Origin of the sequence: Streptomyces aurantiacus, assembly GCF_001418335.1 — a bacterium.
GTDB lineage: Bacteria > Actinomycetota > Actinomycetes > Streptomycetales > Streptomycetaceae > Streptomyces > Streptomyces aurantiacus.
Window position 1 is genome coordinate 1 of sequence record NZ_LIPP01000135.1, and the last position, 57671, is coordinate 57671.

Sequence of the window (57671 nt, forward strand, 5' to 3'; positions counted from 1 at the left end):
GTGGGCGGGTCGGCCGGGGTGGGCAAGTCCCGGCTGGCTGAGGAGTGCCTGGAGCGGGCCGCGGCGGCGGGTTTCCGGGTGGGGCGGGCCACGGCGAGTGCCGCGGCGGGTGCGGTGCCACTGGGGGCGATCGCGCATCTGCTGCCCGCCGGGGTGGACCTGTCCGACCCGGTTGCCGGGTTCGCTGCCGTCGCCGAGCGGTTGGCCGCTGGGCCGGGGCGGCGGTGGGCGCTGTTGGTGGATGACATGCATCTGCTGGATTCGGCCTCGGCGGTGCTGCTGCGGGAGCTGATGGACTCCGGAGTGCTTCTGCTCATCGGCACCGTCCGCAGCGGCGAGCCGTACGGGAAGGCCGTCGCGGCGCTGCGGGGCGGGGACACGGTGTACCGGGTCGACCTGCCCGTACTGAGCACGGAGCAGATCGAGGCGCTGCTGCAGGCCGCGCTCGGCAGGACGGTCGCCCGGCGCGCCCTGCACGAGCTGTCGGCTGCGAGCGGCGGCAACGTGCTGTACCTGCGCGAACTGGTTCTCGGCGCCCTGACCGCCGGGGATCTGACCGAGGACGGGGAGATCTGGCACTTACGCGAGGGCCGACTGCCGGGCACCGCGCGGCTGACCGAAGTGATCGGCACCCGGCTGGCCACCGCCGATTCTGCCGGACGCCCTGTCCTGGAACTGCTGGCACTGTGCGAGCCGCTGCCGCTGGCCGATGCCGAAGCCCTCGCCCCGCCGCAGGTGGTGGCAGCCCTGGAACAGGCAGGGCTGATCCGTGTCACCCAGGACCGGCGGCGCACCACCGTCTCCCTGACTCACCCGCTGTACGGCGAGGTGCTGCGAGCCGGTCTGCCGGTCCTGCGCCGCCGGGCCCTGCTGCTGGACCAGGCCGCACGCGTCGAGGCCCTCGGCGCCCGCCGCCGCGGTGACCTGCTGCACATCGCCACCTGGCGGCTGGCCGCCACGGGCACCGCCGACCCCGCCCTTCTCACGCAGGCCGCCGTACTGGCTCGCCACGCGCACGACTACGCGCAGACCGTCACGCTCCTGGAGGCTCTGCCCGAAATGCACCGCACCACCGCAACCGGCTTGATGCTCGGCAACGCCTTCTTCGAGATGGGCCGCTGGGACCAGGCCGAGGCGGTGCTCGCCCGGGCCGACGCCCATGCCATCGGCGAGCAGGACAAGTTGGCCGTGGCCTTGGTCCGGACGACGAACCTGCTGTGGAGCAACGCCCCCGTCACCGAGGCACTCGCGATCAACGTCGCTGCCCTGGACCGGATCAGCAGTCCGGCGGGCCGCCGCAAGCTCAAGATCAATGAGGGCTTCATGCGGATCGCGTCCGGCCGGCCCGTCCGGGGGCTGGCCCTGCTGGAGGACCTGGAAACCGAGGTCGACGATGCCTCCGACGTCAACGCCTGGCTCCGAGGCGCTTGGATGAAGCCGTTCGGTCTGGCACTGGTGGGCCGCACCGGCGAGGCCGCGACCTGGGCGGAGCGCGCCCACGCCGCCCACCGGCACGTCGACGAACACGCCCTGGTCTCCCATCCCGCCGTCCAGCGCATCCCGCTGGTCCTCGCTCTCACCGAAGCCGGTCTCCCGGCCGAAGCCCGCCGGGAGGGCGAGCGCGCTTACGCCGAACTGGTTGCCGCCGATTCCCTTGTGCGGGTCTGGATGGCGGTCTTCCTCGGCCGCGCCCAGTGGCTGGCCGGCCATCCGGCGACCGCCCGCCGATGGTGGGCCGAGGCCGCCGCTCTGGCCCGCACCTTCGACCACGCCATGGCCCTGCGCCCGGTGCTCGGCGGCCTCGCCGCCTGCGCGGCCGTGCTGGGAGACCTGGACGCGGCCGAAGCGTCGCTGGCCGAGCACCGCATCCTGCCGCCGCTGGCACCGGGCCTGCTGTCCGCCGGGGAGGAATGCCTGGGCGAGGCATGGCTGTTGGCCGCCCGCGGACGCCTGGGTCAGGCACGGTCCGTGCTCACCGCCGCCGCCCGCGCCGCCCGCTCGACCGGCCACCTCACCGGCGAGGCACTGCTGCTGACCGACGTCGCCCGTCTCGGCGGAGCGAAGGATGCCGCGGACCGGCTGGCCGAACTGGCCCAGAGGTGCGACGGGGCGTTTGCCCCCGCCCGGGCTCAGCTGGCGACGGCGCTGGCCGCCGATGACCCCGACCAGCTCCGCCAGGCGGCCGACGCGTGCCAGGCCGTCGGCGCCGACCTGCTCGCCGCCGAGGCGGCCACCGCGGCCGCGGCCGCCTGGCGCCGGACAGGCCAATCCCGCCGCGCCTCAGCAGCCGCCCACCGGGCCGCCGCAGTCCTGGCCCGCTGCGAAGGCGCCCGCACTCCACTTCTGACCACCGCCCAGGCCACCGCCCCGCTCACCACCCGCGAACGCGAGATAGCCCTGCTTGCCGCAGCCGGAAACGCCAGCATGGACATCGCCCGATCCCTGGCCCTGTCGGTGCGCACCGTCGACAACCACCTCCACCACGCCTACACGAAACTCGGCGTCACCACCCGCCGCGAACTGGCCCAGACCCTCAGGGCACCATCCCCCGGCGCATAGCTGAGTAACGACTGCTCATGTGCTTCCCCACCGGCACGAGCAGGATCTCCTCCGGGGATACGCCGGCCACTGCCCCCAGGAACGTGTGGCAGTGGCCATGGCGACGACTGTCCAAGAGGAGAAAAAAAATGACCAAGTACCGCAGAGCCGCGACAGTTCTCGGCGCCACCGCACTGCTCGGCCTCGGCTTCACGGCCACACCCGCGTCCGCGGTGACATACACCCTGGCGATCAACTCCGAGAGTGTGAAGTGCCTGGACGTTCCGCAGAACAGCAACCGTGACAACCAAGGCATCGAGCAGTACGGGTGCAACGGCAACGGCAACCAACTGTGGACACGGGAATCCCAGGGCAACGGCTTCTACCATCTCATCAACCAGAACAGCCGCAAGTGCCTGGACGTTCGCGACCACAGCACGAACGACAGGGCGGTTGTGGTGCAGAACGGCTGCAACTCCGAATTCAGTCAGCAGTGGCAGCTTCAGCAAGTGGGCGTGGGGTTCCAGCTGGTGGCGCGCCACAGTGGTAAATGCGCGACGGTTGCCAACTCAAGCCTGTCCGACAAGGCCGGGATCATCCAGTTCCCCTGCGGTACAACGGGAACCCAGAGTCAGAACTGGCAGTTCGGCTGACCCGAAGCCGCGGCTTTCAGAGGCGGTCCGAGTTCTGAAGATCGGCAAGGACTCTGCCGTCAAGGCGCGCGTCCAGGCCGTGAACCAGCTCAAGGCCGTCCTCGCCAACGCTCCTGCGGGGATGCGCGAACCGTTGGATGGCCTGGCCGTGCCGCGGCTCCTCGCCTGGTGCACCACGCTCGCACAGGACGGACTCGGGGCTGCCGAGTCCGCCGTCGTCCACACCCTGCGCCGACCGGCACGGCGCATCCAATACCTCGACGCGGAGATCAAGGACGCCCTGGATCAGATGACCGGCCTGATCGCGCAGGCGGTGCCGGCTTTGCTGCAGCTTCAGGGCATCGGGCCGGACTCGGCGGCCGCCTTGCTCATCGCGGCGGGGGACAACCCCGACCGGCTGAGGGGCGAGGCGTCCTTCGCTGCCTTATGCGGGGTCAGCCCTGTCGAGGCGTCTTCCGGAAAGACCAGCCGCCGCCGGCTCAACCGCGGCAGCAACCGGCAGGCCACCGCAACCCTGTTCCGGGCGGTGCTCTCCCGTCTGCGCTGGGACTCTGCCACCCAGGAGTACCTCAAGCGCCGGACCGCCGAAGGCTTGTCCAAACGGGAGATCATCCGCTGCCTGAAGCGCTACCTCGCCCGAACCGCCTGACCGCGCGCCGACGCCACGGCACGCCCACCCTCGGTCGCGTTCTGCGGTTACCGCCGGGACGGTTGGAAGGTTCAGTTGCCGGTGTCGCCAGAACGTGACCCGCAGGGGGGGACATCTTCCTATTCCGGCTGCAGGCCCGGTGGAGGCTGCGTCTTACTCCCTTCAGCTGAGGCCCGGCGCACACGGCGGGCAGGGAAGGGGACAGGGGCTGTGAAGTATTCGCTGAGTGACAAACAGTTGGAGCTGCTGAAGCAGGTGGCGGCAGCGTCGAAGGCGTTCGAGGTACAGGGCGCACACAGCGGTGTGCTGTGGGCGCTTCAGCAGCGGACGCTGGTGAAGACCGGCTACGGAAGCGCAGGTCGTCGGACCGCGGTCGTCACGGCTGATGGCCGTTTTCTATCTCAAGCACGGGAAGCATCCCAAGGAGGCGGAAGCGCAGAAGCCGCGGCTGAAGGACGACCCGGCCCAGGCTGCTCTCGCACCGGCGGACGGGCCTGCGCTGCTGGTCCGGATCCGTGAAACCGGCGGAACACTTACCGTGCCGGATTGCGGGCCCAAGACCCGCGCCCGCTGGCGGGCGGCCTACCAACGCGCACTGCAGCACGGGCATGTCCCCAACGGCTGCAAGCTGCGGGTCACGGGCCGGGACAAAGGCGACATGGTCCTGAAGATCGTGGACGAGCAAAGTGCCCCATGAGCCCACACCCCAGGAACTGCGCAACCTCGAGAAGAATCCCTGGGCGCGCAAGCCCCCGAAGTACGACCACCATCCCGACGGCCGCCTCAGAATCGCGTCCCCCCCAGCTGAACAGCTACTACAGCCCGGCCTACAGCTGCGCGGACGGCGCACGGTGGAAACTGGAGGACCGGCTCGGTCACTTCCTGCGCGACCTGGACCAGGTTGCCGTACACGCCGAACAGCGAAGCATCCCGAAGGAAGAGGAAGAGGCCGCACGCAAGCGGAACTGGTACAAGGCGCTGCGCCAGGCCCGTACAGCCCAGATCACGCAGCACCGCGGGGCAGTTCTCACCGGTCAGGTGGAACGCTGGCGCCTGGCGGAGGACATCCGGGCGTTCTGCTCCGCAGCCCGCCGGGCGGACGTCGCGGCGGACTGGACGCAGTGGGCTGAGCAGTACGCGACGTCCATCGACTCGCTCGCCTATGCCCTCGCCGTTCCTGCCGATCCTCCGGCCGCACCACACGACCTGCGCGACTGCTTCAGAGGCGACACCTACGCCTATCCGTGGCCGTTCGGCAAAGATGGCACCCGGCTGTGTGGGTGCCAGCCTGCCACGGGACAGCCGCAGGTGAGTGATTGCCGCATCAGCCCCGGCATGCCGCTTTTTCAACCTGCGGACACCTGCAGTCATCGATGTGCGACACCGGCTGCGGCTGCTGCACCCAATTCTCCGGCTGCCACTGCATCGAGTTGCCCCCGCCGCAGGGTGTTACGTGCTTTTGAGGCCCGGATTGGCGGTGACAGCGATCACGGGGGTTGTGTGGCCGGGCTGACCATGTAGATGACCGCCAGCGCTCCGAACAGGCTCATGCGGTCGTCCTTCGCCCCGACGATCCCTGCCAGGGTCGGCCCGCCGTAGGGATCGGCCGCCAGCGCTTCCAGGCCTCCGGCAGGGTGCCCGGCGTCGTGCCGGACAGCAGCGCGCTCAGCGCTTCCCGTGACAGCGCTCCCGGGGTGATGTCCGCCAGCCGCTCGGCGCCGTCCAGCTCACGCAGAGCCTGCCGTGCGGCATCGGTGAAGACCACTCGATAGCGGCCCACGCTCACAGCAGCCCGGCCAGCGCGGGGAACACGCCGCCGATCTCGTGCGTGCACGCAGTCGAGGAGTTCCGGCGCCACGGCGAAGGGATGTTCTCCAGCGATCCGCCTGCCGATCGCTTCCGCGGTCTGCCGGGCGGACAGCCCTTCGGCGAACTGCAACACCGTGACCAGCATCAGCACTCCAGGCAGAACCGCTGGACGGCCCACCGCCGGGAAGAGCTGCCCGACGTCCTCGGCGGAGAAGACCTCCGCGAACCCATCCCGCAGCCGCCTCGCCAGCGTGTGCTTCGGACACACCGTCCACGCCACCTGCGCCGTCTGCGCCGGAATCTCTCCCAGCCCCGCTGCCGCAGTGACACCCTCCCCGAACACAACGTCGGCCTTCCCCGCCACACTCAGGCAGTGAAGGCCGACGTCACGCTCAGTCCCCGACTTTCCCAACAGTGTCTGTAGGCCGGGGGCTTCTGTCTGTCCGCGGGCTACCCCTGCTGGATCTCTCACACTTTTCTCACGGACTCTGCGTCCAGAGGCAGACGCTGTGAACCCCGATGGCCTCTACCTCGACGGTGGAGACCCGCAGAGACCCCCATACACAGCGGGTATGCTCCGTACACGTGACTGCGCCCGCAAAGCCCCGTATCCCGAACGTCCTCGCCGGCCGCTATGCCTCGGCCGAGCTCGCCACCCTGTGGTCCCCCGAGCAGAAGGTGAGGCTGGAGCGTCAGCTCTGGCTCGCCGTGCTGCGGGCCCAGAAGGACCTCGGGATCGAGGTGCCCGACGCCGCCCTCGCCGACTACGAGCGGGTCCTCGACCAGGTCGACCTGGCTTCGATCGCCGAGCGCGAGAAGGTCACGCGGCACGACGTGAAGGCGCGGATCGAGGAGTTCAACGACCTCGCCGGGCACGAGCACGTCCACAAGGGCATGACGTCCCGGGACCTCACCGAGAACGTCGAGCAGTTGCAGATCCGGCTCTCCCTTGAGCTGGTGCGCGACCGTGCGGTCGCCGTCCTCGCGCGCCTGGGCAAGCTCGCCGGTGAGTACGGCGAGCTGGTCATGGCGGGCCGTTCCCACAACGTGGCGGCGCAGGCGACGACCCTCGGCAAGCGTTTCGCGACCGCCGCCGACGAACTGCTCGTCGCACACGGCCGGGTCGAGGAACTGCTCGCCCGTTATCCGCTGCGCGGAATCAAGGGCCCGGTGGGCACGGCTCAGGACATGCTCGACCTGCTGGGCGGGGACGCGGCGAAGCTCGCCGACCTGGAGCAGCGGATCGCTCGGCACCTCGGCTTCTCGCAGGCGTTCACGTCGGTGGGCCAGGTCTATCCGCGCTCGCTGGACTACGAGGTCGTGACCGCGCTGGTGCAGTTGGCCGCGGCCCCCTCGTCCATCGCCAAGACCATCCGGCTGATGGCCGGGCACGAACTGGTGACCGAGGGTTTCAAGCCGGGCCAGGTCGGTTCCTCGGCGATGCCCCACAAGATGAATACCCGCTCCTGCGAGCGCGTCAACGGCCTGATGGTGATCCTGCGCGGTTACGCCTCGATGACGGGCGAACTGGCGGGCGACCAGTGGAACGAGGGCGACGTGTCCTGCTCGGTGGTGCGCCGGGTCGCGCTGCCGGACGCGTTCTTCGCGCTGGACGGTCTGCTGGAGACCTTCCTCACCGTCCTCGACGAGTTCGGTGCCTTCCCGGCGGTCGTCGCGCGCGAGCTGGACCGCTACCTGCCGTTCCTCGCGACGACCAAGGTCCTGATGGGCGCGGTGCGCGCGGGTGTCGGCCGAGAGGTCGCGCACGAAGCCATCAAGGAGAACGCCGTCGCCGCCGCCCTCGCCATGCGTGAGCAGGGCACCGAACGCAACGAACTCCTTGACAAGCTCGCCGCGGACGAGCGCATCCCGCTCGACCGCGCGCAGCTCGACGTACTGATGGCCGACAAGCTGTCCTTCACGGGGGCCGCCGCCGACCAGGTGACGGCGGTCGTCGCCCGCGTCGAGGAGATCCTGAAGCAGCACCCGGAGGCCGCCGGCTACACGCCGGGGGCGATCCTCTGACGAGGTTCACCGCGGCCGAGTTGGAGGCCGCCCGCGACCGGCTCGCGCCGGATGTCGTCGCGGCCGGCCTCCAGGTGCTGTTCTGCGGTATCAACCCCGGTCTCATGACGGCCGCGACGGGCCACCACTTCGCACGCCCCGGCAACCGCTTCTGGCCGGTTCTGCACCTGTCCTCCTTCACTCCCCGGCTACTGAAGCCCTCCGAACAGGGCGAGTTGCTCTCATACGGACTCGGCATCACCAATGTGGTGGCGCGGGCGACCGCCCGGGCCGACGAGCTGAGCGCGAACGAGTACCGGGAGGGCGGGCGGCTGCTCGCCGCCAAGGTGGGACGGCTGCGGCCACGCTGGCTCGCGGTGGTGGGTGTGACCGCCTACCGGGCGGCCTTCGACGACCGACGGGCCGTGATCGGGCCCCAGGAGCGGACATTCGGCTCGACTCGTGTGTGGGTGCTGCCCAACCCGAGTGGCCTGAACGCGCACTGGACGGCGACGACGATGGCGGAGGAGTTCGGCCGGTTGCGGGAGGCCGCGTCCGAAGGTCCGCGAGAGGCCGCGCAGGATCAGTAGCACTCCGAGAGGTTTGTCCGTGTCCGGTCGATCCGGTCGATCACGGCGGCGCCAAGTCCGTGACCAGCGCGAAGAGTTGGAACTCGTCTCCCTCCGCTGGCTCCGAGACCCCCACGGCGACCCAGCGTCCGGTGCCGGCGGCCTCCCACAGGTCCACGTATCTCACGTAGGCGCTGAGGTAGGCCCACGGCTTCGGTATCTCCTCGCCCGGGTCCTCGGAGCGCAGGAAGACACCGTCCAGACTCTTTGGTTCCGCCTCGCCCCAGCGCTCACCCAGGCGCTGCGCCACGCCGTCTCTGTAGGCGCCGAACTGGTCCGCGATCTCCTCCCGCCCGGACTGGTCACCCGTACCGAAATCGCGCGTCGTCTCCAGCACCACCAAGTGGTAGCCGGGTCCCCCCGCGCCGACCTCCGACCAACCGTGCACCGCGGGGAAGTCGCGGACGCACAGCTCGTCGATCGTGGCGAGGTGTCGCTCAGTGGTCATGAAGTCCAGTAAAGCGGTCACCACTGACACTTGGCGTCCCGTCAGGTGACAACGGATGTCCGGGGCCACGAATCTCGGCATTCACGCGTCCCCAAGTTCACGCGTCCCGGCGGCGAATGCCCCGTGCTCCGGCCAGGAGTGCGGCCGACGTCCACACCGCTGTCACCGCAAGGCCGGTCCACGGCCCGAGCGTGCCGTCCCAGTTCTCGTGCAGCACCACCTGTCCCGCCCTGTCGGGCAGGAAGTCTGCGGCGTTCCCGGACATGTCTCCGACCACGAAGGAAACCAGCAGGAGGAAGGGTATGAGGATGCTCAGTGTGGCGACGCCGCTGCGCAGCAGCGCGGCCAGCCCGGCCGCGAACAGCGCCATCAGGGCCAGGTAGATCCCGCAGCCCACGGCCCCCCTCAGCCCTTCGCCCCAGCTCATCCCGTCGGCCCGGTCGCCGAGGACGGTTCTGCCCGCCGCCAGGCTCACGCACCCGGAGAGGAGGCCGACGGCCAGGGCCGGCGCGCCGATGGCCGTCACCTTCGCCGCGAACCACCGTCCGCGACGGGGTACGGCGGCCAGCGAGACCCGCAGGGCGCCTCCCCGGAACTCGGACGACATGGCCTGCGCGCCGAAAGTGATCGCCGCGATTTGTCCGAAATTGACACCGAAGAACGCCGAGAACATCGGATCGAAGTCCGTGTCCCCGGAGTTGTCGAGCCCGGCGAGGGCGGAGAAGGCCGCGGTGACGAGGACGACGGCACCCAGTCCGGCGACGAGCGACCGCAGGGTGCGGATCTTGAGCCACTCGGAGTGGAGTACGGGTGCGAACGACACGGTCAGGCCTCCTGTGACTGGGCGGGGAATTGGGCTGAGGGCTGAGTCGGGCGCTGAGTCGGGGACTGGGCTGCGAACTCGGCCTCCGTGGCCGTCAGATCGAGGTAGGCCTGCTCCAGCGTGGCTTCTTCCGCCGCCAGTTCGAGGACGGTCAGGCCCGCGCCGGAGGTGAGGCGGCCGATGTCCTCCACGCGCGCGTGGTGCACGATCCACCGCTCGCCCGCACTCTGCCCCCCGCTCTCTTCCCCGCCCCCGCTTCCGCCTTCGAGCTCGCCATCACCCTCACCCTCATCCTCGGCCTTCACGGCGTCGTATCCGTGCCGTGCGAGCAGGTCGTGAAGGGCCGCGCCGTCCGTGGTGCGCACCAGTACCCGGGGATCCACCCGTGCATGAATGAACTCCCGCATCGCCGTGTCGGCGAGCAGCCGGCCGCGTCCCAGGACGACGAGGTGGTCGGCGAACGACGCGGTCTCGCTCATCAGATGGCTGGAGACGAGCACGGTGCGGCCCTCCCGGGCGAGCCGGCGCAGCAACCCCCTGATCCAGATGATGCCTTCGGGGTCGAGCCCGTTCGACGGCTCGTCCAGCAGGACCACCGGCGGGTCGCCCAGGAGTGCCGCGGCTATGCCCAGGCGCTGACGCATGCCCAGGGAGTACGTCCCGACGCGGCGGTGGGCGACCGAGGCCAGCCCCGCCTCCGTCAGGACCTCGTCCACGCGGTGACCTGGCAGGCGGTTGCTCGCCGCCAGCACACGCAGATGGTTCCGTGCGGTGCGCGAACCGTGCGCGGCCTGCGCGTCGAGCAGGGCGCCGACGTGACGCAACGGCTCCTCAAGCGCCGCGTACGCCCTGCCGCCGAGGGTGGCGGTGCCGGACGTGGGCCGGTCCAGGCCCAGCACGAGCCGCATGGTGGTGGACTTCCCGGCGCCGTTGGGACCGAGGAAGCCGGTGACCCGGCCCGGCTCGACACGAAAGGTCAGCCGGTCCACGGCTCGGGTGGTCCCGTACTCCTTGGTGAGTGCTTGGACGTCGATGCTGGTCATGGCTCAAGGCTGGCTGCCGGCAGGGGCTTTGGTCCTCCCCCGCCCGGGGAGGACGTCTCCCTCGCTGGGGGGAGGCCCGTTGCGGGTACCGGGTGTCACGATGACGCAATGGCCCACCTGCTGCGCCCGCTGACCCGTGCGACGACGTACACCCGCTTCGTGCACCTGTGGGTTCCCATGCTGGCCACAAGCGTATGGCTGTTCATCGACCTGTCCAGGCCGTGGGCGACCGCGCTGATGGTCGTCCCGCTGGGGCTGATCCCTGCCGTGCGTCGCGGCGAGGGTGTGCAGGCGCAGTTCATGCTGACACGGGGCGGACATGACCCGGCGATCTCGGTCGCCCCGTCGGCCACCTGGCGGGACCGGCTGCGGACCGTGGTGTGGCTGGAAGCGCGCATGGCGTTCGGATGGGTGATGGCGGCTGCCACCGTCTGGCTCCCGTTGATCGCCGTTGATCTGATCCGGATCTCGACCGGCCATGTGCCGGACGACAATCCGTTCCTGCCGGTGTCACACGCGCACTGGGCGTACGCACTGCTCGCGCCGCTGCCGCTGCTCGCCCTGTACGGAATGGTGGTGGGTCTCGGGCAGCTGGTCACGGTAGTCGCACGCCGCCTCCTCGGGCCGTCGGCGGCCGAGCGGGTCGCCGCGCTGGAGGAGCGCACCGAGCAACTCCTGGAGCGCACCCGCATCGCCCGCGAGCTGCACGACTCGATCGGCCACGCGCTGACGGTGGCCGTGGTGCAGGCGGGTGCCGCGCGCGCCGCGGGAGACCCCGAGTTCACCGACCGGGCCCTGCTCGCGATCGAGGACACCGGCCGTGCCGCGCTGGAGGACCTGGAGCGGGTGCTCGGCGTGCTGCGTGAGTCGCGACGGCCGGTGAGCGGGCGCCCGACGCTGGTGGAGGCCGACCGGCTCATGGAGTCCGCGCGGGTCTCCGGGGCGAAGATCGACGCCGAACTGACGGGCCCTCTGGAGACCGTGCCGGGACCGATCTCCCGCGAGGGCTACCGCATCCTCCAGGAGTCGCTGACCAATGTGCTGCGCCACGCGGGCTCGGTGCCCGTCCGCATCCGTATCGCGGTGGAGGACCGGACGCTCGCCCTGGAGGTGCGCAACCCACTGACGGCTGAGATACCGGGGCCCGGCCGGGGCAGCGGTCTGCGGGGCATCCGGGAGCGCGCCGCACTGCTCGGCGGCCGGGCGCGAACCGGCCCGGCCGACGGGGACTGGCAAGTGCACGTCGAGCTGCCGTTGCACTGATCCGGAGTGGTGGGACAGCTGATCCACGGTGGTAGGACAGCTGATCTAGGGTGGTGGGATGACGGTCACCGTTCTGCTCGTCGACGACGAACCCCTCGTACGAGCCGGTCTGCGGGCCGTTCTGGAGGCGCAGCCCGACATCGAGGTCGTCGGTGAGGCCGCGGACGGCGCGGCGGTGATCCCGCTGGTGCGGCAGTTGCGGCCCGATGTCGTCGCGATGGACGTCCGCATGCCCCTGATGGACGGGATCGAGGCCACGCGCGCGGTGCTGCGGACCGTCGACCGCCCGCCGAAGATCGTCGTCGTGACGACCTTCGAGAACGACGAGTACGTGTACGAGGCGCTGCGCGCGGGAGCCGACGGGTTTCTGCTGAAGCGGGCCAGGCCGGCCGAGATCGTGCACGCCGTGCGTCTGGTCGCCGCGGGCGAGTCGCTGCTGTTCCCTGCCTCGGTACGGCGGTTGGCCGCCGAGTACGGGAACGGTGACGGTGACGGGAATCCCGCGGCCCGGGCCGCTCTGGAGAGGGCGGCTCTGACCGGGCGCGAGGAGGAGGTACTGCGGCTGATGACACGGGGCCTGTCGAACGCGGAGATCGCCGCGAGGCTGGTGGTCGGCACCGAGACGGTGAAGTCCCATGTCAGCGCCGTACTGGCGAAACTGGGGGCCCGGGACCGCACGCAGGCGGTGATCACGGCGTACGAGTCGGGGTTCGTGGCGCCCGGCTGATTCCGGTTTCGGCCAAGGAGGTGATCCCCGGCACTCGCCGGGACCCGCCGTGCCGAGTACGATCCGGCCAACCAACACGCGCACGAGCTGGGAGGACGGACGTTGGGGCAGTTGACCGGCGGGGACCCCTCTCTGCTGCGGAGGATCAACTCCGCGGTGGTGCTGCACGCGCTGCGGGCCAGGGACTTCGCCACACTCACCGAGATCACGCAGGTCACCGGGCTGTCCCGGCCCACCGTCGAGGGCGTCGTCGAAGGGCTCATGGACGGCGGGCTCGTCGTCGAGACCGCGGCCGACGAGAGTGCCGCACGGCGACAGGGGCGGCCCGCGCGCCGGTTCCGTTTCCGTGCGGAGGCGGGCCACCTGCTGGGGGTGCAGATCGGCTCCCACCGTGTGTCCGTACTCCTGTCGGATCTGGACGGCCGGGTGCTCGGCTCGCTCGCCAAGGACGTCTGCGAGACGGCGTCGGCGGACGAACGGCTCGAACGGCTGCGTACGGCCGTCGCCGAGTTGCTGCGCCGCGCCGGAGTCTCGCGCGGCTCCCTGCGTGCCGTCGGGGTGGCCTCGCCCGGCATCGTCGAGGCGGACGGCACGGTACGCCTCGGTACGGCGCTGCCGGAGTGGACGGGCCTGCCGCTGGGCGAACGGCTGCGCCGCTCCTTCAAGTGCCCGGTGCTCGTGGAGAACGACGCCAACGCGGCGGCGGTCGCCGAGCACTGGAAGGGCGCGGCCACCGAATCCGACGACATGGTGTTCGTGCTGGCCGGGCTGAGCCCCGGGGCCGGCTCGCTCATCGGAGGGCGGCTGCACCGCGGTTACGGGGGCGCGGCGGGGGAGATCGGCGCGCTGCACCTGCTGGGCCGCGAGGTCACTCCGGAGACGCTGCTGTCCACGACCGACGAGCCACTGCATCCGCTCGACGAGCAGGCGGTGGCGGAGGTCTTCACGCACGCGCGCGCGGGGGACGAACGGGCTCGGGCCGCCGTCGACCGTTTCATACAGCGTCTGGTGCACGACGTCGCCGCGCTCGTCCTGGCCCTCGACCCCGAACTCGTCGTGATCGGCGGCTGGGCGGCGGGCCTCGACGACGTCCTGGAGCCGCTGCGCAAGGAGCTGGCCCGCTACTGTCTGCGGCCGCCCCGGGTGACGCTGTCCCTCCTGGGCGAGGCGGCCGTGGCGACAGGCGCCCTGCGACTGGCTCTCGACCACGTGGAGGAGGAGCTCTTCGCGGTGGAGGGCACGGTGACGGCCCGCCGCTGAGACCCGCTCCGTCCGGAAGGCCGGTCAGCTCGCCGACTTGCAGACTTGCCGACCTACCAACCAGCTTGCTGGCTTGCTGAAGCGTCGGCGCCGACGGACCCCGACAGCAGAACGTCGCGCCCCGAAGTCCGGGACGCGACGCACGCGAGAAGGTGACCGCCGGTCAGGAAGCGCGGCGCTCGGGGTCGTGGTGGATCTCCACACCGACGGAGTCCCCGAAGGTCAGCCGGCAGGTGTCGGCGCGGTAGGTGGCGACGGAGACCGCCGCGGTACGTCCCCCGGCGAAGAAGCGGGTCGTGACGACGAGGACCGGGGCACCAGGGAGCCGGTCCAGTTCCTTCGCGTCGTCCGCGCCGGCCGAGCCCAGCTCCACGGCGCGGTCGTCACCGTCCAGCTCCAGGCGCTGGAGCTCGCGCAGTACCCCACGCGCGCGTGCCGTGCCCGACGGCGCGTCGATGCCCGACAGGTCGGGCACGGACGACGCGGGAATATAGAGGAGTTCGGCCGCGACCGGCTGGCCGTGCGTCACCCGGGAACGGCGCACGATGTGTACCTGTTCGTCGGGGTCGATCTCCAGGCTCTGGGCCACCGCCGCGGGCGGGACCGCCACCGCGCAGTCCGCGGGCTGCCAGGCGTCGCCGGACGCGCCAGGCCACGTGTGCTGCTCGGATCCGACGGCCACGCCCACGCGCGGCGGTGCCACGGTCGTGCCGACGCCGCGGCGACGCTGCAGCCGGCCTTCCAGTTCCAACTGCTCCAGCGCCTGGCGGAGTGTGGCCCTCGCGACGCCGAACCGGGCCGCGAGATCGCGCTCGTTCGGAAGGATCTCGCCCACCGAGAACTCTGAGTCCAGTGCTTCGCTGAGCACGGTCCTCAGATGCCAGTACTTGGGCTCCGGCACCGTATCCAACTGCGTGGTCCCCACCGTGTCCTCCGCAATCGCCGTGTCCCGGCGGCTTTTAGCGCCCTTGTTTATTAAAGGTTCCTGCACTATCCCTGCGACCATATGGCGGCCCCCACCCTTGGTCAAGACCAATCCTCGATCCGTTACAGCTCGCACACACGTGTTACCGCACAGCGTTCATACGACATTCGCGAAACGCCCGGTACGTGACACAACGGCGAAGCCTCCGTCACCAGGACGGAGGCTTCGGCCGGACAGCGCCCTGCCGGTCTGCGTCAGTCAGTCAGTCAGTCAGTAACGGTCGACGGGTCGACACCGAGGGACAGCAGCTTCTCCGGATTGCGGATGATGTAGACACACTGGATTCGGCCGTCCATGACGTCCACCTGGAGGACGCTGTCGGGCTTGCCGCCGGACAGCACCAGGATCGCCGGTCCGCCGTTGACCTCCAGGAAGCGGAACGTCGCGTCCGCCACGCCCTTCCGAGAGACCCCTTCGACGAAGCGGCCCACCTTGTCGGCGGATTCGAGGACCCGCAGCGGCGCCTGGGCCCGGCCCCCGCTGTCGCCCACCAGGCGTACGTCCGGAGCCAGCAGGGACATCAGCCCGTCGAGATCACCCTCTGTGGCCGCGGCGAGGAACCGCTCCGTGAGATCGCGCCGTTCGGCCGGATCGACCTCGTAGCGCGGCCGTTTCTCCTCGACATGCCTGCGGGCCCGCCCGGCGAGCTGGCGCACCGCGGACTCGCTGCGGTCGAGCGTGACCGCGATGTCCGCGTACGGATAGCCGAACGCCTCCCGGAGCACGAACACGGCGCGCTCCAGCGGCGAGAGGGACTCCAGGACGACGAGGACGGCCAGCGAGACGGAGTCCGCGAGGACGGCCCGCTCCGCCGTGTCGGCGACGGTGTCCCCGAAGTCGGTGACGTACGGCTCGGGTAGCCAGGGCCCCACATAGGCCTCGTTACGGGCCTGGGCCAGCCGCAGCCGGTCGATGGCCAGCCGGGTGGTGATCCGCACGAGGTAGCCGCGTGGTTCGCGCACATCGGAGCGGTCGGCGCCGGACCAGCGCAGCCACGCCTCCTGCACCACGTCCTCGGCGTCGGCCACCCGGCCGAGCATCCGGTAGGCGACGCCCATCAGAACGGGACGGTGCTCTTCGAAGACCTCGGTCACGGTGTCGGTAGCCACGAGTCCATCCCATCCCGACAGGTCAGGCCGTGTCCAGGCGGTAAGCCAGGGTGGCGAGTCCCGGGGGGCCACTCCCAGACGGCGTGGCACCTTGAGGGACGTACATCCCGGACCTCGGCGCCACCCAGGGCTACCCGCGGGTAGTAATTGCTGACAAGGTGTCTAGGAGTCAGTCGGTTCCAGACGAGGAGCAGCCCATGGCCGACACGGTCTCCTTCACCGTCCCCTCTTCGCACGGCCCGCGGACCGTGACCCTCGCGTACCGGCGCGTGGGCAGCGGCGCGCCGCTTCTGCTGCTGCACGGGATAGGGCATCACCGGCAGGCGTGGGACCCGGTCGTCGGCCTCCTGGCGGCCGAGCGGGACGTGATCGCGGTGGACCTGCCCGGCTTCGGTGAATCCCCCGCGCTGCCCGAGGGGCTCGCCCACGATCTGGCGACGACGAACGCGGCGCTCGCCGCGCTGTGCGAGACGCTGGAGCTCGACCGGCCGCATGTGGCGGGCAACTCCCTGGGCGGGCTGCTGGCCCTGGAGCTGGGCCGCGAGAAGCTCGTACGGTCCGTCACGGCACTGTCGCCCGCCGGGTTCTGGTCGCCCGTCGAGCGGCGTTACGCGTTCGGTCTGCTGACGGCGATGCGGCAGGCCGCGCGGAGCATGCCGCTCCCGATGATCGAGCGGCTGTCGCGGTCGGCCACCGGGCGTTCGGTGCTGACCAGCAGCATCTACGCGCGCCCGGCCCGCCGTTCACCCGAGGCGGTGGTCGCCGAGACCCTCGCGCTGGCCCGCGCCGAGGGTTTCACCGAGACGCTCAGGGCGGGTGCCTCGGTCCAGTTCACGGACGACGTCCCCGGCCTTCCGGTCACCGTCGCCTGGGGCACCCGGGACCGGATCCTCGTACGCCGCCAGGGAGTCCGCGCCAAGCAGATCATTCCCCGGGCCCGGCTGGTGCGGCTGCCCGGTTGCGGGCACGTCCCGATGAACGACGACCCCGCGCTGGTCGCGCGCGTCATCCTGGACGGCAGCCGCTGAGCTTCGCCTCCGCCGGATCGACGCGCCCGACCCCAGGGCGACTCCGGCGCCGACCAGCGCGCTGCCCGCGGCCTGCGCCGCTCCGTAGGAGCCCGTTCCGACGAGCGGGGCCGTGCAGGCCGCGGCCACCGGGATGAGGCCGGAGAAGAGCGTCGCGCGCTCCGCGCCGATGCGCTGCATGCCCATGTACCAGCAGACGAAGCCGACGACCGTGACGATCGCCGCCTGCCACAGCAGTGCGACGGCCTCCGTCGAGTCCGGCATGCGCAGCCAGGCGCGGCCGTCGACGAGCACCCCGGCCACCGCCGACTCGACCGCCGCGAGCCCGCACACCGTCGCGGAGAGCAGGCGCGGTCCGAGCGGCCGCAGGACGGGCACGGCGAGCACCGCGAAGCCGATCTCGCCGACGAGCGCGCACACCGAGAAGGCGATTCCGGCGCCGTCGGTACGGCCCCAGCCCTGGACCGTGAAGGCGCCGGCGGCCACCAACGACGATCCGTACAGGACGATCCGTTGGGGCCTGCGGCCCTCCAGGAGGGGAACGAGGACGGCCACGGCGACCGGGGCGCAGCCTACGAAGACACCCGGTATCGCGGGTTCCGCGGAGCGTTCCGCGGCGATCACGGCGAGGTTGAAGCCGACCATGCCGACGGCCGCCAGCAGCGCGAGACGCACCCATCGGCGCGGTGTCAGCATGCGCAGGGGTGCCGCGCCGCCCCGTCCGACGAGCGGGAGGAGCAGCAGGCAGGCGAGGCCGTAACGCAGGAACTGGCCGCCCGCGTACGGGTAGTGGCCGAGGACGCTGTTGGCGGTGAAGGAGCCTCCGACAAGGACGGCGGCGAGCGCCGCGAGCAGCATCCCGCGGGTCCCGCGTGTGGTGGTGGCGTTCATGGAAGTGACGCTACGTAGGACGGCGGTCCGGTTTAAGGTCCACTTCCATGACGTCATCGGGGACCAATCCGGATCCGCCCGCGGCGGTGGGCTGGGCCGGCGCCTGGGAAGTGCTCCTGCCCGCCGCTTCGGCGCCGGCACGCGCGCGTGGCCGTGCTCTGCAGGCCGCCCTGCGGGAGGCGGTCCGCTCGGGCCTGCTCACGCCGGGTGTCCGTCTGCCGTCCAGCCGTGAACTCGCCGCGGATCTCGGGGTGTCCCGGGGCCTGGTCACCGAGGCGTACGAACAGCTGACCGCGGAGGGCTATCTCCGTAGCGACCGGGGTGCCGGGACCTGGGTCGGCGGGGCCGTGCGGGCGGCCGTCCCACGCGCGCGGGACCTCGCTCCGCGCGACCGCGGCGCCCGTGCGGACTTCGTGCCCGGTACGCCCGACCTGTCGCTGTTCCCGCGCGCGGCGTGGTCGGCCGCGCAGCGCGGGGTGCTCGCCGAACTGCCGCATCACACACTGGGCTACCCGGATCCGCGCGGGCTGCCCCGGCTGCGTACCGCACTCGCCGAGCTGCTGACCCGGCGCAGGGGAGTGGTCGCGGATCCGGAGCGGGTGGCGGTCGTCTCCGGGGTGGCCCAGGCGACCACCCTGCTCGGATTCGTGCTCCACGCGCGCGGGGTGCGTGCCGTGGGCGTGGAGGACCCCGGAAGCCCCGAGCACGGGACCCTGTACGCGTCGGCCGGCCTCGACGTCGTACCGCTGCCGCTGGACGACGAGGGGCTGGACATGGGGGTGCTGTGGGCGTCGGGGGTACGGGTCGTGGTGACGACGCCCTCGCACCAGTTCCCTACGGGGATCGCGTACTCGGCGCGACGCCGTGCGGAACTCCTCGACTGGGCACGTGCCGTGGACGGCCTCGTCGTCGAGGACGACTACGACGGTGACTTCCGCTACGACCGGGCGCCCGTGGGGGCTCTTCAGGGGCTCGATCCGGAGCACGTCGCGTACACGGGTTCCGTCAGCAAGTCCCTGGCGCCGGGGTTGCGGCTCGGCTGGCTGCTGGTACCGGCGTCGCTCGCGGAGGAGGTCGTCGAACGCAAGCGCACGATGGACCTCGGCAATCCCGTCGTCGACCAGGCCGTGCTCGCCCGCTTCGTGGAACGCGGTGACTACGACCGCCAACTCCGCCGCTGCCGCCGCGCGTACCGGGAGCGCCGCGACACGCTGGTCACGGCCCTGGCCGAACACTTTCCCGGGACGGAGGTCTCCGGCATCGCCGCCGGCCTCCACGCCATCGCCGCGCTGCCCGCCCGCTACGGTCCACCCGACCACTTCCTCACGTCGACGGCCTCGGCCGGCATCGCCGTGCGCTCCCTCACGTCCTACACACGAACAATGTCCGACCACCACGGCACCGACAGCGGCAATGACGTGATACGTCTCGTACTCGGCTACGCCCACGTGTCCCCGACACACATCCGCGAGGGAATCCACCTGATGGCGAACGCGACACGATCCCACTAGCCACCAGCCACTCGACGACAACACCCCCAGCCTGCTTTTGAGGGGCGCGAGGAACTGCGCGACCAGCCCCCACGAACCCGCACATATCCACCGAGCGCCGCTACCTCCGCCAAATCCAGCGGAGCGAGTTGTTCACCTGCGGTTTCCGTGTGCGCTGCGGCGTACCAGTAGGTGTAGCCGTGCACACTGGCCGAACCCGTCCCAGGAGGCACCCCATGTCACACCGTCCGCCGAGCCCGTTCCCCGGCCGTCGCAGTGTCCTGCGCGGCTCGCTCGCCGCGTCGGCGGCACTCGCGCTGCCCTCCGCCGTCGGCGCCGCGGCTCCGGCGTTCGCCCTGTCGGGGCGGCCCCAGGCGCGATGGGGCGTGCAGGCGGGCGACGTGACCACGAACTCCGGCCTGGTGTGGGCCCGCTCGGACCGCCCCGCACGCATGATCGTGGAGACCTCCGCGACCGAGTCGTTCCGCAGGCCGCGAAAATGGCACGGACCGCTCCTGGGCGCCGGCACGGACTTCACGGGTACGGTCCCGCTGCACGGCCTGCCGGCCGGGGAGCAGATCCACTACCGGGTGACGCTGGCCGACCCGGACGACTACCGCCGCACCGGCGAGCCCGTGCCGGGCACCTTCCGGACCGCGCCCTCGAAGCGGCGCCAGGACGTCCGGTTCCTGTGGTCCGGCGACATCGTGGGCCAGGGCTGGGGCATCAACCCGGACATCGGCGGCCTCTACGCGTACGAGGAGATGCGTCGCCTGAATCCGGACTTCTTCCTGTGCAGCGGCGACACGATCTACGCGGACGGCGCGCTGTCGGCGTCCGTGACGCTGCCGGACGGCCGCATCTGGCGGAACGTCACCACCGAGGAGAAGTCCAAGGTCGCCGAGACCCTCGCCGAGTACCGCGGCAACTTCCGCTACTCGCTGCTCGACGAGAACGTACGCCGGTTCAACGCGCAGGTTCCGACGATCACCCAGTGGGACGACCACGAGGTCACCAACAACTGGTACCCGGGCGAGATCCTCACCGACGCCCGCTACACGGTGAAGGACGTCGACACGCTGGCCTCCCGCGCCCGCAAGGCGTTCAGCGAGTACTTCCCGATCTCCACCCTGCCCGCCACCGGTGCGGAGGGCCGGGTGCACCGGGTGGTGCGCCACGGTCCCCTGCTGGACGTCTTCGTGCTCGACATGCGTACGTTCCGCAACGCCAACTCCCCCGGCCGGCAGACCGACGACACCACCGGCATCCTGGGAGCGGAGCAGTTGGCCTGGCTGAAGCGGGAGCTGGCACGCTCGCGCGCGGTGTGGAAGGTGATCGCCTCCGACATGCCGCTCGGCCTGGTCGTACCCGACGGTTCGACGGACATCGAGGCCGTCGCGCAGGGCGACCCGGGCGCGCCGCTCGGACGCGAACTGCAGATCGCGGAGCTGCTGCGGTTCGTCAAGCACCGCCGGATCACCGGCACCGTGTGGCTGACGGCGGACGTGCACTACACCTCGGCTCAGCACTACGACCCCTCGCGTGCGGCCTTCAAGGACTTCGCGCCGTTCTGGGAGTTCGTCTCAGGGCCGCTCGCCGCGGGCGGTTTCCCGGCGAACGCGCTGGACGGCACGTTCGGTCCGGACCGGGTCTTCGTCAAGGCGCCGACGACGTCGAACGTCTCACCGATGGAGTCGCCCCAGTACTTCGGCGAGGTCGACATCGACGGTGGCAGCGGTGAACTGACGGTCCGTCTGCGGGCGACCGGCGGATCGGTGCTGTTCACGAAGGTGCTGCAACCGGGGCGCGTGGGGCAGTAGTTCGCCTGCGTCACGCCACCCCGGCTCTCGTACTCCCGGCTCCCGTACTCTCGTACCCCGTGCCGCGTACCGGCGTCATCCCCCAGTACGCGGCACGTCTGCGTTCCCGGGCTCCCGGGTTCCCCGTTGTTCCCGTGTTCCCGGGTCTCACATTGCTCCCGAGTCTCCCGTTTCCACAGGTCAGAGCGATTGTCAGTGGTCGCCTCTACGGTTTTTCCATGACGCGATCGATGCAGGCCGTGGCCTACACCCGACCCTCCACGCTGGAATCCGCACCGGGCGGACAGCGCCTGGGACTTGAGACCTCGCGGGGGACGACACCCCACGGTGTCGAGGACCATCCCCGTTTCTTCGCGGGCTTCCTGACGTCGCCTCAGGTCGCGTCGGCGGGACTCCTCGCGGTCGCCGACGTGGCGAGTGCGCGCTACTACCAGCGGCAGCTGCGGTCGTCCCTTGACCCGGTGGTCACGGGCAACGGCGACCGGTTGCGCTTCGAGTCCTTCTCCGGCTGCGGCGGAGTGTACGCGCGTCTGGACGTGCTGGCGGCCGGTCTGGACGGCGGCGAGGTGGGGCACGGCACGACGAACGTCGACGTCAACAACCCGCTGCGGGACGCCCTGTCGAGGATCGGTTCCGACGATCCGCTGCACCTGCGTGTCGGCCCGGACGAGATGGCCGTGACCACCCTGGACGGTCCGGTCGTGGAGAAGAAGGTGCCGCTGCCGGACCGCTGGCTGCGGGGGTTCGCCGAGGCCCAGGTGACGGCGGCCGGTTTCGACCTGCGGGCCGAACTGCCCGCGGCAGAGGCCGTACGGTTCCTGCGCTCGCTGCCCCGGGCCGACGCGCGCGGCGCCTCCCGGGGTGCGCAGTGGGTGGTGCCCGCGGGACGCGTTCTGCGGCCCACGACCCGGCCGGTGCCCGGAGCCGTCTGTCTCCCCGGCCCCGAGCGGCTGATCGCCCTCCAGAGGGTTCTCCGCCATGCGTCGGCCCTGCGGGTGTACGGTCCCGCGCTCACCGGGTCCGCCGCGGCGGCCAGTGCCTGGGAGGTCGCGCTGCCCGGAATGCGGCTCACGCTGACGCTGTCCCCGGAGGCCTCCCGGGGCTTCTCCGGTGAGGGTGGCGTGCTCGACGCGCTGGCCACCGACGAGGCGGCCGAGGACGCGGAACTGACAGCGGTGCTGCTGGCGTGGGAGCCCAGGATCGATGTCGGGGACCTGTCCGCCGCCTCGGGTCTGTCCGCCGAGCGGGTACGAGCGGCCCTCGTCCGGCTGGGCACCTCGGGACGCGTGGGCTACGACACCGCGGAAGCCGCCTACTTCCATCGTGAACTCCCTTACGACGCCGAGCGGGTGGAGCGGCACAACCCCCGGCTGCGGGCCGCCCGGGACCTCGTGAGGGCGGGCGCGGTGGTCCTGGACGGCGTCCTCGGCACGGTGACCGCGCAGGACGGGCACGCGCAGCGGGTGCGCGACGACGCGGGGGTGCTGAGCTGCAGTTGCCTGTGGTGGGCCAAGTACCGGGGCGGGCGCGGACCGTGCAAGCACGCGCTGGCGGTACGGATGGTCCGCCGCGGCGCGCCGTCCGGACAGGCTGAGGTTCTGCTCGACGGGGGTGTGCGTTGAGCGGTGAGGTGTTGGTGAGCGAGGGGGTTTCGGTGAGGGGCGAGGCGTCGGTGAGCGGAAGCGGGGCGGTGTCGGTGAGCGGGAGTGGAGCGGTGGCGGTGGCGGTGGCGGTGAGTGACGCGGTGTCGGTGAGTGACGCGTTGCTGAAGGCCGTACGGGCGGGGCGGACGAGCGAGGTGGTGAGTCTGCTGGACGGGATGACGGACGCCGAGCGCCGGCTCTGTCTGCCCGTGCTGAAGGAGCTGCGCAAGGAGTTGCGGGTCGCGCCCTGGGACGCCAGGTCCCGCGAGGCGTATCCCACACTGCACGCGGCCGGGGCGGCCTGCCACACCGGAGCGGCCGGGGCGGCGACCTGGCTCACCGCGGCGGACATGCGCTGGTCGCAGGCGTCTCCCGCGGTCCTGCTCCATGTGCTGGGCGACCGGGGGCAGGACTGGCTGGGCAACCTCACGCGGCGACTCGCCGACCGCCCGGAGACCTCCCAGGTGCCCTACGAGCTGATGGCGGGACTGGTACGGCTGTCCCGTTGCGCGGTGCCGACGACGGAGACCTACGTCGTGGGCTGGGTCGAGCAGATCGGCAGTCTGTGGGAGCGCGGCGACACCGTCCTGCAGCGCCTTCGCCAGGATCCGTACATGGCGGAGCTCGTCCCCGCCCTCTTCGAGATCCCGGACATCGGCAGCCACCTGGACTGGCTCTTCGGTGACGGTCCGGACAGTTGGTTCAACGCTCTCGCGACGCTCACCGAGGAAGGGTTCCTCGACCGGAAGGTCATGATCGACGCCTGCGTCGCCAGGTTGCTGCGCGGCTCCGTGGCATCCGACTGCCGCGTTTTCCTCAAGCTTCTCAAGGCACTTGAGCCGAGCCGGGACGAGGAGCGGCAGCGTGCCTCCGACTGGCTGGCGCTCGTCTCCCACGCGGCCTCGGCCGTGGCGTCGCACGCCCAGTCGGTACTCGGCGCTCTGGCCCTGGCCGGCGAGGCCACGCCCCGTCAGCTCGCCGAGATGACCTCCGTCGTGCTGTTCCGCCCGGAGAAGAAGATGGTGCGTGCCCAGCTCGTGCTCCTCGGGAAGGCGCTCCGGCGCGACCCGTCGAGCGCGGCCGAGCTGCTGCCCGCGGTGGCGCAGGCCTTCGGGCACGAGGACACGGACGTGCAGGAGCGCGCGCTGAAGCTGGTGGAGCGGCACATCGGCGCGGTGGACCCGCGGGCGCGCGGTGAAGTGGCCGAGGGCGCCGTCCAGTTGAGCGCCGGACTGCGAGCGCGTGCCGTCGCGGCCCTGGGCCTTGACGCGACCGACCTCGCGCCGCAGCCGTATCTGGAGCTGCTGCCGCCCGTGCCGTTGCCGGCACGGCTCGCGCCCGCGCCGGACTCGGTGACCGAGGTGGCCGAGGAGGTCGGGGCCCTGCTGGTGTCCGCCGACGGTGACACGGCGGCGTTCGAGCGCGCCCTGGACGGTCTGGTGCGGCACGCCTACCTGCGCCGGGAGGAGCTGGCCGAAGCCCTGCGGCCGGTCGCGGCACGGAGCTGGTGGATGGACACCGAGCGTCATCACCACTCGCCGGACGAGTACTTCCGCAACGCGCCGCACGGCCTTGAGCTCGTGCTCGCGGCCCTGCTCGGCAGGGTGCGTATGTCCACGCTCCAGCGGGCCGACCGGCACGGGCCGACGTCGAACAACTGCGTGCACAGCGCCCTGGCCGCCGTCCTCGACGCGCGCCTGTGGGAGGCGGCCCATCGGGTACGGACCGATCCGCTGCCGTTCCTCCTGGCCACGCCCACCTGGTCGTCGGGATTCCTGGAGCCGGACGAGTTGGTGGCCCGCCTCGGCGAGTACCACCGGCTCGGTGCAAGGCCCGGGGAGGCCGACTTCACCCAGGCGCTGCTCCGGTTGCGCCGCGACGACCGGGCGGTGGCCGCGTCCGCCGCCGAGCGGGCCGCCGCGCTCGGCACGACGGAGGGCCAGCGGCTGGCCCGATGGCTCACGGGCGAGGGCCTGGCGACGCCCACGAGCAGACGACGCGTCTCGGCGACGCACATCCTGCTCGAACTCGGCGAACTCGACGGACTGCCGGAGGACCTCCCCCAGGCGTTCCGTCAGCTCGGCCTGCCCGTGGGTGTCCACGGGTCGCGCAGATACTGCCACCACTACTGGAACCCGGTCGAGCAGCAGCACTGGCTGGCCGTGCTGCCCGGGTGGCGGGAGATGGTGGCCGCGCGCCTGATGCGCGAGCTCGCCACGGTCGCGGTGGAGGACACGCGAGGCGCCGCCGCGGTCCTGCCGCTGATCGCCGAGGCGGAGGGCGAAGCGGGAGAGGCCGTGCACCTCTGTGTGGCGTACGGGCTGGGCGCGCGCCATCCGGAGGACCGGCTCAGCGCGGTGGACGCCCTGCTGGTCCTCGCCGCGCGCGGGCACTTGGACGCCGAGAAGCTCGGCACGGACCTGGCACAGCTGGTGCGACGCGGCGCGGTGAAGCCCCTGCGGCTGGCCGAGTCCGTACAGACCGCGGCGACGACCGGAGCGTACGGCACCGTCTGGTCGATACTCCGGGCCGCGCTGCCTGTGCTGCTCGCGGACCTCGCGTCGGAGGGCGCGGCTCCGGCCGCCCGCGGGTTCGGCGAACTGCTGGCCGTCGCCGCGGAGTGCGCCGAGCGGACCGAAGCGCGCGGCGACGTGGCACACCTCGGGCCGGTGGCGGAGCGACGGGGTTCGTCCCGGCTCGTGACGCAGGCTCGCCGGCTGCGTACGGCGTTGGAACAGGAGGTGGCCGCCTGACGCAGTCGCACCGAGGGCGCACCGGTCTCACCCTCCCCTCCCCTTGCCCCCGGTCTCGCTCCCGGTGCCGATCCCGGTCCCGATCGCGGCTCAACGCCCTTGACCGACCAAGCCGTTCACGTGGGCGTGCGAGGCGCGACAGAGAATCGTAAAGAATGCAACAAAGAGGGCAGATGCATACTTAACCGATCAGTCACAAAGCGTTCGCGATCACGCAACACCCGTACTTCACAGTGACTGTATGACTCCAGACATGTCTGATGTGACGCGCGCGAAAAACGGCCGGCCGGTCCACCACTGGCGCAGGGACCTCGTCGAGCTGGCCGCTCTGTTCACGGCGGTGGCAGTCGCCGACGCCGTGGCGAACCTGATCGGGCACGGCCCCGACGGCCCCGTCCTGCTCGCGATCTCGGCGGTCGCGCTGATCGCCACGGCCGGGTTCCACACATGGTGGTCACGCCACCACGGTCACGCCCCTCCGACGGGCGATACCGGCGCCGCCCCGGCCGCGTTCGTGCTGCCGGTCATGGCGGCCGAGGAGAACCCCGGTGCGCCGGCGGCCGGCTCCGGGGAGACCGTGCTGTGGCGGATGCGTACCACCGTGCGGGACGAACCGGGTTCGCTGGCCGCGCTGTGCATGGCGCTGGCGGGACTGCGGGTCGACATCCTGAGCCTGCAGACGCATCCGCTGGCCGAGGGCACCGTGGACGAGTTCCTGCTGCGGGCTCCCGCACCGGTGGCGGCGTCCGAGGTCACGCGTGCGGTGTCGCTGTCAGGTGGCTTCGGCACGTGGATCGAGCGGGCCGACACGCACGACCTGGTGGACGCGCCCACGCGTGTGCTGGGTCTGGCGACGCGCACCGCGCTGGACGCGGCGGAACTGCCGATGGCGCTGCGGCAGTTGCTGGGGCGGTGCACGATCCGGTCGCTGCCCGCCTCGTCGGCGCGCGGTGACCGTTCGGAGGAGGGAGCGCCCGTCGAGGGGGCGCTCGACGACACGGTGATGCGGTTGCGCGCACCGGAAGGCGGAGTGATCACCGTGGAGCGGCCGTATCTGCCGTTCACGCCCACCGAGTTCGCGCGGGCCCGTGCGCTGGTCGAGCTGGATGCCCGGCTCGGCCCGCGGGTGCCGCGTAGCCGGGACGTACTGACACTGCCCCAGGGCAACGACATCACGGTGCGCCGCGCCGACGCCGGTGACGTCGGCGCCGCGAAGGCCATGCACGAGCGGTGCTCGCAGCGGACGCTGCGCCTGCGCTATCACGGCCCGGTCGGCGACGCGGACAAGTACCTCAAACACCTCCTCAGCCCGCACTTCGGGCGCACGCTCGCCGTGCAGACCGCGTCGGGGCGCGTCGTCGGGCTCGGCCATCTCCTCTGGGACGGCGACGAGACGGAGATCGCGCTGCTGGTGGAGGACGAGTGGCAGCGGCGCGGTATCGGCGGCGAGCTGATCGGCCGCCTGGTGGCGATGGCCGTCGAAGCCGGCTGCGAGAGCGTGTACGCCGTCACGCAGTCGTCCAACACCGGCATGGTCGCCGCGATGCGCGGCCTCGGCCTGCCCCTCGACTACCAGGTCGAGGAGGGCACCCTCGTCATCACGGCCCGTCTGGACAAGGCGTCGCTCCACGCCGGCCTGCCGCCGCACGCCGAAACTCTCGGACACGGGCACGAGTACGAGCAGAGGCCGGCGCCCGAGCCCGAGCCCTCCGTGCGCGACTGACGGAAACGGCTGACCTGACCTGACCGCCCGCCCCTTGCACCCGTACGGCGGCGGGCCCGGCACGATTGTGATGGCCGGGCCCGCGGCCGTACAGGTTTCGGGCCGAACTCCCCCGCGCCTCCCCCGCACCCTCGTCGGCGCCCCGACTACCGCCGCGCCGCGGCCACCCGTACGACATCGCTGTCCCGCGCCCGGCCCAGCGCCTCGTCCAGGTCGCGCCAGAGGTCCTCCACGTCCTCCAGTCCCACCGACAGTCGCAGGAGTCGGTCGGTCACGCCGCTCCCACGCCGGTCCGCCGCGTCCACGACGCGATGGCTGATCGAGGCGGGGTGCTGGATCAGCGTGTCGACGCTGCCAAGGCTCACCGCGGGGGTGACCAGCCGGACCGCGGCGATCACCTCGTGCGGATCGCCATGGACCTCGAAAGCGATCATGGCGCCGCCGATCCGCGGATAGTGGACCCGGGCCACCCGTGGGTCGGCGGAGAGACGCCGGGCCAGTTCCGCGGCGTTGGCGGAGGCGGCGCGCACCCGTACGGGCAGCGTCGACAGGCCGCGCAGCAGCAGATAGCCGGCGAGCGGATGCAGCACGCCTCCCGTGGCGAACCGCACCTGCCTGAGCCGCCCGGCGAACTCCTCGTCGCAGGCCACGACCCCGGCCATCACGTCACCGTGTCCGCCCAGGTACTTGGTGGCGCTGTGGAGCACGAGCCGTGCGCCGTGTTCGGCGGGCCGTTGCAGCACCGGTGTGGCGAAGGTGTTGTCGACGAGCAACGGAACGCTTCCACAGGCATGGGCGACGGCCCGCAGATCGAGTTCGGCGAGCGTCGGATTGGCCGGTGACTCGACCAGGACCAGACCGGTGTCCGGCCGTAGCGCGTCCTCGATCCCCGCGGGGTCGACCCACGTCACCTCGGAGCCGAGCAACCCAGCCGTCAGCAGGTGATCACTGCAGCCGTACAGGGGCCGCACCGCCACGACATGGCGCAGCCCCATGGAGTTCCGTACGAGGAGCACCGCGCTCAGCGCCGCCATACCGCTCGCGAAGGCGACGGCGCTCGGGGTGCCCTCCAGCCGGGCGAGAGCCGTCTCGAACCGGGCGACGGTCGGGTTGCCGAGCCGGCCGTAGACCGGGGGCCCGTCCGGTTCGGCCCCGTCGGTGGCGAAGGCGTCGATGCGGGCCGCCTCGCCGCGGCTGTCGTACGAGGGATAGGTGGTCGAAAGATCGATCGGCGCGGCGTGCAGCCCCTGCCGGGCGAGGTCGTCCCGCCCCGCGTGCACGGCTTCGGTGTCCAGGGCCCGCCGCGCTCCGGGCCCCGCTGCCTCCACCACACCCACCACACCCACGGTCCTCGCCGTCCCCACCGCTCCCACCGTCCCCACCGCTCCCGCCGTCTCCGCCGCCCCGGTCGTCCGCCCGCTCTCGTCCGCCGTGTCGTGGAGCCCGTTGTCAGTGCTGCTGCCGAAGTCCATACACGGCAGCCTGAACAACAACCGGAGGATGCGCTCCGAAGCCCGTGTTACGTTCGGCTCATGGCCGAATCCGTCGTACTGGACCCGGTGGACCTCCACCTCCTGTCCCTGTTGCAGAACGACGCCCGGACCACGTACCGGGATCTCGCCGCCCAGGTCGGTGTCGCGCCCTCGACCTGCCTGGACCGAGTCACCCGGCTGCGCCGCTCGGGCGTGATCCTGGGCCATCAGCTGCGGCTCGATCCGGCCAAGCTGGGCCGGGGCCTGGAGGCGCTGTTGTCCGTGCAGGTCAGGCCGCACCGGCGGGAGTTGGTCGGGCCGTTCGTGGAGCGGATCAGGACGCTGCCGGAGTCTCGTACCGTCTTCCATCTCACCGGGCCCGACGACTATCTGGTGCATGTCGCGGTCGCCGACATGGCGGATCTGCAGCGGCTGGTGCTCGACGGTTTCACCGCCCACCGCGAGGTGGCGCGCGTCGAAACCCGGCTGATCTTCCAGCAGTGGGACTGCGGACCTCTGCTGCCGCCCGATCCTCCGGGTGCCCCGCCCTCGGCGAAATCGGGGTGACAGGGCCCTAGGCCCGGAAAACCGGGCTGACGCGGTGCCCGTCGCCGTATGAGGATGGCCGCATGTCACAGACGAAGAACCCGCTGCCCCGAGAGGTCGCCGACACGTACGTCGACGAGCTCATCGCCCTCGACCCGGTCACCGGTACGTATCTCGGCGTGAAGGAGAGTTCCAGCAGGTTGCCCGACACCTCGCCCGCCGGCCAGGAGGCGCTCGCCCAACTGGCGCGGGTGACGCTGGCCCGGCTCGACGAGGCGGAGCGGCAGCCGGGCGCGGACAGTGACATCGAGCGCCGTTGCGCGCGCCTGCTGCGTGAGCGGCTCACCGCCGAACTCGGTGTGCACCAGGCCGAGGAGGGCCTGCGGGCCGTCGGCAACATGCACACGGCCGCGCACGCGGTGCGCGAGGTGTTCACCATCACTCCGACGGAGACGGACGAGGACTGGTCCGCGATCGCCCAGCGGCTGCGCGCCGTACCGACGGCCCTCGCCGGTTACCGCGAGTCACTCGGTCTCGGTCTTGAGCGCAAGCTGTACGCGGGGCCGCGGCCGACCGCGACGTTCGTCCAGCAGCTCACGGAGTGGTCGGACACGGACGGTTCGGGCCGCGGCTGGTTCGAGGACTTCGCGTCGGCAGGGCCCGAGGCACTGCGCGCGGAACTCGACGAGGCCGCCCGCGCCGCGACCGCGGCCGTCGTCGTGCTGCGCGACTGGATGCGTGACGTGTACGCACCCGCGATCGAGGGCGCGCCCGACACGGTGGGCCGCGAGCGGTACGCGCGCTGGTCGCGCTACTTCAACGGTACGGATCTCGATCTGGACGAGGCGTACGCGTACGGCTGGGCCGAGTACCACCGGCTCCTCGCCGAGATGAAGAAGGAGGCGGAGAAGGTCCTGCCCGGCGCCGAGACCCCGTGGGTGGCGCTCGCGCACCTGGACGAGCACGGCAGGCACATCGAGGGCGTGGAGGAGGTCCGCGAGTGGCTGCAGTCCCTGATGGACCGGGCCATCGAGGAACTGGACGGCACGCACTTCGAACTCGCCGAGCGGGTACGGAAGGTGGAGTCCCGCATCGCCCCGCCGGGCAGCGCCGCCGCCCCGTACTACTCGGCTCCGAGCGAGGACTTCTCCCGCCCCGGACGTACGTGGCTGCCGACGATGGGGCAGACCCGTTTCCCGGTGTACGACCTGGTGTCGACCTGGTACCACGAGGGTGTCCCCGGCCATCACCTCCAGCTCGCCCAGTGGGTGCATGTCGCGGGGGACCTCTCCCGCTACCAGGCCACCGTGGGCGGGGTCAGCGCCAACGCCGAGGGCTGGGCCCTGTACGCGGAACGGCTCATGGACGAACTCGGCTACCTCAAGGACGCCGAGGAGCGGCTCGGCTACCTGGACGCCCAGATGATGCGCGCGGCCCGCGTCATCGTCGACATCGGCATGCATCTGGAGCTGGAGATTCCGGCCGAGTCGCCTTTCCACCCGGGTGAGCGCTGGACTCCGGAGCTGGCCCAGGAGTTCTTCGGCGCGCACAGCAGCCGCCCGGCGGACTTCGTGGAGAGCGAACTGACCCGCTATCTCTCCATCCCCGGTCAGGCCATCGGCTACAAGCTCGGCGAACGCGCCTGGCTGCTGGGCCGCGCGAACGCGCAGAAGCGCCACGGCGACGCCTTCGACGCGAAGGCGTGGCACATGGCGGCGCTGTCCCAGGGTTCCCTGGGCCTGGACGACCTCGTGGACGAACTGTCCCGGCTCTGACCCACACAGGACTCCGGCCCACACCGGACTCCGACCCGCACAGGAATCTCACTCACACACGGCTCCGACTCGTACACGGCGGCCGGCCCGGTCGCCGTGTACGGGGGCCGATTGCTCGGCCGCCGTGTACGGGAGCCGAGTTGCTCGGCCCCCGCCCCCACTCACCGTCCCAGCAGCCTCAGTTGGACGAGTCCGAGCCAGGTCTCCGGGCCCGGCTCGGCGTGGGTCGCGCGTACCGCGTAGCGTCCCGGGGCGAGGGGGATCCGCAGATGCCCCGTCTTGGTGGACTCCTCCCCCGGCCACGCCGCGTCGAACAGGATGACGGCCCCGGGAACCTGCCAGTGCACCTCTCGGCCCCATGCCGCGGTGTCGAGGGCGGCCGGCACCTCGGCCAGCAGCTCGCGTTCCGACTCGCCCGCGAACCACCGTACGAACGTGGTGTGTTCGGGCAGGTAGGCGGTGGCGGCCGGTTCGTCACCGAGGACGAGGGCCGTGGCGTTGCCGACGGGCAGCAGGCCGGTGAGGCCCTCCACCTCGCACGCCCTGTCGTAGTCGGAAGCCAGCTCGTCGCCGTCGGCCCCCGTCCAGAACGGCAGCACCACTTCCGGTATCGCTATGAGCGGTCCACCGCCCGACTCGACCCACTCGACCGAACTGGGATCCGCATAACTCACCATGCGCAGAAACTACACGCCCGCGCGGCCCCGAATTGACGCTTCCTTTGCTCGGCCTCACAGCTGATACGTGACTGAGTCCGGACGACCGCCACAGGGGCGCCCCGGTCGTGGCGGCGGCCCCGGTCGAGGTCCGGTCGAGGTCCGGTCCAGAGCCGGTCAGGGCGCCGTCAGCCTGCGCCCCGCTGCCGGACCACCGACCCCGACCGCCCCTTCACGACCTCCAGTTGCGCATGGATACGTCGCCGCAGGTCCGCGACGTGACTGACGATGCCGACGCTGCGGTCCCGCTCCCGCAGCGAGTCGAGCACGTCCAGGACCTCGTCGAGCGTCTGGTCGTCGAGGCTGCCGAAGCCCTCGTCGATGAAGAGCGTGTCGAGGCGTACCCCTCCCGCTTCGTCGGTGACGACGTCCGCGAGGCCCAGCGCGAGTGCGAGGGAAGCGAAGAACGTCTCACCTCCGGAGAGCGTCGCCGTGTCACGCTCACGCCCGGTCCAGGCGTCCACGACATGCAGCCCGAGGCCGCTGCGGCCACGCCCGGCCCGGTCGTCGGAGTGGACGAGGGTGTACCGCCCGGCGGACATGCGCCGCAGCCGGGCCGTGGCGGCTGCCGCGACCTGTTCCAGACGGGCGGCGAGGACGTACGACTCCAGGCGCATCCTGCGTTCGTTGTCCGCGGAGGTGCCGGCCGCGAGCGTCGCGAGGCGGGCCACGCGGTCGTGCTCCTCGCGCAGCGGCCCCAGCCTGCGGACCGACGCGGTGGCCCGCTGGGTCAGCCGGTCGAGTTCCGTGCAGCGGCGGAGGGCCGCGTCGCGCGCGGAGGCCGCCTCGCGCACCCGCCGGACGGCCACGGCGGCGGTCTCCTCGGCGGCCCGCACGTCGGCGGCCGGCCGGTGCGCGGCGGCTGCCGTCTCCGCCTCCGCGAGCACCGCGCGGACCGTCGCCTCCTCCTGCTGCCAGGCGTCGAGCCTGCGTTGCAGCTCGCGGTGGGCCACGTCGTCGAGGAGGGCGTCCGCGGCGGCCTGCGGCGTGTCGAACCCGGCGCGGAAGGCCGCGTCGGCGAGTCGCGCGTCGGCGTCCTTGAGCCGCTGCGCGGTGTCCGCCGCGACGCGCGCGGCGTCCGCTGCCTCCGTGAGCGTCGAGACCAGCCGCTCCAACTGGGCGGCCCGCTCGGCGACACTGCCCGCCGAGCCTCTGGCCTGCGCCAACTCCCCTTCTAGGGCCGCCGTTTCGCGCGCCAGGGCGTCCCTGCGCGCGGCCCGGGAGGCGCCGCGTACGGCGGCCTCCTGGTGGGCGGTGAGCCGGCGCCCGTGTTCGTGTTCGGCCTGCCGGAGTGCCTCGCCGGCCGCGTGCAGCCCGGAGGCGGCGGCCCGCGCCTCGGCGTGTCGGCGCTCCAACTCCGCGGCCTGCTCGGCGAGTCGGCCGGTGGGCGTGTCTCCCGCCTCGGCGGTCGCGGCGGCCAGCGCCTCGCGCACCACCCCGAGCCGCCGCTCCTCCTCGGTGCGCTGCTCGTCGGCGCTCTGGTAGGCGGCGAGCGCGGCGTCCTCGGCCCGCTGGTCGATGTGCCCTTCGACCTTCCGGGCGGGAACGGGGTGCTCGGTGGCACCGCAGACGGCGCAGGCCTCACCGTCCACGAGGCCCGCGGCGAGTTCCGCGGCGATGCCCGCGAGGCGCTGTTCCTTCAGGTCCAGCCAGTGGGCGCGCGCGTCCGTCGCCCGTTCGCGAGCGGCGAGCACGCGCGCGTGGGCCTCGTCGGTGTCCCCGGCGAGCTGGTCACGCAGCCGGGCGGCCGACAGCCGCGACCGGGCGGGGTCGCGCTGGACCGCGAGCTGTTCGGCGCGGGTGGCGGCCTCCTGGGCTTCCTCGATACGGGTCTGGAGGCCGGCCCTGCTCGTCTCCCACTGGGAGAGCCAGTGCTCGGTGTCCTGCAGCACGTCGTCGTCGGCGCGCTCCTCGCGGTCCAACGCCTGGCGTGCGGTGGCGAGTTCGGCGAGCCGGTGCTCGCCGCGGCGGGCCGACTCCAGTCCGCCCAGCTCCTCGGCGGCCTTGCGCGCGGCGGTCGCGAGGCCCGTGGCCCCGGCGTCGGTGAAGGTGTCGGGCAGCTGGGCACGCGCGCGTGCCTCGGCGTCGGCCGCCCGCCGGTGCTCGGCCCCGGTCGCGTCGCGCAGCCCGAGCGCGGGCGCCACCGCTTCGGCCTTGCGGGCCCGCTCCATCCGGGTCCGGTCCTCCCTATGGGCCCCGGAGCGCTCTTCAAGGCGGGCGGCCCGCTCCCGTGCCTCGGCGAACCGGTGCTGGAGCCGCGCCACTTCGCGTACGTCCTCCAGTACGCGATCCGCGGCGGCCTGAGCCGACTCGGTGGCCGACTGCGCGCACCGCGTGATCGTGAACCGTTCCCGGGCCGTGCTCCTGGCGATCGCCGCCCACTCCAGAACGGCCTCGGCGAGCCCCGGGGCACCGGGGGCCAGATCGGGCAGCGGCAGCTCGACGAGGTCACCGGCGGCCTGCTGCATCCGGTGGGCGTCGGCGAGCAGCTCGGCGTCCCCGGCGCGCACCCGCGTCTCGGCCGCGCGCCTGCGCTCGGCCAGGCGCTGCTCGACGGCGGCGAAGCGCCGGGTGTCGAAGAGGCGCCCGAGCAGTTTGCCGCGGGCCTCGGCGTCGGCCCGCAGGAAGCGCGCGAAGTCGCCCTGCGGCAACAGCACGACCTGGCAGAACTGCTCGCGGCTCATCCCGAGGAGCTGGGTGATCTCCTCGCCGATCTCCTGGTGGGAGCGGCTGAGGTCCTTCCAGGAGCCGGCGGGCACGTGGTACTCGCGCAGCCAGCTCTGTGCCTTCTCCGTCGTGGTGCCCGTGCCGCGCTTCTTGGGGCGCTGCCAGGGCGGCTGCCGGGTCACCTCCAAACGGCGCCCCGCCACGGTGAGTTCGAGCTTGACCTCGGTGCGGGTGCCGGGCGGCGCGTGGTCGCTGCGCAGCGAACCGCCCTGCCGGGCGCCCGGCACGGAGCCGTACAGTGCGAAGCAGACGGCGTCCAGGACGGAGGTCTTGCCGGCGCCGGTCGGACCGTGCAGCAGGAAGAGCCCGGCGGCCGACAGGTTGTCGAAGTCCACCTCCTGGGTGCCGCCGAACGGCCCGAACGCGGTGATGTGCAGCCGGTGCAGCCTCATCGGGCCCCCTCGAAGCAGAGCCCGCCGGCCGCCGCGCCACGCAGACCACGCGGGCGGTCCGGGCCGTGCGGCCGAGTCGGACCCCCCGGGCTGAGCGGGTCGTCGTACGCGGTCACCTGGCTGATCGGGTCGTACGGAGTCACCTGGCGACCTCGCGGACGGTGTCGTCGGCGCGGACGGTGTCGAACGCGTCCTGGAGCACGGCCTGTTCGCGTTCGTCAGGGCCGGCGCCGCGCACGTGGGCCACGAAGTCCTCCGCGATCTGCTGGTCGCTGCGGCCCGCGAGCCGCCGCGCGTACGAGACGTCCGGGTCGTCGGGTGTCCGCTCCGGTTCGAAGACGAGGCTGAGCGTGTGCGGGAACCGCTCGACCAGGCGCGCCATGGGGTCGGCGGGGCGCACCGGGTCGGTGAGGGTCGCCTCGACCCACGCCTCCTCGTGGCGGGCCAGCTCCGGCTCGGCGAGCAGTTCCTCCAGCTCGCCCCGGATACGGGCGAGCGCGCGCGGTACGGGGCAGTCGAGGCGCTGGGCCGCCACCGAACCGTCGGCCCCCAGGTCGATGAGCCACATGCTCTTGCGGTGCTCGGTCTCCGAGAAGGAGTACGGCAGCGGAGAGCCCGAGTAGCGCACGCGCTCGGTGATGGTCTGGCTGCCGTGGAGATGACCGAGGGCGGCGTAGTCGACCCCGTCGAAGACCCCGGCGGGGACGGCCGCGACCCCGCCCACCGTGATGTCCCGCTCGCTGTCGCTGGCCTCGCCCCCGGTGACGAAGGCATGGGCGAGGACGACGGAACGGGTGCCTTCCTGGCGGGTGGCGAGGTCGGCGCGCACCCGGTCCATGGCGGCGGCGAGCACGCTCTCGTGGCCGGCCTTCTCCACTTCGAACTCGTCCTTCACCAGGGCCGGTTCGAGATACGGCAGCCCGTAGAAGGCCACGTCCCCGAAGGCGTCCTTCAGCACCACCGGAGTGCCGCAGGCCGCGGGCTCGGTCCGCAGGTGGATGCCCGCGCGGTCGATGAGCCCGGCGCCGACACCGAGGCGGCGCGCCGAGTCGTGGTTCCCGGAGATCATCACGGTGGGGACGCCGAGGCCGGCCAGGCGGTGCAGCGCGTCGTCGAAGAGTTCGACCGCGGCCAGCGGCGGCACGGCCCGGTCGTACACGTCCCCCGACACGACCACCGCGTCCACGCCGCGCTCGCGCACGGTCGTGACGAGGTGGCCGATGAACTCGGCCTGGGCACCGAGCATGTTCACCCGGTGGAACGCCCGGCCCAGATGCCAGTCGGAAGTGTGCAGAATCCTCAACGTACCGCTCCGACCTGCATGTCTTCCCCTACTTCACTCCCGAGACCAGCACTGGACGCGGCCGGCGGGCGGTTGCCCCTTGAGCGCGGTGTGGCCGCTGGGGTGATTGTAGGTCCCGGCCGCTCGGGGAAGACGGGCAGGCGGTACGACCGGTCCCCCGCAACCGATCCTCGTCCCTCAGTTCGAGGGAAGGAGCGGCTCGGCCGCGGGCAGCTGTGGGTCGGGGTCGTTCGACGGCTGTCCGAGGCGTTCGATGAGCGCGGGGGTCACCCGCCGGTACGCCGCGGGATCGACCGGGTTGATCCAGTGCCCGGCGCGAACCCGCCTGCCGATGTTGAGGCCGAGGTCGTCGAGGACCTCGTCGGCGTTGTGCATGGAGAACGGAATGATCTTCGTGTTGCGGCAGTGGTGCCCGTCGGTGGCGCCGTCCATGAACGCGATCTGGTCGACGACCCGCTGCCGCCGGGTCCGCGGATCGGGCAGCGGCACCAGGCCCCCGAGGTCGGCCGCGATCCACACCGCTGCCATCTCGGCGTTGAGGGGGCTGAAGAAGGACGAGTTGTAGCCGTTGAAGTACAGACCGGGCGCGTCGAGCGGCAGGATCTGCCGGTAGAGCATGAAGTTGCCGCGCTCATCGAGGAGTTGCTGCTGTATTTCCTCGTCGAGGAAGGGCACTTCCTGTCGGAAGCCGGTGGCGCAGACGACCGTGTCGGCCGGCAGGAGGGTGCCGTCGTCGAGTCGCGCGTGCGGGCGGCCCGACACGGTCAGCAGCCGGGTGATGGTGCGGTCGCGGTGCACGGTGATCGTGCCTGCCGCGACGCCTTCGAAGAATCCCTCGGTGCCCAGTCCGATGGCGCCCTTGACGATGTCCTCCATGCGTCCCTCGGGCACCAGACCGAGCTTCTTGAGCCGGTACTGCCGGACGGAGACGGCTCCGACGGAGTTGAGCATCCGGCGGCGCAGACCGTTGCCCGGGCCGTGCAGGAAGCGCTCAAGGCCAGTCGGCCGCAGGTAGCGGAAGAGTGCCTCACCCATCCGGGTCAGCAACAGCATCTTGAAGTTCAGGAGGCCACCGATCCTGCGGGGCACCTTCCACAGCAGCTGCCGGGCGATCACGTCGGTGCTCGCCGCGGTCCCGCCGATCGCCACGGCCACGTCACAGGCCGACTTGCCGTAGCCCACCACGAGCACGTGCCGGTCCCGGGCCTCCTCGGCATCGTGGAAGTCGGTGGCGGCGACCAGCCGGCCGCCGGCCTCGGTGAACTCGTCCAGCCCTGGATAGTCCGGGACGGCCGGCTCGCAGAACACGCCGTTGGCGACCACGAGCCGGTCGACGCCCACCGTGTCCCGCGTCCCGTCCGCGTCACGGACCTCAAGGCTCCAGCCGCCCTCGACCGGTCGGGCGCGGGTCACCGCGGTGCTCAGCCGCAGGTGGGGCGGGAGCCCGAAGTGGTCGGCGTAGGAGGCGAGGTAGGCCTGCACCTGCGGCCCGCTGGGCCACTCGGGATAGTCCTTCGGCATGGGGAAGTCCGACAGCGAGTACTGCGTCTTCGGGCTCTGCGTCGACACGCCGGGGTAGCGCCGCGTAACGCCCCACACTCCCCCGACATCCGGTGCCTTGTCGAAGACCACGACGTCGTGGCCGGCCTGCTTGAGCACCTTGGCCGTGGTCAGGCCGGCGACGCCCGCGCCGATGATGCCTATCCGCATGGTTCACCGCTCTCCCGGCTGAAGGTCCAGGACGATACCGAAGTCGTCCATGATCCCTTTGATCTTCGAGAGGTCCTTCGGTCCCGGCGGCAGCTCGGCCAGCGCCTGGTAATAGCGTTCGAGGCCTGCCGGTGAGACCACGGAGATCACCCGGGACTCCTCGCCGTAGGGGTTGCGGAAGGCGTGCGGCACATCGCGCGGGAGGTAGAGGTAGTCGCCGAGCTCCAGGACGTACGCCTGGTCGCCGAGGGTGACGTCGAGCCGTCCGGCCAGGCAGACGAACGACTCGTCCTCACGCGTGTGCGTGTGCAGCGGCGGCCCGTCGGTCTCCGGGGGGATCGCGTACTCGAACAGCGAATAGGCGTCGCGGGTTGCTTTGCCGTCGGCCTTCGTGGTGATGCCGAGTCCGAGTGCGGCGATTTGTGTGCCCTCACGCGAGGGGAGTAGGTAGCCACCGCCCAGAGTCATCGTTGTCTCCTTCGAGGTCGCCCCACCGCCAGGTGGTCGGTGTGTGGTGGACGACAGCGTGGCGGCGGCCCGGCGTTCCACCAAGCGGATGTCCCGCCGACTGGGACACTTTCGGCAGACCGGGCGTCACCGGCGGGGAGCGTAGGCGCGGGAGGCGGCAGCGGCGGCCATCCGTACCGCAGGGCCCGCGCGGTCGGCACGGACCAGTCCGGTCGGGCCGGTGACCGACAGCGCGGCGACGACATCGCCGAGCGGGCCGAAGATCGGCGCGCCCACACAGCTGAGGCCGATGTTGCCCTCCTCCCGCTCGACCGCCCAGCCCCGGTCCGGGATGGCGGCCAGCTCGCGGCGCAGGGCCACCGGGCTGGTGAGGGTGCGCGGGGTGCGCGCGGGGAGCCCCGCCGCGATCACGGTGTCGACCGTCTCCTCGTCCGACCAGGCGAGGATCGCCCGTCCGAGGGCCGAGCAGTAGGCCGGGAGCGTGCCGCCCACTTGGGACAGCATGGGCATCTGCCGGTGTCCGGTGATCTTCTCGACGACCAGGACCCGCGGTCCGTCGAGCACACCGAGCTGCACGGTGATGCGGGTGGCGTGGTGGAGGTCCTGGAGGTACGGCAGCACGGCCTCGCGCAACTCGTGCCGGATCGGGGCCAGACCGGAGAGTTCGAAGAGCCGGTTGCCGATGCGGTAGCGGTGCTCCGGCTTGTCCAGCCAGCCGAGCCGGATCATGGTGTCGGCGGTGCGGTGCGTGGTGGACCGGGGAAGACCGCTGCGCTGGGACAGGGCGGCGAGCGTCAGTTCCCGGTGATCCTCGTCGAAGGCTCCGAGGATCATCGCCGCACGCCCCAGCGCGCCCGCCTCGGCGGTACCGGTGTCCCACCCCGTGGGACTCATCGTTGGCTCCCGGTTGTCATGCGGGCCAGGCTATCCCTGTCGCGCCGGCTCGACCCCTTCCTTCTCTCGCTCTCGGGCTCGGCCCGTTCCCGCTCTCCGGGATCGCGTTCGCCGCGATCGCGCCGCCCTACGTCCCATGGAGGCCGTCATCAGCAATCGGACCGTACTTGTGGGCGGTGGGGCCACCGGCATCGGGCACGCCACCGCCGAGCATCTGGCGCGCGCCGGGCACCGGGTGGTCATCACCGGCCGCCGCGCCACCGCCCTGCGGACCGCCGCCGACGAGCTGATCCGGAGCACGGGCGGCACCGTCGACTGGCTGGTGAGCGACGTGACGGACCCGGACACCGCCGAGGCCACGGTCGGCGAGGCGGAGCGCCGGTACGGCGCCCTCGACGTGCTGGTGCTCAACGCCGGCGGCCCGCCCCCGGGGCGCGTCCTGGAGGTCGACGACAAACAGTGGCAGTCGGCGTTCGAGCTCCTGCTGCTGGGCCCGCTGCGGCTGGCCCGGCTGGCCCTGCCCGCGATGGCCGCACGCGGTTTCGGCCGCGTGGTGTTCGTGACCTCCACCGCGGTCCGCCAGCCACAGCCCGACCTCGCCGCCTCCGTCGTGCTCCGCTCGGCGGTGACGGCGGCGGCCAAACTGCTGTCCCGCGAGTTCGCGGTGCACGGCGTCACCGTCAACTGTGTGGCGCCGGGCCCGACCGCCACCGAGCGGCGCAGGCAGATCCTGACGAGCCGCGCGCAGGCCACCGGCCGCGGCTACGCCGACCTCGACGGCGAGGACGCCGCGAGCGTCCCCGTCGGGCGTGCCGCGCATCCCCAGGAGATCGGAGCGGCCGTGGCCTTCCTGGCCTCGGCCGCCGCAAGCTACGTCAACGGGACCGTACTCACCGTTGACGGTGGACGAACGGAGACCATCTGATGGCGTTGTCCGGACCCGGCTTCAGCATGACGGAGTTCCTCGGAGCGATCTCCGACACCGTGCCCCCGGGCACGGCACGGCCGTTCGTGGTGCACGCGGCGGAACTCGAACGGCTGCCCGCCGAGCAGGTGCACAACCCGACCGAGCTGGCCGTCGCGGGCAGGCTGCCGACCGCGACGTTCGAGATCTTCCGGCAGACCATTCCGCCGGGCCTCAGCTCCGACATGCAGCGCCACCACCACGAGACCGTGCACTACGTCATCTCCGGTGACGGGCACAGCGAGGTGGAGGACGACACCGGATCGTGGTCGGCCGGCGACTTCGTCTACACCCCGCCCTGGACCTGGCACCGCCACTACAACGACTCCACGGAGCATCCGGTGGAGTTCCTGACCATCGAGAACTCCCGGCTGCTCGGGATGCTCGGTCTCGTCCGCCGGCAGAGCGCGGGACTGGTCACGATGGCCGAGGCCCGCGCGCGTTTCAAGGAGGACACGGCATGACCGGCCTGCCCGCGCACATCAGCGTCTGGAGCGAACTGGCCGACGTGGACCACGAGTTGCTGCACGTCGACGTCGACGGAGTCCGCACCCGGGTGCTCCGCGCCGGATCGGGCCCCGAGCTGGTCCTCCTGCACGGCACCGGTGGCCATCTGGAGGCCTACGCCCGCGACATCGCCGGGCTTGCCGCCGACTTCCGGGTGACGGCCTACGACATGGTCGGACACGGCTGGTCCGACCTGCCGGACAGGCCGTACACGATCGATGTGCTCAGCGACCATCTGCTCGGCGTCATGGACGCGCTGGGCGTCCCGAGGGCGCACCTGTCGGGCGAGTCGCTCGGCGGCTGGGTGGCGGCCTGGACCGCGGCCCACCACCCCGAGCGGGTGGAGCGGCTGGTGCTGAACACGCCCGGCAACATCGCCAACAAGCCCGAGGTGATGGCCAGGCTGCGCGACAGCACCCTGGCCGCCGTCCACGACCCGGGCGAGGAGACGGTGCGCCGGCGGGTGGAGTTCCTGTTCCACCACAAGGAGATGGTGACCGACGAACTGGTGAACCTGCGGCGCGCCGTCTACAGCCGCCCCGGCTTCGTCCGTGCGATCACCAACACGCTGGTGCTCCAGGACCCCGAGACCCGCAAGGACTTCGCCTGGTCCCCGGAGTGGGTCTCCGCGATCACCGCACCGACCCTGCTGCTGTGGACCGACCACGACCCCACGGGCGGGCTCGACGAGGCCGCGATGCTCCTGCGCTGGCTGACCGACGGCCGTCTGCACGTCATCGAGGACGCCGGGCACTGGCCGCAGTGGGAGAAGGTCGACGACTACCTGCGCGCCCACCGTGGCTTCCTCCTTCTGCGCAAGGACCCGGCATGAGCCAGATCATCGGGTTCGTGGGCATGTCCCACTCCCCCTTCGTCACCATGCTCCCGCCGGGGTCGGCGACCGAGCCGGGCAGCGCGTTCCTCGCCGACGCGGCCAGGGTCACGGCCGCGGTGGCCGCCCTGGCGCCCGACGCGATCGTCGTCATCGGCCCCGACCACTTCCACGCGAACTTCTACGACGTGATGCCGCCGTTCGTCCTGGGCGTCGAGTCGGCGGAGGGCTTCGGCGACTTCGACGGCACGGCCGGCCCCCTGCCGGTGGCCGCCCGACTGGCGTGGTCGATCCGGGAAGGGCTGGCCTCGGCGGACTTCGACGTCTCCCTGTCGTACGCGCTGACCGTCGACCACGGCATCGTGCAGAGCTACGACATGGTGACCGGGGGCAGCAAGATCCCCATGGTTCCCCTGGTCGTCAACAGCGCCGCCCCGCCCCTGCCGAGCCTGGACCGCTGCGTCGCGCTGGGCACGTCCCTGGGTGCGGCGGTCCGCGCCTCCGACTTCCCGGGCCGGGTCCTCATCGCCGCCAGCGGCGGGCTGTCGCACTGGCTGCCTTCGAACGACCCCCGCGACACGTCGGTCGCCGACGAGAAGCGCCGGTCGCTGATCCACGGCCGCCAGGACGTCCAGGCCTTCGCGGCGGCCCGTGAGCCCCGCGTCCGTGCGATGGGCGGCGACCCGACCGCCCGGGTCAACGCCGACTGGGACGGCTGGTTCCTCAAGCAGCTCACCGCCTTCGACCTCCCGTCGATCACCGCGCTCGGCCATCAGGGGCTGGAGGACAACGCCGGCACCGGCGGCCACGAGATCCGCAGCTGGCTGACCGGCCTGGCCGCCGTCGGTGACCCCCTGGTGTGGACCTCGTACGAGCCGGTTCCGCAATGGATCACCGGCATGGGCATCGGCACCACGTTCCAGGTGCCGTGAGACGACGTGAGAAGACGTACGCCCCCTGCCGCGACGCCACCCGCGGTCGCACCGCTCGTCGCGGCGTTCGACGTCACCGGATCACCGGACCCCATGACTACAAGACCACAGGACCCCAGGACCCCAGGACCCCAGGACCAGAGAATCACAGGAGGTCACAGTGCGTCACTTCGACGTCGTCGTCATCGGGGCGGGTCCCACCGGCCTGACGGCAGCCGCCGAGATCGCTCGCGAGGGCCACTCGGTGGTGGTCCTGGAAAAGCGGCCGCAACCGTCCGCGCTCAGCCGCGCCTTCGGTGTGCACGCCCGCACCCTCGAACTCCTCGACCAGCGCGGCCTCGCCGAGGAGCTGACCGCCACCGGTGTCACCGCCCCGGGCCTGCGCCTGCTCGGAAAGGCCGAGATCGACCTGACCCGGCTGCCGTCCCCCTTCCCCTGCATCCTGGTCACCCCGCAGGCGAACGTCGACGGCCTCCTCGATCGCCACGCGCACGCACAGGGCGCGGTCGTCGAACGCGGCGTGGAGATGGTGGACATGGTGCGGGAGGCCGACACGGTCCGCGTCGTGGGACGCCGCGGCGATGCCACCGAGGAATGGTCCTGCCAGTACCTGATCGCCGCCGACGGGGTGCACAGTCCGGTGCGCCGGATGACCGGGCAGCCGTTCCCGGGCCGTTCCGTCCTGCGGTCGGTGGTGCTCGCGGACGCGTATCTCGACTCTCCGCCGCAGAGCCTGGTGACGGTGAACGCGACCAAGGACTCCTTCGCGTTCCTCGCGCCGTTCGGCGACGGAATGTACCGGGTCATCACCTGGGACCGCAACGACCAGCAGGACAAGGACGCGCCCGTCGATCCGGAGGCGATCCGCCGCGTGCTGCGTCGCACCATGGGCACCGCCTTCGGCCTGGGCGAGGTCACGTGGACGTCGCGGTTCCACTGCGACGAACGCCAACTGCCGTCCTACCGCGACGGACGGGTGTTCTTCTGCGGGGACGCCGCACACGCCCACTCCCCCGCCGGCGGCCAGGGCATGAACACGGGCATCCAGGACGCCGCCAACCTCGGCTGGAAGATGGCCGCCGTCCTCGACGGTGCCGACCCGCGGATCCTCGACACCTACCAGGCCGAGCGACACCCGGTCGGCCGGCTGGTACTGCGCACCAGCGGGGCGATGATCCGTGCGATGACGGTGCGGCCCCTTCCCCTGCGGCTGCTGCGCACCGCCCTGCTCCGGCTGGTCCTCGGTCTTCGGCCGACGGCCCGCAAGGCCGCGCTGACCTTCTCCGGCATCGGCATCGCCTACCCGCGCCGCCGCGGCGAGCACCGGCTCACCGGGTCCCGCGCCCCGGACCTCCCGCTCCGTGAAGGCAGCCGGCTCTTCGGGTCCCTGCGCACGCCGGGGTTCCTCCTGGTCCTCGAACAGCACGCCACCACGCCCTTGGACGTTCCCAGCTCGGTGCGAGTCGTCCACCGCGAGGACGACGGCCCCGCACTGCTGGTGCGTCCCGACGGATACGTCGCCTGGGCCGGCGACTCGACCACCGAAGGGTGGAGCACCGTCCACGCCCGGTGGGCCCTGCCCGCCGGCGGAAGCACGACCCGCCGGTCCCCGTCCACCACGAGGAGCGCACGATGACCGCCGCCGACGTGTACCGCACGATCATCGAGGACGTCGTCGGCCTCGGCGACGTCGAACTGGCCGGCAAACTGTTCGCCGACGACTTCGTCGCGCACCGGACGGGCCTGCACACCTCGTTCGCGCTCCTCGGCGGGCCGCCGCCCGCCCCGGGAGCCGAACTGCCGGGCAAGCGCAGGTTCCTCCAGGGGCTGAGCCGGATCAAGGCGTCCTTCCCGGACTGGTCCTGCACGATCCACCACTGTGTGGCCGATACGGAACTGGTGGCCGGCGCCTTCACCGTGAGCGGGTCGTTCACCGGCAGCGAGCCGTTCCTCGGCCTGCCGCCCAACGGCCGCCGGTTCGCCTTCGAGGAAGCCGGCATCCTGCGCATCCGTGACGGGCAGGCCGTAGAGGGGTGGTTCGTCGGCGACGAGCTCGCGTTCGTCAACACACTCACGGATCTGGGGCTGCACACCTAGACCGCACGCCTGGGCCTCACTGAGACCTCACTGAGACCTCACTTGGACCTCACTTGGACTTGCCGCTCCCGTGTCAGCTCAGCCGGCCCGTTGTGCGGCCATGTACGGCCTACGCGTCCCCGTACGCCTCTCCGCCCAGCTCGAACCCCGCTGTCCCCGCCGTGCTGTCGGCCAGCCAGCTCCGGAAGGCCGCGACGTCGGCGTCCGGCAGGCCGATCTCGATGGTGACGGCCTCCCCGTAGCGCACGTCGCGTACCGCCCGGCCGGTCGACCGCAGGTCGTTCTGGACCTTGCCCGCGCGCTGGTGGTCGACGGTCACGGTGGCGAGACGAAAGCGTGTACGCGTGAGCGTGCCGAGGGTGTCCAGGGCCTGCCCCACCGCGCCACCGTAGGCCCGGATGAGACCGCCCGCACCGAGTTTGACGCCTCCGTAGTAGCGGGTGACGACGGCGACTACGTACCGCATGTCCCGCCGCAGCAGCATCTGGAGCATCGGGACGCCTGCGGTGCCGCCAGGTTCGCCGTCGTCACTCGCCCTCTGTACGGAGGCGTCGGCGCCGATGACGTACGCGAAGCAGTTGTGTGTCGCGTCAGCGTGCTCCTTGCGGACGGCCGCGACGAAGTCCTGGGCCTCGCGCTCGGTGGCCGCCGGCGCCAGCGCGCAGCGGAAACGGGAGCGGTTGATCTCGGTCTCGTGCACTCCCGCGCGGGCCACGGTGCGGTACTCGTCCTGCATCGGGCCAGCGTATGCGCGCCGCGCACACTCGGGTGACCATCACTTCTTTCCGCGCGGCACGATCATGTCCGTGAGCAGGGCCGTGCCGGGGCCGAGTGATGTCCAGTCGCCGCCGTGCCAGGCGAGGACCGCGATCGCCGAGGTGGGGAACTTCGAGCGGACGTCGTCCAGCGCGCCGTCGAGGCTGTCCCCGGCCAGCGTGAGGACCAGTTCCGCGAGGCCGGGGTTGTGCCCGATCAGCAGCAGGGTCTCGGCGTCCGCGGGCGCCTCGCGCACCACTTCGAGCAACTCGGGCACATCGGCCCCGTACAGCCGTGGGTCATGACGTACCGGAGGAGGCGTGCCCCACTGCGCGGCGGCCAGGTCCCAGGTCTGCCGGGCGCGCACGGCGGTGGAACAGAGTGCGAGATCCGACAGGCAGTCGGCGGCGGCGAGGGCGCGTCCGGCGGCCGGGGCGTCCCGGCGCCCGCGCGACGCGAGTGGCCGCTCGTGGTCGGCGACGCCGTCGGGCCAGGCCGACTTGGCGTGCCGCAGCACGACGAGGCGGCGCAGCGGGCCCGCTCCGGTGCGCGCGATCACGCCGGGGCCCCGCGGCCGATGTCCCGGGTGAGCTCAAGACCGAGGAGCCGGTCCGCGTAGGCGTACGTCTCGAAGCGGGCCCCGTCCGGAACGGTCCCCGACGTCTCCACCTTCCGCAGCACGGCCAGTACGGCGGGCACGTCCAGGTCGTCCTCCCAGGCGGCGCGCAGCTGTTCCCGTACGGGGTCGGGGATGGGCCCGGATGGCCGGGTGGCCCAGGTGGCGACGGCGCCGCGCCAGCGCCTCAACTGGTCCTCGGCCTCCGCGAGGTCGGCCGCGCCGAGCCGCAGGGCCTCACCGCGGGGGCGGGCGAGCAGGGCGAGGCGCAGGGCCGAGGCGCGCTCGACGTCCTGCGCGACCTCCGCCACGCCGCTCTCGACTGCGGCCGGGGCGACCTCGATACGCGGGCCGACCGGCGCGGCACCGGCCGCTGTTTCGCCGGCTGTCGCCGGTTCGTCCCTTGCCGTCATCATCTCGTCGGCGGGGCCGCGTACGTGCAGCACCTGGGACTCGCCCAGGCCGGGGCTGCTGTCCCGTTCGTCCTCGAACGGCCGGATGCCGAGCGTCGCGGCCCGGGCCCGGAGCTCCGCACGTCCCTCCGTGCCGGTCAGGACGGTCCACACGGGTGTTCCGCCGATCTCCAGGGCCCGTACGAGGACATCGGCGATCAGGAGCACGCGCAGCCCGGCGGTGTCGGGGCGCGGCACATGGGCCTCGACGCGGGTCAGGCCACGGCGGGCGGGGGCGGCGGTGACGGAGTCGCCGGTTCGGGCGTCGGTGATACGCAGCACGGGGTGAGCGTAGGCGTGCGAACGGCCGCGCGCAGGGATGCCGCCATGATTGCGGACATGTGTGTGCCGATCACCGGGGCGCGGGCGGGCTCACGGTGCCCAGGAACCGCACGTGCGGCCGGCCGTCGGAGCCGTCGCGGGTGACGGCGGCCCGCACTCCGTACACCTCGGCGATGAGTTCCTCGGTGAGCACGTCGCCCGGGGTTCCGCGAGCCACCACGCGTCCTTCGCGCAGGACGACGAGCCGGTCGCAGTACATCGCCGCGAGGTTCAGGTCGTGCAGGGCGACGACGCTGGTGACCGGGAGCGAGGTGACAAGGGCCAGCAGGTCGAGCTGGTGCTGGACGTCGAGGTGGTTGGTCGGTTCGTCCAGGAGGAGTTCGCGGGGTTCCTGGGCGAGGGCGCGGGCGATCTGCACGCGTTGGCGTTCGCCGCCGGACAGGGTGTGCCAGGACTGGTGGGCGCGGTCGGCGAGGCCGGTGCGGGCCAGGGCGTCACGTACCGCCTCCTCGTCGGCGGGGGACGGGGGTGTCCAGGCACGGCGGTGCGGTGTGCGGCCGAGGCGTACGACGTCCAGGACGTTCAACTCGACCTGTGTGTCGGTCTGTTGCTCGACCACTGCGATACGGCGGGCGATGTCGCGGCGGCCGAGACCGGCGAGCGGGCGGCCGTCGAGGGTGATCACGCCCGAGGCCGGGGCGAGGACGCCGGAGAGCAGGCGCAGGAGGGTGGACTTGCCGGAGCCGTTCGGACCGAGGAGGCCGACGGTGGCGCCGGGGGCGGGGCTGATGCTGACGCCGTCCAGGATGACGCGTCCGTCGGCGGTCCGGCTGACGCGCCGGGCCCGCAGCCCGGCGGCAGGCCCGGCGGCCGCCACGTTCTCGACGCCCTCGGCACTCCCGATGCCCTCGGCGCCCCCGACACCCTCTGCACTTCCGAAGCCCTCGGTCGTCGTCGCGTCCTCGGTCGTCATCGCGTCCTCGGTCGTCATCGCGTCCTCCGTGTCCGGTACAGCACCAGCACGAACACCGGTACGCCGATGAGCGAGGTCACCACTCCCACGGGCACCTCCTGGGGATCGAGGACGGTACGGGCCAGGGTGTCCACCCACACCAGGAACACCGCCCCGGCGAGGGCGGCGACCGGCAGCAGCCGGGCGTGGCCGGAGCCCACCAGCGCGCGGGCGGCGTGCGGCAGGACGAGGCCGACGAAGCCGATGGCGCCCGTCGAGCTGACGAGCGCGGCCGTCAGGAGTGCCGTCGCGCACAGCAGCACGAGCCGGGTGCGGGCCACGGACACCCCGAGGTTCGCGGCGGCGTCCTGGCCGAAGGCGAACGCGTCCAGCGTGCGCGCGTACGCCAGGCAGACCGCCAGCGTGACCACCAGTACCGCGAAGCAGACCCAGACGTCGGTCCAGCCGACCCCGCTCAGGGAACCGAGCAGCCAGAACAGGACGCCGCGGGTGGTCTCGGCGTCGGCGGCGGTCATCACGACGAAGGAGGTGAGCGCGGAGAAGAGCTGCATCGCGGCGACACCGCTCAGCACCACCCGGTCCGTCGTCCCGCCGAGGATGTGACTGAGCAGCAGCACGAGCCCGAACGAGAGCAGTGCGCCGAGGAACGCGCCCGCGGAGACCGACACCAGGCCGCCGCCGGCCCCGAGGACGACCACGACGACCGCGCCGGTCGAAGCGCCCGAGGACACCCCGAGGACGAACGGGTCGGCGAGCGGGTTGCGCAGCAGGGACTGCATCACCGCGCCGCACACGGCGAGTCCGGCCCCGCAGACGGCGGCCAGGAGGGTGCGCGGCAGTCGCAGCTGCCAGACGATCCCGTCCCGGATGGGGCTCAGCTCCGTGCTCCCCCAGCCGAGATGGGACGCGACCACGGACCAGACGTCACCGACACCGATGTCCGCGGGACCGATGGTGATCGCGACGGCGACGGACGCGACGAGCAGTGCCGCACCGGCCGCGCAGAGCAGTCCCACGCGCGGACGGGTCACCCCGCGAGCCCGAACTCCCGCAGAGCGGCGGCGACTTGTTCGACGCCCTCGACGGTACGGATGGTCGGGTTCAGCGCCTGCCCGCTGACCAGGACGTACCGCTTCTTCCGCACCGCTGTCATGTTCCTGGTGACCGGGTCGGACTCCAGGAACTCGATCTTCTTCTTCGCGGACTCGGCGGTCTGCGACTTGCGGGTCAGGTCGCCGATGACCAGGACGTCGGGGTCGCGGTCGGCCACCGTCTCCCAGTTGATCTGGGGCCATTCCTCGTGGGTGTCGTCGAAGACGTTCTTCGCGCCGAGTTCCCTGGTGATGACGCCGGGGGCGCCGCAGCAGCCGGCCATGTAGGGCGACTGCGCGTTGGCGAACCAGTAGAGGAGGGAGACGTCCGAGGCGTCGATACCGGACGTGGCCTTCTTCATGCGCTGCTTGAGCTCGGAGACGAGCTTGTCGCCCCGCTCCGGGACGCCGAACACCTCGGACAGATCACGAATCTCGCCGTAGACGGCGTCGATGCCGAGCGGTTTCTGCCGCGCGCCGTCGCCGTCTCCGGTGTTGTCCTTGCCCGCGCAGTCGGAGGGCGACACGTACGCGGGCACGCCGAGCTTCTCGAACTGCTCCCGGGTGGCGACGCCTCCCTTGCCGAGCGTGGACTCGAACGACGCGGCGACGAAGTCGGGGTCGGCGTCCAGGACCCGCTCGAAGGAGGGGTTGCTGTCGGCGATCCGGCGCACCTTCGCGTTGGCCTTCTCCAGACCCTTCATCACCGGGTCGGTCCAGGTGGCGGTGCCGGCCATGCGGTCGGCGAGACCCAGCGAGAGCATGATCTCGGTGGTGCCCTGGTTCAGGGAGACGGCCCGCCGGGGCGGGGCCTTTACGCGGACGGTGTGGCCGCAGTCGTCCAGGGTGACGGCGGTCGCGGAGTCCGCGCCGCGCGAGCCGGGAGAGCCCGGCGAGTCGGCCGCGCCGCAGCCGGTCAGCAGGACGAGCCCGGAAACGAACAGGGCGGCAGGGCGGGCGGGGCGTGCGATGGGCACGGGAATTTCCTCAGGCGTCGAGGGCTCGAACGCGGAGCCCGGTCGTACGGTGCTCCCCCGCCGTCTCGGGACCACGGAGGCCGCCAGCAGGTCTTCGGACTCGGGTTCACCCGGACGAGGCGCCTTCCCGGACCGTCATTCCGGTCCAGTGGCCGATGCCCCGCCCGTCACCCTCACCGCTGCGCGTCAGCTCCGGATTTCCACCGGATTCCCTGACCCACGTACATGGGTTCGACTGGCTCCGGCAAGCTATCACGGTGGGTTTCGCGGCGAAGCGGGCGGTGCGCGGGCTCCCGCCCGGGGGCTCGGGAATCACCGCGCCGTGCCCGCTGTTGTCCGGCGCAGCAGGTACACCCGCGTTTCCAGGAGGCACACCGTGTACGGCGACCCGGCAACGGTCCGCAAGATCCTCACCGAGCTCGGCGACACCTGGGCCGTCGTCGGCCTGTCGTCGAACGAACGCCGTCCCGCGTACGGCGTCGCGGCGGTGCTCCAGCGCTACGGCAAGCGCGTGGTCCCGGTCCACCCGAAGGCGGAGACGGTCCACGGGGAGAAGGGATACGCCTCCCTGGAGGACATCCCCTTCGAGGTCGACGTCGTCGACGTGTTCGTCAACAGCGACCTCGCCGGCTCCGTGGCCGACGAGGCCGTCTCCATCGGCGCCAAGGCGGTCTGGTACCAGCTCGGCGTGATCGACGAGGCCGCCTACGAGCGCACCCGCGCGGCAGGGCTCGACATGGTCATGGACCGCTGCCCGGCGATCGAGATTCCCCGCCTGGGCTGATCCGCCTGGGTTGATCCGGCGGGCGGGGACGGCGGACGCCGGGCCCCATCCGCCGGCGGAGCCCTATCGCTGCGGCTTCGACGTCACCGTGAACTGCGCGCCGTCGGGATCGCGCAGCACCGCCTCCGTGGCGGACGCCCCGTCGCGGACCGTGCCCCCGTGGTCCAGCGCGGCGCGCATGCAGGCGTCGACGTCGGCGACCGAGAAGTGGACCTGCCAGTGGGGCCGGATCGTGGGGTCGGGGGCGGCCTCCACCGCGCCGGAGTGGATACGGGCCACCACGTCGCCCTCACTGCGCAGCACCACCTCGTCGCCGTCGTAGTGCACCTCGCAGCAGCCGGGCCGGGAGGTCGCCCACTCCAGCACCTCGCCGTAGAACATGGCGGCGTCGAAGGCGTTGCGCGTGTGCAGCCGCAGGAAGGCGGGGGCGGCCCGGCGCCAGGTCTCCCAGCCGGCGACGAGCTGGCCCTCCCAGATACCGAAGACGGCTCCGTCGCGGTCCGCCAGCAGGGCCGCCCGGCCCGGCGAGAAGCCGATGGGCCCGACCGCTGTCGTGCCGCCGCGCTCCTGGCCCCGGGCGACCGCCTCGTCCGCGTTGTCCACCGCGAAGTAGGGGGTCCAGGCGACGGCCATCTGCCACGTCGAGGCCACGGCCGCGACCCCCGCGACGGGCACCCCGTCCGCGTAGGCGATACGGAACCGGTCCATCAGCGCGGTCGTCCGGAACCGCCAGCCCAGCACCGCCCGGTAGAAGTCCTCCGCGGCCCCCTGGTCGCGCGCCGTGAGGCTGACCCAGCACGGGGCGCCCGCCACCGAGTGACTGGAGACGACGTCGCTTCGGACAGTTGCGTCGCGGTTCATGGCAGTACCGTTCCTGAATCGTGCCGAGGGGTTCGGGCGGACGCCCGGCGCCGGCGAACGCGCTCGCCGGGCCGTGATTCCGCCTTCCTCAGCATCCCCCGCTCGCGCCTCCCTCGCCCGGAGACAGGCTGGGGCTTCGCGTCCCGAGTACCCGGAAGGCACACCCGAAACAGCCGCAGGACCGGGGCGCCCGACCGAGCGCGGGCCCGTCGCCCAGCCGGTGAACGGCGAACAGATCACCCGGCGCCGTTGCATACGTGTGTTGACAGGGCCCGCGAACCGCAACCGACCCATGCCGGCACCGTGGTGGTCAGGCGGTTCCGAGCCCTTCCAGCACCACGACGTTCGGCAGCTCCGCGAAGGCCTTCCCGGGCATGAGCAGCTTTCCGCGCCGCCGGCCGCTGCCCACCAGCACGTACGGCAGGTCGACGACGGCCGAGTCCACCAGCACCGGCCAGTCGGCGGGCAGCCCGAGCGGTGTGATGCCGCCGTACTCCATGCCGGTCTCGCCGGTCGCCGTGTCCATCGACGCGAACGACGCCTTGCGCGCGCCCAGTTGACGCCGGACCACGCCGTTCACGTCGACCCGGGTGGCGGACGGCACGACGCACGCGGCGAGCGTGGTCTCCCCGCCGCGCTTGCCCGCGACGACCACGCAGTTCGCGGACCGGTCGAGGAGTTCGGGGCCGTAGTGTTCGAGGAAGGTGGCGGTGTCGGCCCACTCCGGCTCGGTGTCCACGTACACGATCTGCTCGGCGGGGACGCTGCCGCGCCATGCGCGTACGGCGTCGGCGACCGGGCCGGTGAGCACGTCGAGGCGTTCGGTGGCGGGCGTGGCGTCGTCGAAGTGTCCGATGGGTGCGCGCATGACCGCACGCTAACAGCCGTGCGAACGTCTCCCGCCGGGAGGTTCAGTGCACGCCGGGGACCGACACGGCCATGACCATCTCCACGGGTACGTCACCGGCGTTGGCGTACGTGTGGGGCGTGTCGGCCTCGAAGGAGGCGCTCGCGCCCGCCGGGACGCGGTGCTCCGTGCCGTCGACGGTGAGCGCCAGCTCGCCCTTCGTGACGTGGATGAGTTCGACCGTGCCCGTGGGGTGCGGGTCCGAGGGGCTGCCCTCGCCCGGCATCAGCCGCCAGTCCCACATCTCCAGCGGGCCGGGCGCCTCGGTGCCCGCGAGGAGCCGGTTGTAGCTGCCGGCGTCGGTGTGCCAGAGCCGTACGGCCCGCTCGGCCGGGACGATCCGGACCTTCGGGCCCTGCTCGTAGTCGAGCAGCGTGGTGACGCTGATGCCGAGCGCGTCGCCGACCTTCACGACGGTGCCGAGGCTGGGGTTGGTGCGGGCCTGCTCGATCTGGATGAGCATGCCGCGGCTGACCCCCGCACGGGCGGCGAGGGCGTCCAGGGTGAAGCCGCGCTCGGTGCGCCACCGCTTGACGTTGCGCGCGAGTGACTGGGTCAGGAGGTCGAGATCCGACACATTCCGTCCAATATTCTGGATGACAGAGTCAAGTGAACCGAACTACGGTGCGGTGCACCCGATCGTTCACCGAACTGTACTGCGAGGCCCGGACCGCGAAATTCGCACTGCGCCGTTCGGACCGCGCCGTTCGGGCCGCGCCGTTCGGGCCGCGAGGTTCAGGGCTCGGCGCGTACGTCCCCGTGGGCGCTTTCGACGGCCCGGAGCGCGGCCACACCCTCCGCGTCCAGCTCCGCCAGCGCGTGCAGTTGCTCCGAAGTGACGCCGTCGGGGATCGGTACCGGCGCCGGCGTCCGCAGCGGCGGCTGCCAGCCGTCGCCCGGCGTCCAGCGCCGTACGACCCGCGCGGGCGCCCCGGCCACCACCGCGTGGTCGGGCACGGTACCGCGCACCACCGCGCCGGCCGCCACCACGACGTTCCGCCCGATCCGCGCCCCCGGCAGGATCACCGCGCCCGTGCCGATCCAGCAGCCCGGACCGATCTCCACCGGCTCCATCCGCGGCCACTGCTTGCCGATGGGCTCCTGCGGGTCGTCGTACGAGTGGTTCGTCGACGTCACGTACACATAGGGCCCGACGTAGCAGTCACTGCCGATCGTGACCGTCGTGTCGGCGATGACATGGCTGCCGCGGCCGAGGACGACGCCGTTCCCGATGCGCAGGATGGGCTCGGCGCCGAGGTCGAGGTCGGGCATCAGCCCGGCGGTCAGGGTGACTTGCTCGGCGATGACGCAGTGGTCGCCGAGGTGGATCCACGGTTCACCGAACACCGTGCCCTGCGGGAAGGCGAGCCTGGTCCCCGTCCCCATCGCGCCGAAGCGCAGCCGGCCGGGCCGCTCGGCGGTCACCGCGCCCGTCCGCTGCACCCAGGCCCAGCCCGCGTGAACGGCCCGCTGGACGAGGCGGCGCCGACGGGACGAGAACGTGTTCCTCTTCTTGGGCACCCGCTCACCGTACTCAGCGTGCCGTCCGCCCACGTGCTCGTACCGCTGTGATCTTCGCCCCACCCCTGCGCGGCCCCGCCCCCTATACGGTGCCGGTACCGACGAGAACGAGGAGACGGCGATGACGCACAAGGCGCTGATCATGGGCGTGGGCGGCAAGGACCCGAAGGTGGACCCCGAGGCGTTCGCCGCGCCCACGTCCGTGGTGCTCGGGGACGTGACCCTGCACCCGGGCGCGAGCGTCTGGTACGGCGCGGTGCTGCGCGCGGAGACCGGTCCGATCGTCATCGGGGCGGACAGCAACGTGCAGGACAACTGCACGCTCCATGTCGACCCGGGTTTTCCGGTCACCGTCGGGGAGCGGGTGTCCATCGGACACAACGCCGTGGTGCACGGGGCGACCGTCGAGGACGACTGCCTGGTCGGGATGGGGGCCACCATCCTCAACGGAGCGGTGATCGGGGCGGGTTCGCTCGTCGCCGCGCAGGCGTTGGTGCCGCAGGGGATGCGGGTCCCTCCGGGGTCACTCGTCGCCGGTGTGCCCGCGAAGGTCAAGCGGGAGCTCACCGCCGAGGAGCGGGAGGGGGTTTCCCTCAACGGGACGCTGTACGTGGAACTGGCTCGGACGCACCGGGAAGCACACGGGGGTTGAGGCTCAGCCGCGGGCTGCGGGTTCGTCGTGGCTGGGCGCGCAGTTCCCCGCGCCCCTGGTGGGGCGCGGCTCAGCCGAATCCGCCGCTACTCCGCCACCGGCACGGGCTCCCGCTCCGGCCCCGACTCCGGCTCCGCTGTCATCTTCTTCGCCTTGCGCTTGACCACCAGCATCGAGACGAGGCCGATGAGCAGGGCGAGCACCAGGCCGAGCCAGGAGAAGCGCTTGAGCCAGGACTCGGCGACCACGCCCACGTAGTAGATGACCGCGGTGGTGCCGCCCGCCCAGAGGGCCCCGCCGAGCACGTTGGCGATCAGGAACTTCCAGTACGGCATGTGCAGCACACCCGCGAGCGGGCCCGCGAAGATCCGCAGCAGGGCGATGAAGCGGCCGAAGAAGACGGCCCACATGCCCCACTTCTCGAAGGACCGCTCGGCGGTGGCGACATGGCCCTCGCTGAAGTGTCTGGGGAATTTCGCGCCGAGCCAGGCCAGCATCGGGCGCCCGCCCTTGCGGCCGATGGCGTACCCGATGGAGTCCCCGACGATCGCGCCGGCGGTCGCGCAGACGCCGAGGACGACGGGGTTGATGTCACCGTGTTGGGAGGCGAGCAGCGCCGCGGAGACGAGGATGATCTCGCCCGGCAGCGGAATGCCCAGGCTCTCCAGGCCGATGACCAGGGCCACCAGCGCGTAGATGCTCACCGCGGGCACGGTCTCTAGCCACTCCTGGACGTGCAACGCCGGTCCCTCCAGATCCACCGCGGTCCGGGCCGTGCCCGGCGTACGCCGGTCACGCGCACGCCGGGCAGCCTACCCGGTCGGTTCCACGGACCCGGACCGCCGGGGCAGCTGAGGCGCAGCCGAGCTGCCGGGGCCTCACACGTCCACCGTCGTCCGCAGTCGCAGCTCGCGCGACGAGGCGCCGACCCACACCGTCCGCCGCCCGATGCCGAGCACCCAGCCGTGCCGCCCCGCATCCCACGAGGACAGCGTGCGTTCGTCGACGCGCACGGTGATCCTGCGCGACTCCCCCGCCTTCAGCCCCAGCCGCCGGTAGCCGCTCAGCACCCGTGCCGCCTGGTCGACCCGGAGGTCCGGCGAGGGGCCCACATAGACCTGCGGGATGTCGATGCCCTCCCGCCGCCCCGTGTTCCGCACGGTGAAGGCCACGTCGAGGCCGTCCCCGGTCCGTGCCACCTCCAGTCCCTCGTACGCGAAGGAGGTGTACGAGAGGCCGTGCCCGAACGGGAACAGCGGCCGTACGCCCCTGGCGTCGTACCAGCGGTAGCCGGCGTGGATCCCCTCCGAGTACTCCTCGACGCCGTTCATGCCCGGGTAGCGACGCGGTTCGCCGGCGACCGGGTGGTGGTCGTCGTCGACCGGGAAGGTCTGGGTGAGCCGTCCGCCGGGGTCGCAGTCGCCGAACAGGACGGCGGCGGTGGCCGCCGCGCCCTCCTGGCCCGGGTAGTACATCTGGAGCACGGCGGCGGTGCGTTCCAGCCACGGCATCGCGGTCGCGGACGAGGTGTTGAGGACGACGGTCGTCCGCGGGTTCGCCGCCGTCACCGCCTCGATCAGCCGGTTCTGGTGGCCGGGGAGCGCGAGGGTCGTGCGGTCCTGGTTCTCGGTGGCGTCCTCGTACGCGAAGAGGACGACGGCGTGCGCGGCGCTCGCGGCCCGCACCGCCTCGGCCACGTCCTGGGCGCGGGTCGCGCCGGTGACGCGCCGCAGCCTGAACGTCTGTCCGGTGGCGCCGCCCTCGGCGACGATCTCGATCCGGTGCCCGCCTGCGGCGAGGTCGAGCGCCTTGCGCCGTACCGCGAGGCCGTCGGGCGCCGCCGACACCAGTCCGCCGGCGAACTGTTCGGCCATCCGGTCCGCCATCGGGAAGAGTTCGCTCCCGTCCAGGAGCACCGTGGGCCGCGTACCGGAGTAGTGGATGACGAAGGTCCACTCGTCGGCGTCCTCGACGGTGAGCGTCCCGTCGTACGTCCAGGTCTGCCCGGCGTCGATCCGCTGGCCCTCCGGGGCGATTCCGGCCGAGAGGGCGTCCTCGGGCAGGGGCTTGCCGAAGAGGTCCTCGCCGAGTGCGTACGTCACCCGGGAGCCTTGCCCCGCGCGGGACCTGATGGCGTCGAGCGGTCTTTCCGCGTGGTCGGGGACGACGTGGGCGCTGCCGCCGCCGCTGACGAACGGGACGGAGCCGGTGAGGCCGACGACGGCGATGCTGCGGGCGGCCCGGCCGGTCAGGGGCAGGGCGCCGTTCCTGTTGTGCAGCAGGGTCGCGCCCGCCTTGGCGACCTCCAGGGCGACGGCCGCGCCCGCCGCCGGGTCCCGGGCCGGACGGGGCGGGGCGCTGCCGTCGAGCAGCCCGAAGTCGTCCATCGCGGTGAGGATGCGGCGTACGGCCCGGTCGACGTACTCCTCGGAGACGCCGCCGTCCTGGACCGCCGCCTTGAGGGCGGTCCCGAAGTACTTGCCGTTCGGCATCTCCATGTCGAGGCCCGCGGTGAGCGAGGCGACGGTGCTGTGGGCGGCGTACCAGTCGGTCATCACCCAGCCCTCGAAGCCCCAGCGGTCGCGCAGGATGCCGGTGAGGAGCTCCCTGTTCTCGCAGGCGTAGGTGCCGTTGACCTTGTTGTAGGCGCCCATGGCGGCGCGGGAGCCGGCGCCGACGGCGGCCTCGAAGGCCCGCAGTTCGACCTCGTTGAGGGTCTGCTCGTCGACCCGTACGTCGATGCTCTCGCGGTCCTTCTCCTGGTTGTTCATCGCGTAGTGCTTGACGGTCGCGATGAGGCCCTCGCCCTGGATGCCCCTGGTCTCCTCGGCGACGAGATGCGCGGAGAGCAGCGGGTCCTCGCTGAAGGTCTCGTAGTTGCGGCCCGCGTACGGGGTGCGGACGAGGTTGACCATCGGGGAGAGCAGCACGTCCTGGCCGAGCGCGCGGCCCTCGTGGCCGATGACCCGGCCGTAGCGGCGGGCGAGGGCGGGGTCGAAGGCGGAGGCGAGCAGGACGGGTGCGGGCAGGGCGGTGGCCCGCTGTGTGACGCGGACGCCGGCGGGGCCGTCGGCGAGGCGCAGGGGCGGGATGCCGAGCCGGGCCACGCCGGGGACGTAGCCGGCCTGGCCCAGGGACCGCGGGTCGGTGGCGCCGTGCAGCAGGGAGATCTTCTC

General features: G+C 71.9%; 51 protein-coding genes, 1 pseudogene and 1 riboswitch (1 of these 53 running past the window's edge). Of the genes and pseudogenes, 26 read left to right on the forward strand and 26 right to left on the reverse strand.

Features of this window, described 5'->3' with window-relative positions; translation table 11 throughout:
- From AOK01_RS18975 to AOK01_RS43585, 5 genes are all read left to right on the forward strand, one after another.
- Positions 1-2559 (forward strand): LuxR C-terminal-related transcriptional regulator (locus AOK01_RS18975; RefSeq protein ID WP_055513209.1); only part of this gene is annotated, 2559 nt, incomplete at its 5' end.
- 128 nt (positions 2560-2687) lie between these two features.
- Positions 2688-3191, forward strand: coding sequence for an RICIN domain-containing protein (locus tag AOK01_RS18980; RefSeq protein ID WP_055513210.1), 504 nt, complete (start codon positions 2688-2690; stop codon positions 3189-3191).
- A 79-nt stretch (positions 3192-3270) separates the two neighbouring features.
- Entirely contained in the window at positions 3271-3840 is a 570-nt protein-coding gene (locus AOK01_RS18985; RefSeq protein ID WP_055513212.1) for an IS110 family transposase, read from the forward strand.
- Between the two features lie 385 nt (positions 3841-4225).
- A complete protein-coding gene (locus AOK01_RS18990; RefSeq protein WP_055513214.1) occupies positions 4226-4537 on the forward strand; it encodes a hypothetical protein in 312 nt (103 codons plus the stop codon).
- Complete coding sequence (locus tag AOK01_RS43585) at positions 4534-5361, forward strand: hypothetical protein (RefSeq protein WP_157871361.1); 828 nt, start codon at positions 4534-4536, stop codon at positions 5359-5361. Before AOK01_RS18990 ends, AOK01_RS43585 begins: the two co-directional genes overlap by 4 nt.
- Positions 5362-5386: 25 nt before the next feature.
- On the opposite strand, the gene AOK01_RS18995 is transcribed toward AOK01_RS43585, so the two are convergent.
- Entirely contained in the window at positions 5387-5917 is a 531-nt protein-coding gene (locus AOK01_RS18995; protein WP_157871363.1) for a transposase, read from the reverse strand.
- A gap of 317 nt (positions 5918-6234) precedes the next feature.
- Between AOK01_RS18995 and purB the strand changes: the two genes are divergently transcribed.
- Both purB and mug read left to right on the forward strand, forming a co-directional pair.
- The gene (purB, locus tag AOK01_RS19000; protein WP_055513218.1) at positions 6235-7674 is read left to right on the forward strand and encodes an adenylosuccinate lyase; all 1440 of its coding nucleotides are present in this window, start codon (positions 6235-6237) and stop codon (positions 7672-7674) included.
- Entirely contained in the window at positions 7671-8243 is a 573-nt protein-coding gene (gene mug / locus AOK01_RS19005) for a G/U mismatch-specific DNA glycosylase (protein WP_055513220.1), read from the forward strand. The genes purB and mug overlap by 4 nt, the downstream gene beginning before the upstream one ends.
- A 40-nt stretch (positions 8244-8283) precedes the next feature.
- Here the strand turns inward: mug and AOK01_RS19010 are convergent, their stop codons facing one another.
- From AOK01_RS19010 to AOK01_RS19020, 3 genes are all read right to left on the reverse strand, one after another.
- Positions 8284-8730: a hypothetical protein gene (locus tag AOK01_RS19010; protein WP_055513303.1), complete on the reverse strand. Its 447-nt coding sequence runs from the start codon at positions 8728-8730 to the stop codon at positions 8284-8286.
- Between the two features lie 97 nt (positions 8731-8827).
- Entirely contained in the window at positions 8828-9553 is a 726-nt protein-coding gene (locus tag AOK01_RS19015) for an ABC transporter permease (protein ID WP_055513222.1), read from the reverse strand.
- 2 nt (positions 9554-9555) lie between these two features.
- Positions 9556-10596 carry an ATP-binding cassette domain-containing protein gene (locus tag AOK01_RS19020; protein WP_055513225.1) on the reverse strand — a complete coding sequence of 347 codons (1041 nt, stop codon included), beginning with the start codon at positions 10594-10596 and terminating at the stop codon, positions 9556-9558.
- A gap of 108 nt (positions 10597-10704) precedes the next feature.
- Here AOK01_RS19020 and AOK01_RS19025 point away from each other — a divergent pair, with 108 nt between their 5' ends.
- The 3 genes from AOK01_RS19025 to AOK01_RS19035 all read left to right on the forward strand — a co-directional run bounded on the left by AOK01_RS19025 (position 10705) and on the right by AOK01_RS19035 (position 13846).
- Complete coding sequence (locus tag AOK01_RS19025) at positions 10705-11859, forward strand: sensor histidine kinase (protein WP_055513227.1); 1155 nt, start codon at positions 10705-10707, stop codon at positions 11857-11859.
- Between the two features lie 58 nt (positions 11860-11917).
- Positions 11918-12586: a response regulator transcription factor gene (locus AOK01_RS19030; RefSeq protein ID WP_055513229.1), complete on the forward strand. Its 669-nt coding sequence runs from the start codon at positions 11918-11920 to the stop codon at positions 12584-12586.
- A 102-nt stretch (positions 12587-12688) separates the two neighbouring features.
- Positions 12689-13846: an ROK family transcriptional regulator gene (locus tag AOK01_RS19035; RefSeq protein WP_055513231.1), complete on the forward strand. Its 1158-nt coding sequence runs from the start codon at positions 12689-12691 to the stop codon at positions 13844-13846.
- Positions 13847-14009: 163 nt separating this feature from the next.
- On the opposite strand, the gene AOK01_RS19040 is transcribed toward AOK01_RS19035, so the two are convergent.
- Entirely contained in the window at positions 14010-14771 is a 762-nt protein-coding gene (locus AOK01_RS19040) for a GntR family transcriptional regulator (RefSeq protein WP_055513233.1), read from the reverse strand.
- Between the two features lie 266 nt (positions 14772-15037).
- Positions 15038-15940, reverse strand: a complete 903-nt coding sequence (locus AOK01_RS19045; RefSeq protein ID WP_055513235.1) for an RNA polymerase sigma-70 factor — start codon at positions 15938-15940, stop codon at positions 15038-15040.
- Positions 15941-16137: 197 nt separating this feature from the next.
- On the opposite strand from AOK01_RS19045, the gene AOK01_RS41320 reads away from it, so the two are divergent.
- The gene (locus AOK01_RS41320) at positions 16138-16968 is read left to right on the forward strand and encodes an alpha/beta fold hydrolase (RefSeq protein ID WP_079103548.1); all 831 of its coding nucleotides are present in this window, start codon (positions 16138-16140) and stop codon (positions 16966-16968) included.
- 525 nt (positions 16969-17493) lie between these two features.
- Here AOK01_RS41320 and AOK01_RS46760 read toward each other — a convergent pair.
- Positions 17494-17916, reverse strand: a pseudogene (locus AOK01_RS46760) (EamA family transporter); the annotation flags it as partial.
- Between AOK01_RS46760 and pdxR the strand changes: the two are divergent.
- From pdxR to AOK01_RS19075, 5 genes are all read left to right on the forward strand, one after another.
- Positions 17907-19370 (forward strand): MocR-like pyridoxine biosynthesis transcription factor PdxR, encoded by a 1464-nt coding sequence (gene pdxR, locus AOK01_RS19055; protein ID WP_055513239.1) that lies wholly within the window; start codon positions 17907-17909, stop codon positions 19368-19370. The pseudogene AOK01_RS46760 and the gene pdxR sit on opposite strands and share 10 nt — an antisense overlap.
- 215 nt (positions 19371-19585) lie before the next feature.
- Complete coding sequence (locus tag AOK01_RS19060) at positions 19586-21169, forward strand: alkaline phosphatase D family protein (protein ID WP_055513241.1); 1584 nt, start codon at positions 19586-19588, stop codon at positions 21167-21169.
- Between the two features lie 218 nt (positions 21170-21387).
- Positions 21388-22791 (forward strand): SWIM zinc finger family protein, encoded by a 1404-nt coding sequence (locus tag AOK01_RS19065; RefSeq protein ID WP_107099849.1) that lies wholly within the window; start codon positions 21388-21390, stop codon positions 22789-22791.
- 92 nt (positions 22792-22883) lie between these two features.
- Entirely contained in the window at positions 22884-25565 is a 2682-nt protein-coding gene (locus AOK01_RS19070; RefSeq protein ID WP_079103550.1) for a DUF7824 domain-containing protein, read from the forward strand.
- Between the two features lie 253 nt (positions 25566-25818).
- Positions 25819-27288 (forward strand): GNAT family N-acetyltransferase, encoded by a 1470-nt coding sequence (locus AOK01_RS19075; protein ID WP_079103551.1) that lies wholly within the window; start codon positions 25819-25821, stop codon positions 27286-27288.
- A 146-nt stretch (positions 27289-27434) separates the two neighbouring features.
- Here the strand turns inward: AOK01_RS19075 and AOK01_RS19080 are convergent, their stop codons facing one another.
- Positions 27435-28760 (reverse strand): trans-sulfuration enzyme family protein, encoded by a 1326-nt coding sequence (locus AOK01_RS19080; RefSeq protein ID WP_425424744.1) that lies wholly within the window; start codon positions 28758-28760, stop codon positions 27435-27437.
- 60 nt (positions 28761-28820) lie between these two features.
- Here AOK01_RS19080 and AOK01_RS19085 point away from each other — a divergent pair, with 60 nt between their 5' ends.
- Positions 28821-29327 (forward strand): Lrp/AsnC family transcriptional regulator, encoded by a 507-nt coding sequence (locus tag AOK01_RS19085; protein ID WP_055513244.1) that lies wholly within the window; start codon positions 28821-28823, stop codon positions 29325-29327.
- A gap of 62 nt (positions 29328-29389) precedes the next feature.
- Positions 29390-31081, forward strand: a complete 1692-nt coding sequence (locus tag AOK01_RS19090; RefSeq protein ID WP_055513246.1) for a DUF885 domain-containing protein — start codon at positions 29390-29392, stop codon at positions 31079-31081.
- Positions 31082-31242: 161 nt separating this feature from the next.
- On the opposite strand, the gene AOK01_RS19095 is transcribed toward AOK01_RS19090, so the two are convergent.
- The 6 genes from AOK01_RS19095 to AOK01_RS19120 all read right to left on the reverse strand — a co-directional run bounded on the left by AOK01_RS19095 (position 31243) and on the right by AOK01_RS19120 (position 39291).
- Positions 31243-31758 (reverse strand): immunity 21 family protein, encoded by a 516-nt coding sequence (locus tag AOK01_RS19095; protein WP_055513248.1) that lies wholly within the window; start codon positions 31756-31758, stop codon positions 31243-31245.
- Positions 31759-31925: 167 nt separating this feature from the next.
- The gene (locus AOK01_RS19100; protein ID WP_055513249.1) at positions 31926-34916 is read right to left on the reverse strand and encodes an AAA family ATPase; all 2991 of its coding nucleotides are present in this window, start codon (positions 34914-34916) and stop codon (positions 31926-31928) included.
- 139 nt (positions 34917-35055) lie between these two features.
- The gene (locus AOK01_RS19105; protein WP_055513251.1) at positions 35056-36219 is read right to left on the reverse strand and encodes an exonuclease SbcCD subunit D; all 1164 of its coding nucleotides are present in this window, start codon (positions 36217-36219) and stop codon (positions 35056-35058) included.
- A gap of 177 nt (positions 36220-36396) precedes the next feature.
- Positions 36397-37929 carry a flavin-containing monooxygenase gene (locus tag AOK01_RS19110; protein WP_055513253.1) on the reverse strand — a complete coding sequence of 511 codons (1533 nt, stop codon included), beginning with the start codon at positions 37927-37929 and terminating at the stop codon, positions 36397-36399.
- Between the two features lie 3 nt (positions 37930-37932).
- Positions 37933-38397 (reverse strand): cupin domain-containing protein, encoded by a 465-nt coding sequence (locus tag AOK01_RS19115; protein WP_055513255.1) that lies wholly within the window; start codon positions 38395-38397, stop codon positions 37933-37935.
- Between the two features lie 126 nt (positions 38398-38523).
- Complete coding sequence (locus AOK01_RS19120; RefSeq protein WP_055513257.1) at positions 38524-39291, reverse strand: IclR family transcriptional regulator; 768 nt, start codon at positions 39289-39291, stop codon at positions 38524-38526.
- Between the two features lie 136 nt (positions 39292-39427).
- On the opposite strand from AOK01_RS19120, the gene AOK01_RS19125 reads away from it, so the two are divergent.
- The 6 genes from AOK01_RS19125 to AOK01_RS19150 all read left to right on the forward strand — a co-directional run bounded on the left by AOK01_RS19125 (position 39428) and on the right by AOK01_RS19150 (position 44623).
- The gene (locus tag AOK01_RS19125) at positions 39428-40216 is read left to right on the forward strand and encodes an SDR family oxidoreductase (protein WP_055513259.1); all 789 of its coding nucleotides are present in this window, start codon (positions 39428-39430) and stop codon (positions 40214-40216) included.
- Complete coding sequence (locus AOK01_RS19130) at positions 40216-40719, forward strand: cupin domain-containing protein (protein WP_055513261.1); 504 nt, start codon at positions 40216-40218, stop codon at positions 40717-40719. Before AOK01_RS19125 ends, AOK01_RS19130 begins: the two co-directional genes overlap by 1 nt.
- On the forward strand, positions 40716-41594 hold the full coding sequence (locus AOK01_RS19135) for an alpha/beta fold hydrolase (protein WP_055513264.1): 879 nt from the start codon (positions 40716-40718) through the stop codon (positions 41592-41594). Before AOK01_RS19130 ends, AOK01_RS19135 begins: the two co-directional genes overlap by 4 nt.
- On the forward strand, positions 41591-42526 hold the full coding sequence (locus AOK01_RS19140; RefSeq protein WP_055513266.1) for a DODA-type extradiol aromatic ring-opening family dioxygenase: 936 nt from the start codon (positions 41591-41593) through the stop codon (positions 42524-42526). The genes AOK01_RS19135 and AOK01_RS19140 overlap by 4 nt, the downstream gene beginning before the upstream one ends.
- Positions 42527-42686: 160 nt before the next feature.
- Positions 42687-44162, forward strand: coding sequence for an FAD-dependent oxidoreductase (locus AOK01_RS19145; protein ID WP_055513268.1), 1476 nt, complete (start codon positions 42687-42689; stop codon positions 44160-44162).
- Positions 44159-44623 carry an ester cyclase gene (locus tag AOK01_RS19150; protein ID WP_157871365.1) on the forward strand — a complete coding sequence of 155 codons (465 nt, stop codon included), beginning with the start codon at positions 44159-44161 and terminating at the stop codon, positions 44621-44623. The genes AOK01_RS19145 and AOK01_RS19150 overlap by 4 nt, the downstream gene beginning before the upstream one ends.
- Before the next feature lie 109 nt (positions 44624-44732).
- Here AOK01_RS19150 and AOK01_RS19155 read toward each other — a convergent pair whose 3' ends face one another.
- From AOK01_RS19155 to AOK01_RS19180, 6 genes are all read right to left on the reverse strand, one after another.
- Positions 44733-45359, reverse strand: coding sequence for a YigZ family protein (locus AOK01_RS19155; RefSeq protein WP_055513271.1), 627 nt, complete (start codon positions 45357-45359; stop codon positions 44733-44735).
- Positions 45360-45398: 39 nt separating this feature from the next.
- Positions 45399-45938 (reverse strand): SixA phosphatase family protein, encoded by a 540-nt coding sequence (locus AOK01_RS19160; protein WP_055513273.1) that lies wholly within the window; start codon positions 45936-45938, stop codon positions 45399-45401.
- A complete protein-coding gene (locus AOK01_RS19165; protein ID WP_055513275.1) occupies positions 45935-46729 on the reverse strand; it encodes a hypothetical protein in 795 nt (264 codons plus the stop codon). Before AOK01_RS19165 ends, AOK01_RS19160 begins: the two co-directional genes overlap by 4 nt.
- Positions 46730-46799: 70 nt before the next feature.
- Entirely contained in the window at positions 46800-47720 is a 921-nt protein-coding gene (locus tag AOK01_RS19170; RefSeq protein ID WP_245702306.1) for an ABC transporter ATP-binding protein, read from the reverse strand.
- Positions 47717-48733 (reverse strand): FecCD family ABC transporter permease, encoded by a 1017-nt coding sequence (locus AOK01_RS19175; protein ID WP_055513278.1) that lies wholly within the window; start codon positions 48731-48733, stop codon positions 47717-47719. The genes AOK01_RS19170 and AOK01_RS19175 overlap by 4 nt, the downstream gene beginning before the upstream one ends.
- A complete protein-coding gene (locus AOK01_RS19180; RefSeq protein WP_213862114.1) occupies positions 48730-49770 on the reverse strand; it encodes an ABC transporter substrate-binding protein in 1041 nt (346 codons plus the stop codon). The genes AOK01_RS19175 and AOK01_RS19180 overlap by 4 nt, the downstream gene beginning before the upstream one ends.
- 68 nt (positions 49771-49838) lie before the next feature.
- A riboswitch (cobalamin riboswitch) is annotated at positions 49839-50025 on the reverse strand.
- A 121-nt stretch (positions 50026-50146) separates the two neighbouring features.
- Between AOK01_RS19180 and AOK01_RS19185 the strand changes: the two genes are divergently transcribed.
- Positions 50147-50554: a CoA-binding protein gene (locus AOK01_RS19185; RefSeq protein ID WP_055513280.1), complete on the forward strand. Its 408-nt coding sequence runs from the start codon at positions 50147-50149 to the stop codon at positions 50552-50554.
- Between the two features lie 63 nt (positions 50555-50617).
- Here the strand turns inward: AOK01_RS19185 and AOK01_RS19190 are convergent, their stop codons facing one another.
- The 4 genes from AOK01_RS19190 to AOK01_RS19205 form a co-directional block, all read right to left on the reverse strand.
- The gene (locus AOK01_RS19190; RefSeq protein WP_055513282.1) at positions 50618-51415 is read right to left on the reverse strand and encodes a VOC family protein; all 798 of its coding nucleotides are present in this window, start codon (positions 51413-51415) and stop codon (positions 50618-50620) included.
- A 310-nt stretch (positions 51416-51725) separates the two neighbouring features.
- Entirely contained in the window at positions 51726-52283 is a 558-nt protein-coding gene (locus AOK01_RS19195; protein WP_055513285.1) for a YbaK/EbsC family protein, read from the reverse strand.
- Between the two features lie 43 nt (positions 52284-52326).
- Positions 52327-52899 carry a helix-turn-helix domain-containing protein gene (locus tag AOK01_RS19200; RefSeq protein WP_055513287.1) on the reverse strand — a complete coding sequence of 191 codons (573 nt, stop codon included), beginning with the start codon at positions 52897-52899 and terminating at the stop codon, positions 52327-52329.
- 158 nt (positions 52900-53057) lie between these two features.
- On the reverse strand, positions 53058-53843 hold the full coding sequence (locus tag AOK01_RS19205; protein ID WP_190853912.1) for an acyltransferase: 786 nt from the start codon (positions 53841-53843) through the stop codon (positions 53058-53060).
- Positions 53844-53964: 121 nt separating this feature from the next.
- Between AOK01_RS19205 and AOK01_RS19210 the strand changes: the two genes are divergently transcribed.
- The gene (locus AOK01_RS19210; RefSeq protein ID WP_055513291.1) at positions 53965-54495 is read left to right on the forward strand and encodes a gamma carbonic anhydrase family protein; all 531 of its coding nucleotides are present in this window, start codon (positions 53965-53967) and stop codon (positions 54493-54495) included.
- Between the two features lie 86 nt (positions 54496-54581).
- On the opposite strand, the gene AOK01_RS19215 is transcribed toward AOK01_RS19210, so the two are convergent.
- Both AOK01_RS19215 and AOK01_RS19220 read right to left on the reverse strand, forming a co-directional pair.
- A complete protein-coding gene (locus AOK01_RS19215; protein ID WP_055513315.1) occupies positions 54582-55235 on the reverse strand; it encodes a DedA family protein in 654 nt (217 codons plus the stop codon).
- A gap of 138 nt (positions 55236-55373) precedes the next feature.
- Positions 55374-57671 carry the 3' portion of a beta-glucosidase family protein gene (locus AOK01_RS19220; protein WP_055513293.1) on the reverse strand. Its footprint extends 165 nt past the window's final position, so the window shows 2298 of its 2463 coding nt (coding positions 166-2463); the start codon falls outside the window, past its right edge — the gene reads right to left on this strand; it ends in the stop codon at positions 55374-55376.

Coding starts and splice junctions, on each gene's coding strand:
- AOK01_RS18990 (WP_055513214.1), top strand. CDS start 4,226: ATGGCCGTTTTCTATCTCAAGCACGGGAAGCATCCCAAGGAGGCGGAA.
- AOK01_RS19060 (WP_055513241.1), top strand. CDS start 19,586: ATGTCACACCGTCCGCCGAGCCCGTTCCCCGGCCGTCGCAGTGTCCTG.
- AOK01_RS43585 (WP_157871361.1), top strand. CDS start 4,534: ATGAGCCCACACCCCAGGAACTGCGCAACCTCGAGAAGAATCCCTGGG.
- AOK01_RS19100 (WP_055513249.1), bottom strand. CDS start 34,916: ATGAGGCTGCACCGGCTGCACATCACCGCGTTCGGGCCGTTCGGCGGC.
- AOK01_RS19115 (WP_055513255.1), bottom strand. CDS start 38,397: ATGACTCTGGGCGGTGGCTACCTACTCCCCTCGCGTGAGGGCACACAA.
- AOK01_RS19120 (WP_055513257.1), bottom strand. CDS start 39,291: ATGAGTCCCACGGGGTGGGACACCGGTACCGCCGAGGCGGGCGCGCTG.
- AOK01_RS19020 (WP_055513225.1), bottom strand. CDS start 10,596: ATGACCAGCATCGACGTCCAAGCACTCACCAAGGAGTACGGGACCACC.
- AOK01_RS19150 (WP_157871365.1), top strand. CDS start 44,159: ATGACCGCCGCCGACGTGTACCGCACGATCATCGAGGACGTCGTCGGC.
- AOK01_RS19075 (WP_079103551.1), top strand. CDS start 25,819: ATGTCTGATGTGACGCGCGCGAAAAACGGCCGGCCGGTCCACCACTGG.
- AOK01_RS18980 (WP_055513210.1), top strand. CDS start 2,688: ATGACCAAGTACCGCAGAGCCGCGACAGTTCTCGGCGCCACCGCACTG.
- AOK01_RS19190 (WP_055513282.1), bottom strand. CDS start 51,415: ATGAACCGCGACGCAACTGTCCGAAGCGACGTCGTCTCCAGTCACTCG.
- AOK01_RS19095 (WP_055513248.1), bottom strand. CDS start 31,758: ATGGTGAGTTATGCGGATCCCAGTTCGGTCGAGTGGGTCGAGTCGGGC.
- AOK01_RS19140 (WP_055513266.1), top strand. CDS start 41,591: ATGAGCCAGATCATCGGGTTCGTGGGCATGTCCCACTCCCCCTTCGTC.
- AOK01_RS19125 (WP_055513259.1), top strand. CDS start 39,428: ATGGAGGCCGTCATCAGCAATCGGACCGTACTTGTGGGCGGTGGGGCC.
- AOK01_RS41320 (WP_079103548.1), top strand. CDS start 16,138: ATGGCCGACACGGTCTCCTTCACCGTCCCCTCTTCGCACGGCCCGCGG.
- pdxR (WP_055513239.1), top strand. CDS start 17,907: ATGACGTCATCGGGGACCAATCCGGATCCGCCCGCGGCGGTGGGCTGG.
- AOK01_RS19010 (WP_055513303.1), bottom strand. CDS start 8,730: ATGACCACTGAGCGACACCTCGCCACGATCGACGAGCTGTGCGTCCGC.
- AOK01_RS19130 (WP_055513261.1), top strand. CDS start 40,216: ATGGCGTTGTCCGGACCCGGCTTCAGCATGACGGAGTTCCTCGGAGCG.
- AOK01_RS19030 (WP_055513229.1), top strand. CDS start 11,918: ATGACGGTCACCGTTCTGCTCGTCGACGACGAACCCCTCGTACGAGCC.
- AOK01_RS19085 (WP_055513244.1), top strand. CDS start 28,821: ATGGCCGAATCCGTCGTACTGGACCCGGTGGACCTCCACCTCCTGTCC.
- AOK01_RS19170 (WP_245702306.1), bottom strand. CDS start 47,720: ATGACGACCGAGGACGCGATGACGACCGAGGACGCGACGACGACCGAG.
- AOK01_RS19210 (WP_055513291.1), top strand. CDS start 53,965: ATGACGCACAAGGCGCTGATCATGGGCGTGGGCGGCAAGGACCCGAAG.
- AOK01_RS19195 (WP_055513285.1), bottom strand. CDS start 52,283: ATGCGCGCACCCATCGGACACTTCGACGACGCCACGCCCGCCACCGAA.
- AOK01_RS19090 (WP_055513246.1), top strand. CDS start 29,390: ATGTCACAGACGAAGAACCCGCTGCCCCGAGAGGTCGCCGACACGTAC.
- AOK01_RS19065 (WP_107099849.1), top strand. CDS start 21,388: ATGACGCGATCGATGCAGGCCGTGGCCTACACCCGACCCTCCACGCTG.
- AOK01_RS19025 (WP_055513227.1), top strand. CDS start 10,705: ATGGCCCACCTGCTGCGCCCGCTGACCCGTGCGACGACGTACACCCGC.
- AOK01_RS19110 (WP_055513253.1), bottom strand. CDS start 37,929: ATGCGGATAGGCATCATCGGCGCGGGCGTCGCCGGCCTGACCACGGCC.
- AOK01_RS19155 (WP_055513271.1), bottom strand. CDS start 45,359: ATGCAGGACGAGTACCGCACCGTGGCCCGCGCGGGAGTGCACGAGACC.
- AOK01_RS19135 (WP_055513264.1), top strand. CDS start 40,716: ATGACCGGCCTGCCCGCGCACATCAGCGTCTGGAGCGAACTGGCCGAC.
- AOK01_RS19080 (WP_425424744.1), bottom strand. CDS start 28,760: ATGGACTTCGGCAGCAGCACTGACAACGGGCTCCACGACACGGCGGAC.